A 57,671-nucleotide genomic window follows, 5' to 3' on the forward strand; every position below is an offset into this window, starting at 1 on the left:
CCAGGTGGCGGCGAATGGAGCTGGAAACGTCATTGTTCTGATGAATGCCGGACACCGGGATCCTCCATGTCAGCGCGCTCTCCCAACTTATCCTGTGTAGATTCGATGGCCTTGACGCCAGCGCCTCGTGCCATCGCTGTCCCCTTCAGGACTTTGGAAAGCGCTTCATCACGCGCACCGAATGCTCGCTGCCGTCCACCTTCCATCACCAACACCAAATCCACGGCGCGGATGGCGCTCGGCCGATGGGCGACGACAACCGCAATGCCCTTGCGCTCGCGCACGGAGGCGATCGCCTTAACGACCGCAGCCTCGCCTTCCGCATCGAGATTGGCATTGGGTTCATCCAGCACAACAAGGAAAGGGTCTCGATAAAGAGCACGGGCAAGACCGATACGCTGGCGCTGCCCGGCGGAAAGTGCCGATCCGGCCTCACTGATCGGAGTTTCGTAGCCGTGCTCAAATCGGAGGATCAGTTCGTGCGTGCCCGCTGTTTTCGCCGCGGCGACAATAGCCTCAGGGTCAGGATTATCTTCAAAACGAGCGATGTTTTCGGCAATGGTGCCGTCGAACAGTTCAACACCTTGCGGCAGATAGCCGATATGACGGCCTAGTGCTTCCCGGTCCCATTGATCGAGGCTTGCGCTGTCGATGCGAACTTTTCCGGCGACCGGCGCCCATGCGCCGACGATGGCGCGCGAGAGTGTCGACTTGCCCGAGCCCGATGGACCGATGATCCCGAGTGCGCTTCCCGCCTGAATGGCAAATGCAAGGCCGGTCACGGTCGGCTTCCTTTCGCCGGGCGGAACGATTGTCACGCCTTCGAGGCGCAGTTCGCGTTCAGGTGCGGGCATTGGCATAACAGGAGCGGATTCAGGGAGCTTTTCCAAGAGGTCCTCCAGCCGCGCCCAACCCTGCCGCGCCATGAGGAAGGATTTCCAGCTTGAAATGGCCAGATCGACCGGAGCCAGCGCACGCCCCATCATTATCGAACTGGCAATCATAACCCCGGCCGTAGCCTCCTGTCTGATGACAAGGTACGCGCCGACGGCAAGAATGGCCGATTGCAGCAGCACGCGCAGCGATTTTGAAATGGCACCGAGCCCGCCTGCCACGTCCCCGGCTTTCCGGTTGGCGGCCAGATACTTGGCATTGGCCTTGTGCCATCGGGCAGCGATCCGCTTTCCAAGACCGAGAGCTTGCACGACCTCGGCATTGCAACGCGCTGCTTGCAGTAGACCATTGCGTGCCATGTTGTGGGCAGTGGTATCGCGTATCGGCCGTTGCGAGAGAGTGTTGGCAAGAAGTGTCAGAGATGTGAGACCGACCGCCCCGACAAGTGCCGTCATGCCGATCCAGAAATGAAGGAGGAAGCAAATGCCAAGATAAAGCAGCATCCATGGCAGATCGAAGAACGCTGTCGGACCGTTTCCACCTAAGAAGCCGCGAACATTGTCGAGATCGCGAAGCGGCTGCAAGCCGTCGCCCGGCATGCGCGTTGAAAGCGGAAGGCGAACGATCGCATCGTGAACGCGTCCGGAAAACTGTTCATCGAAACGCTCGCCAATCCGCAGCAGCACGCGGGCGCGCAAAATGTCGAGCAGGCATTGGAACGCATAAAGCCCCGCAGCAAGCACGACGAGCCCCACCAGCGTCGATACGCTGCCACTTGCCAGAACGCGGTCATAGACCTGAAGCATGAACAGCGGCGAGATCAGCGCAAGCACGTTGACCACGCCGCTGATCAACACAATGCCCCAAATGGCGGAAGTCAGAGGGAAAGGTCTCAAGCTGAATCCTTCAAGGAATGGTTACTCACGTAAGTTCCGGAGGCTGGCGACTCAGCCCCATTTTGCTCCCCGACCGGCGACCGACTGCATCCGCTCGCTGGTTCAGGATCAGTGCTCCCGCCGAATATGTTTGGTCCCGGCATTTAATGGAGCGGGTCAACAACACCGTCCGGCTGAAGGTTTGGAAGGGATTCATCGTGGTCGGCCGCAGGACCCGAACAGGCTTCCGCCTCCACACCTTCAGGAGATTTCGGTGCACGACCAGCGCGACGCGCAGGGCTTCGTCAAGCTATCCACGCTGCGACTGCTCCCGGGCGCCCCGGCCCATGGCAAGTAGCGGAAACGGGAAAGCGCCCGCCCAAGGGGGGCGGGGCGAGGCGCTGTTCCGTATGGGTTTTCTGGATCAAACGAAGGTGAAGTCCGACGCGGTCAGGCCTAGGTCGGCCACGGCGACCACACCGCCCAGGTGGGCGAACTCATGCGCGCTGTTGTCGGCGGTGACATAGGCCAGAGTTGCGACTCTGTCGGTGTAGCTGCTTTGGTAGACAATGATGTCGCCGGCGTGCTCGCCGGAGATCGCACTCGCGGCTTCAGAAGCAGAGTTGAAAGATTCGCCAGTGATTACCACGACGTGTTCGCCGTTCGCACCTGAGGCCGCACCACTGTAGAAGCTGCTCACCGGGTAGCCGGACTGTATGCTGGCGTTGTTGACGAAGTTCGCGCCAAAACCGTCATTGTAGAGGCCCACCGCATCGAAGGCGAACTTGTCCTCCGCCGGGTTGAAATCGGTGATAGTGGTAATGTCCGACTTCGACCCGACAACCCCAGGCACCGGATTGTGGAACTGGAACACGAACGTGTCATTGTCGGTGCCCCCGGTCAACGTGTCCTGGCCGTCACCCACGTAGAGGACATCCTGGCCGGGACCGCCGCTGAGCCTGTCATTGTCCTCACCGGAGATGCGCGCGTTGAAGCGGCCGTTGTCGCCGGAGAGATCGTCCCAGCCATCTCCGCCGAAGATGCGGTCGTTACCCTCGCCGCCAATGGCTCGGTCACTGCCCGGGCCACCCGAGATCTCGTCGTTGCCGCCACGACCGTCAATCCAGTCACCGCCCTGGAAACTCTCTATCCAATCTTCACGCTCGGTGCCGATGAGTGTTTCGGCACCCGGGCCACCCTCGATAATGTTTGCCATCGAAAAATACTCCTAATGATGCACCCTGCCTGACGCGTTCATATTCGTCATCGGGCAATTGGAGAAATCGATTGCTTGGATAGGCATACATCTACGAAATGGATGCACTCACGTTCACGTCGCCCTTCCGCTGAGGCTCGCAGGCGGCGGGGACGCGCCCAGACGATCGACCCGAACATTCACACTCAAACGGACGAGGAAAACTTGGTAACCGGCCGCCCTGGTTGGGCCCAAACCTCTCTCTGTTTGCTCGACGCCGGCATACCCGCACCGTAAGCGCGCTGGACGTGGACAAGTTCCGGTGGCGGCGGGTACGGCGCGGCCTCAGCGATGAATGGGGGCCGGAGACGGTTCCATCCCCGACACGCATGCTGCTACCGCGCAACAAGGGGAGGGCAATTTGCCGCCAATGGCCTCGTGATGGCGCCTTTCGCCGACAGGCTGTCGAAGTTGACCGAAGCCCAGCTGAAACGACAACTGGCGGGTCCTCACAGCTGCGTTACGCATTCGCTCACCGTCAAGCCGGCCTCGGAAGAACAGGCATGGGGCTGTGTCGCCGAGTATCTCGCCAGCACTGCCCGCCGGTCGGGTGCTGCACCTTCTTGACATAGGAATCGACGACAAAGTGTCCGGACGCGACAACCGCACCGGAGAGATTCGTGAAGGCCGCCCAGGCTCCGGCTCCTCCCACAAAGAGATCACGCTCGCCAGAAGGCCCGCCACCAGGTGGCGGCGAATGGAGCTGGAAACGTCATTGTTCTGATGAATGCCGGACACCGGGATCCTCCATGTCAGCGCGCTCTCCCACGTTATCGATGGCGTTGACGCCATTGGAACGCATAAAGCCCCGCAGCAAGCACGACGAGCCCCACCAGCGTCGATACGCTGCCACTTGCCAGAACGCGGTCATAGACCTGAAGCATGAACAGCGGCGAGATCAGGGCAAGCACGTTGACCACGCCGCTGATCAACACAATGCCCAAATGGCGGAAGTCAGAGGGAAAGGTCTCAAAGCTGAATCCTTCAAGGAATGGTTACTCACGTAAGTTCCGGAGGCTGGCGATCCAGCTCCCTATATTGCTCCCCGAACGGCGACCGACTGCATCCGCTCGCTGATTGAGGATCAGTGCTCCCGCCGAATGTGTTTGGTTTGGCACTAATGGAGCGGGTCAACAACAACACCGTCCGGCTGAAGGTTTGGAAGGGCAACGTCATCGTGGCCGACCGCAAGGGCCCGGACAGGCTTCCGCCTCCACACCTTCAGGGGGATTTCGGTGTACGACCAGCGCGACGCGCAGGGCCTCGTCACTGTACACGCTGACTGCTCCCGGGCGCCCCGGCCGGGGGGCGGGCCGATGTACCGTATGGGTTTTCTGGATCAAACGAAGGTGAAGTCCGACGCGGTCAGGCCTAGGTCGGCCACGGTGACCACACCGCCCAGGTGGGCGAACTCATGCGCGCTGTTGTCGTTGTCGAGGCGCACCGCATAGAAAGATGCACTCACGTTCAGTTCGCCCTTCTGCTGAGCAGTTGCGGGCTCGCTGGCGGCCGGGAATCTGGTCGCCCAAGCAATCGATCTGAAGATTCGACACTCAAACCGGACCAGGACAACACTTCGTAACGGGGCCGTCCTAATAGTTCCGCCCCAAACTTCTCTCTGTTTGCTCGACGCCGGCATACCCGCACCGTAAGCGCTGGACGAGGACAAGTTCCGCTGGCCGCGGGTGGAGAACGGCGTGATCCGGCTTGCCGCGCCCAACTGATGGCGCTCGTCGAAGGCATGGACTGGCGCGTTTGAGCCGAACGGAGACGGCGTCCGACGTCCGCCGGATAGGCCGTGGCGAAGTGAGTCAGGCGCAAAAGGCGGGCCTCTGGCGGTGCAAAATAAGCTTCTGTCGGCGTCATGACGAGAAGCGCTTCGGCCCGTGCCCACGAAATCGTTCCGCTCAAGGCGATATTCGTCGCCATGGCGGCGGAGAAGGCCGAACTGCAACAACTCCGGAGCGAAACACTCAAGGCCGAGATCGTCCGGATGGCGACACTCAACGAGCGTGCCCAGGAGAGGATCGCCGACCTTCAGAGATCGTCAAGCAGCTGGAGCGCGCCGCTTCGGTCGCAGCTCCGAGAAGCTCGAACGTGCCCAGCAGGCCTTCGCCTTCGAAATCCAGACCGGGCTCGGCGCGATTGAGTCCGAGCTCGAGGTCGCAAGACCGCAAGACCGACAGGCGAGCCGCGACGTGCTGCGCGACCGCGCAAGGCGTTCCCGGCGCATCTGGAGCGGGTCGAGATCGTCATCCGGCCCGAGCCATGGGGGAAGAAGCGCTCCCGCAGCCAATCGTCCAGTCCGTCAAACGCCGTCGGCCGCACAGGCTTGCGAAACGGAACAGTCCCGCCCTCGCTTAGATACCGAGGCACCGTGTTGCGCGCGCACCCGAATTCCTTCGCCCGTCGGTTCCCCAGCCAACCTCATGCCGCCGCAGCATCGCTGCCACCTCTTCAGGCTGAAGGATCTGCTCTCCCTGCATCGTTCTCGACAATGCAGGAATCGCCCAATCCCAATCGCCATCCATGCCTCCTCTCATAACCGAGAGGTCAGTTTCTCAATTCGGCCGACAAGTGAGACGCCCGGTGCTCTTAGGCAGAGTAATCATACGAGATGCCTCCTGCAACATCATTTCCCGCATCCATAGGCTTGCCGGATCATTATTGTGAAGCGCAGGCCATTGGACGGCCTCCGTGAATGCGGCAGGAAGTGGCGGCGGAAGTTCGACAATCCGCAGGGGTGTTAATTTTGCGAAATGCTGCGCCAGCCGTAACGGCATGGTCCCGATGCGGCTGGTGCCTGATAGAAGGGGCGGGATCATGCTAAAGCCGTGTACGACGACTTCGATACGTCTCTCGAAACCGTTCTCGAGCAAATACCATTCCTCGATGGAGGGCTGCCGGGTGTCCCCGAATTTAAGCACAACCTGCCCCATCGACAAGTATCGGTCGAATGTAAGTGGCTCTGACAGCTGCTTGTTCGTGCCGCAGCCTACGCATACGAGCATATCTTCGAACAGGGCTGCGCGAGGATGTTTCGACATGAACACTTCCGGCATAATCAGAAAATCAACGTCGCCGCGCCGGAGAAGCTCCTCGGGGTGGTCGGAAATAGGCAGACATTCGAAGCGGACGGCGGGAGCTTCCCGCGCAGCACGCTTTACGATTTTCTTAAAAAATACGAGTGTGAGGTAATCGGAAAGGATGATGCGGAAGCGACGATCCGATCCGACCGGGTTAAAGGCGTCCCAGGAAATAATCGACAGCTGGATGTGCAGCAATGCCTCCCGGACTGCTGTGGCGAGCCCCTCCGCGCGCGGTGTCAAAATGAGTTCGCGGCCGTTCATCGTAAATAGCTCATCGCTGAAATAGGCGCGTAACCGACCGACGGCGGCGCTCATGGCCGGCTGACTCAGGTTAATACTGCGGGCTGCGGCCGTGACTTTACGCTCCCTGATCAAAGCGTCCAGCACAACGAGGAGATTTAGATCGAGTCCCTTAAAACGCATGCATTGACCTATCCGACGCATGGATGGGTATCGCCCAAACAATCAATTTCACGAATGGTGAGAGCGTCAACGCATCAGCCGACGACGAAATAGAGCAACCGATAGGAAGAACGGCAAAACCGTGTATATGCAAAGCGCGCCGATATGCAGGCCCATGCTGCCGGCCGGACGGCCAAGCATCGCCGGACGAATGAGGTCAATTGCATGTGCGAGCGGCAACAAGGAGGCGACGTCCTGAAAAGCGCCGGGCAATTGGTTGACCGGAAACATCGCGCCGCAAAGGAAGAGCATGGGTGTTACAACAAGCGTATTATAAAATATGAAATACTCATAACTGGGCGCAAGCGCCGTGACGACCATCGCTAGACTTGCGAAGGCGAGGCCACTGAGAGCGATGACTGGCAGCAAGCAGAGGATGGATGGCCACGATGCGTAGCCGAGCGTGGTGGCAACAATAGTGATTGCTGTGCCCGCCATCAGGGCCTTGGTGGCTGCCCACGCCAATTCGCCGAGTAAGATATCGCCGAGCGTCAGCTGAGTGCATAGCATTCCTTCCCAGGTGCGCTGGTCGCCCATGCGGCCGAAACTCCCGTAAACCGTTTCAGCGGTCGCCGATGCCATCGCGCTTGTGGCAACCATGCCAGCCGCGAGAAACGCAATGTACGAAGTGCCCTCAACAGGACCTATCATTGTTCCGATTCCAAAGCCGAGACCGAACAGATAGATCATCGGATCGGCGAGGTTGCCGAGCACCGATGCAAGCCCGATTTTCTTCCATCCAAGATAGTTGCGGCGCCAAACCGCGACCCAATTCCACGCATTGGCGGGCATGCCCGCCGCATAACGTTCGCCCATTGTTCAGTCCTCCATCTCGCGCCCGGTTAGCCGCAAAAACACATCCTCGAGATTGGGGGGACGCTGCAGAAGGCGTAGACCCGCGCGCCCGCGTAGCTGCGCCAGCACCTGCTCCGGATCGGGTGCATAGCAAAAAAGCGTCTCACCGCTCACCTCGATGCGCTGTGCGTACGGCCGGATCAGCGCACCCAGTTCATGCGGATTGCCGCCGTAGACCTCGACCACGTCACAGCCGATCTGCTCGTCAATGAGTGCGGACGGGCGGCCTTCGGCGATCTTGCGCCCCTCCTCCATAACGCACAGCCGATCGCACAGCCGCTCGGCCTCTTCCATGAAATGGGTAGTCAAAAGAATAGTCTTGCCCCGCGCCAGCAGCGATCGCAGCCGTTCCCAGATCAGGTGGCGGGCCTGCGGATCGAGGCCGGTGGTCGGCTCGTCCATCACCAGCAAGTGCGGGTCATTGATCAGCGCACGCGCGAGCGTCAGGCGCCGCTTCATGCCGCCGGACAGTTCGGCGACGCGCGCATCCGCTTTGTTCTCGAGGCGGGCGAACTCAAGCAGCGATGGTATGACCGCATCGATCTGGCGTCTGCTCATCCGGAAGTAGCGCCCGAACACCAACAGGTTCTCGCGTACAGTGAACGCGGTATCAAGATTGTCGAACTGCGGGACCACGCCGATGCGCATACGTGCCAAACGCGCGCGCGCCGGCACTGGAACGCCGAGCACAGTAATCTTCCCCGCATCGGGCGATGTCATGCCGAGGACCATACGCGCAATCGTGCTTTTGCCCGCGCCGTTCGGTCCCAAGAGCCCGAAGCATTCCCCCGCCGCAACGCGGAACGACAGCCTGTCGACAACGAGCTTGTCATAAGTTTTGCTTACGTCAGTAAGATCGATCGCTACCATGGACATGGGTTCATTTTACCGAGAGGGACGCCAAGACTGGCGGTTGCTTGGTTGCCTGCCGGACCTGAAACTGTGACTCGTCTTCGCCATCCCAGCCGTCGATAACGAACTGATCGACATCACAAGGATTTAGCCCCTGTTCCGGTAAAGCGGCGACAATTGCGTCGAGATCATCGATGGCTTGGTAACGCGGATCGTTGTGCCGCTTTTCCTGGTCAACGCAGAAGACGAGCCGTCCATCCTCGACCAGGGGGATCGCCCCATCATGGGTCAGCTTGGTACCACAGATGCGCATAGTGTCTCCACGTTAACGGCGATAGATTCGATTCATCAGGAAGCGGAAAGCGGGTTCCGGAAACGGACGAGCAAGCAGTCTTCGTTGACCGACTCGCCCCGACACTCAAGACGCTCTACCTCGATCAACGTTTCGTTCAGCATGGCGATGACCGGCTCAGCACCAGCGGCGTGACCCCAGCGACGGCAATTAGCATCCCTTGCTGATCCGAAGATCAGATGCCCGCCTGGCGCAAGCACCCGCACCAGGTTTTTGACGGCCGCGCGCATCTCGGCTATGTCTTCGAGATAGTAGAGGACCTCCGCCACAACGATCAGGTCAAACAACTCGTCGGTCGAAAACTGTTGAACATCGGAGACTATCCAGTTGATGCGCGACGGCTCGTTTATCCGTTGACGTGCTCGAGCAATCGCTTGCGCCACGACATCGATGACGGTGAGCCCTTGGCAGTAGGGGGCTAGTTTTTCCGTGAATGCGCCGGCAGCGCACCCGACTTCGAGGGCATTTGAAATGGAGCCTTGGGCAAGCGCCAGCTGGAGCATTTGCGTGTGGCGCTTCCGCTCGAACGGATTGCCGTCGAGAAGCCACGGATCGTCTGCGGCCAATTCCCGATCAAGCAACTGATGATTCACGTTCTGGGTCAAACTCGTGCACCTCTCGTCCACTAGGTAATTAGCGATCACTCGTCGCCGCAAATGTTGCCCGACAGCACTAATTCCGAAGAATCCCGCGCAAGATTGAGCCTGCGAAGCGGAGCCGCATGCGGCGAGAATTCTGCCCTGCTGGAACCAGTGATCGGAGTTTGGGTGGCGGCCTGTTTTCGCCCAGTGTTCGATGTAGCGACAGCAGAGCCTCGCGACAGCCAATCGCTATTGCTCAATGTACACAGCGCGTAGGCTTTCAACGGAAGCAAGAGAAAGATGTTGATGAACGTGTGCAGCGAAAAGCCCAGAAATCGAAACTGTCGGGCACGAAATGCTACCACGCTGCATCGGAGCATGGTCATGGACACAATCATCAGTCCTGTCCACCAAGGCACAGAGCCTGTCAGTGCGAAATGTGCGAGGCCCGTTACTACCGATACGGCGAGGAGTAGCGCGCCGAGATTCTGTCCGACCACGTCCAACGTGAGATAGCTATTTAGGCTGGGCAGCAAGCGCAGCCCAAGCAGCGTGTCCCGGAATGTGCTTCGTGCCCAACGGAGTTGTTGGCGCAGATACGGTCCGAGTCTGTTCGGGACGACTGTGGCCGCGATGGCGCTCGGAACGTACTCGGTTCGAAAGCCTGCTTTCAGCATCAGGATAGTAAGATGGCGATCCTCACCGAAGTCGCTTGGCTTGCCCCGAAAAAACTGCGACTCGTACTGGTCCAGTAACAAAAGGAGCGCAGACCGGCGGTACATGGCACATGGGCCGCAACAGCACATAACGGCACCGAAGCGAGCCTGCGCCGCGCGCTCCTCGTTGCAAGCCAGCCAGTACTCCATGTCTATCAGCCTGGTCAGCCAGCTCTCGGTCCGGTTACTGGCCGTCAACTGACCCATGACTGCGCCGACCGCTGAATCTCGCATTTTCGGTACAAGCTTGGCAATGACGTCGGACGCGAGTAACGTGTCTGAATCAACGTTAAGCACCAGATCCCCTGATGAGCGGCGTATCGCGGCGATCTGCGCCTTGCGCTTTCCAACATTCTCGGGAAGCAAAATGATGTCGAACCTAGGGTCGCGCGCGTAGGCTTCGTGGACAGTTCCTAAGGCTTCGCGATTTCCAGAACCGTCATCAACCACATAGACCCGAAGTCTTCCGGCGTATTCTTGGTCGGCAATGGAAGCCAGGCACTCTGAAAGCGTGCGCGGATCCTCGTTGAAGCAGGGGACGATGACATCCACGCTGGGCAGTTGATCGGAGCCGACGAGAACCTCTAACGCCGATGAGTCGTTTGTCGGCAGAGCATAAATCCCCTGCATGCTCTTATAAGCAGTCGAGAGCAGCGCATAAAGCGATATGGCCACAGTGCTGGTTGTTCCAAGAAGAGTCATGGGATCTCGTTTGTTCAGTGATGTTGAGGAAGTGAGCGGATTACAAATCCGCGCTCACGCAATGCTGGAATCAGCCGGGACAGCGCCGTGACCGTCTGGTCGCGCAGACCGGCGTGAGCGCCCCGGCTCAACTCGCCGGGAGGGCATCCGTCGTGCAAGAGTACAATTGCGCCCGGCCGGACAGAGGCGAGCACTGAATTAATAATCGCGTCGACTCCAGGGCGAGACCAATCTCGAGGGTCGACGGACCAATGAAGGGCCGCCAGCCCGGCGATCTGTGATGCTGTGCAGACTTCTTCGCTCCAGGCGCCGTAGGGCGCGCGAACATAGCGCACCGAGGCCTGCGGGCACGCTCTCATGATGGCGTCGTTCGCTTCAAAGACCTCACGTTGCACTTCGCCGAAGCCGCATTGGTACAGATCCGGATGAGACATCGTGTGGTTGCCTACCTCGTGCCCTTCTGCGATCATCCGTTGGATTAGATCTGGGTGCTCTAAGGCGTAGGCGCCGATGACGAAGAAAGTCGCCGGCACCCGCTGCTCTGCCAGAACGTCGAGAATCTCCGGTGTGAAAAGTGGATTGGGACCGTCGTCAAACGTCAGATAAACGCTGCGACGGCCGGTGCCGTCAGAGCACTCACGGCGCACTTCGTAGAAGCAATCGGGACGGCTCATAGCTCTGGTCCGTTCCGATCGATCATCGTGCCCGTGGGCCATTCGCTGATCGGCCGTCCAACTGGCAGAACAATGGTGAGTGCGTCATCGATGCGTGTGGGCGGCAGGTCGAGGCGCGCCTCTGGTCGGGTGGAGCGCACGCGAATTCCCGACAAAACGGCCAAAGGGCTGTATCGCCGCCCGAACCTCTCAACATGATTCCGCAGCGCGTCCCGGACCGTTCCGAAAGCGAATGGAACGCCAAGCTCCTGCAGTATTGGAAGCATGACATGGATTGAATGGGCGATTCCGAGACCCTCAAGGTCCGGACGTACCCCGTACAGGCCCAGCTCAGCCACCAACAGGTCGACCGCGTCAACCTTGATGAAACGGCGCAGTACGCCCATGTGAGCCGCTACACCGCCGCTTGGATCATAGGCGATTACGCGGAGTTCAGGCCTGGCTCCGGCCCAGCTTCGACTACCTTCGAACGGTTCTGCGTTGGACGCCCCAGTCGGCCCGTACGTATCACGAAAGAACTCGGCGAGCTTAACGTGATCGGAGAGCTGCAACTCGTTTTCCCAGCACAACTTCCACTGCACCTGATGGCGCATTCAGGACCTCTCTTCATATTAGTTTTTTGCGGGCCGCATTACCCGACCAAAGCGGCGTCGTTGGCTGCATTCAACCGTTGTCGTTGGCGAAGGCGAGCCAGACGCTTTCTCGAAGTTCCGGCCCGTGTCGTCGATTTGAGCTTGACGTCGCTCCTTAACGTTCCTCTAATGCATGGCTCGTAAATTCGTAAAATTGATTGTTTGAATGATACGCATCCACACGTTGGATAACATGACATGCGTTTCAAGGGACTCGATCTAAATCTCCTCGTTGTGCTGGACGCTCTGATGAGGGAGCGTAAAGTCACTGCCGCGGCTCGCAGTATTAACCTGAGCCAGCCGGCCATGAGCGCCGCCGTCGGTCGGTTACGCGCCTATTTCAACGATGAGCTATTTACGATGAACGGCCGCGAGCTCCTTTTGACACCGCGCGCCGACGGGCTCGCCCCAGCAGTCCGGGAGGCATTGCTGCACATCCAGCTGTCGATTATTTCCTCCGACGCTTTCAACCCGGCCCAATCGGATCGTCTCTTCCGAATGATGCTTTCCGATTACATCACGCTCGTATTTTTTAAGAAGATCGTAGAGCGTGCTGCGCGGGAAGCTCCCGCCGTTCGCTTTGAATGTCTGCCTATTTGCGACGACCCCGAGGAGCTTCTCCGGCGCGGCGACCTTGATTTTCTGATTATGCCGGAAGTGTTCATGTCGAAACATCCTCGCGCAGCCCTGTTCGACGATATGCTCGTATGCGTAGGCTGCGGCACGAACAAGCAGCTGTCAGAGCCACTTACATTCGACCGATACTTGTCCATGGGGCATGTCGTGCTCAAATTCAGGCACACCCGGCAGCCCACCATGGAGGAATGGTATTTGCTCGAGCACGGTTTCGAGAGACGCGTCGAGGTCGTCGTACAGGGCTTTAGCCTGATCGCGCCCGTCCTGTCAGGCACCAACCGCATCGGGACCATGCCCTTACGGCTGGCGCAGCATTTCGCAAAAACAACACCCCTCCGGATTGTCGAACTTCCGCCGCCACTTCCTCCTCCCGCATTCACGGAGGCCGTCCAATGGCCTGAGCTTCACAATACTGATCCGGCAAGCATGTGGATGCGGGAAATGATGTTGCAGGAGGCATCTTGCCTGGCGCCTTTGCCTGAAATCATTGAGAGTGTCGGGCACGCCGATCCGACCTTGCGGTTGTTGGTACCGACTGCCACCGCGATTTCGCGTGCGAAGTCCCGGAAGATGTTAAGCCCCACTTAAACACCGGGCCTTTGACCAGCAGAGCGGCGCAGTTGCTTGTCAAGTACGAGGGCCAGGAACGAGCAGAACACACGCCCGGGGTTGCTACTGAATGACTGCCGCCTCCGATTTTGCTTGCGGAGTCCCAGAAGATGCTCAGCCCCACTTAAATGCCAACGTCGCAGGCCTTGCCGCGGCTTTTCACGCGCGGCCAGGCGAGGAGATGGCGCCGATCCAATCTGTGCCAGCCTCGCTACTGGCGTTGACGACAGTGCCCTGCACCGAGAAAGTCGGGCACTTGGCAATGAAGCCGGTGGAGCTTGACGCTGCGGACCCAGGCAATTGACCCCGCGCTTCTGCCTGAACGCGTGGCCGATCCGTTCATCTAATCGGCGCTTCATCCTGCCCGGCTGAGGCCCGTGGGTGCGGCCACCCCGCGGGATGGGATCATCATTCAACTCCCCGACTTACGATAGAGTCCATGAGTTTCATATATTTTCCGGCAGATGGATGTCGAACGGGAGAAATGTCTGTCCGGGTGTTTCAGCGGTGCCGGTCTCGATAGCCCGCGTCATCAGCGTTATCAGCTCCTGGCAAAGTCGGCGCATTGGCGTGGCGACCGCCATCGTGACGATATTATCTGCGAGCGCCGCCCGAGACTCCGGCGTGATTTCATTCACGATCGCGACGAGATCGCGACTTTTGCCCTCTTCTCGGAGCGCGGAGATGGCGCCCTCCATGCCGCCGCCGGCGACATAGAAGCCGACGAGCTCGGGCTCTCGCTGCATGAGATCAAGCGTTGCCTCGTAGGTGATCTGCCGTTTCTCGAGGTTCATGACTGGATCCAGCACCTCGAACGTGGGCGCGTTCTCACGGCAATAGGAGCGAAAGCCGACGTCACGGAGCTCGTGCCCCTGGAAACGATGGCTGCCGACAAAAACCGCCACTTTGCCGGGCCGTTTTGCAACCTTGGACACCATCCAAGCGGCCGTGCGCCCCACCTTGCGGTTGTTAAGGCCGATATACCCCTGTCGCACGCCGGCGGCGAAGTCGGAAAGCAGCGAGAAAACCGGAATGCCTTTGGCCTTGAGGTCCTCAACCGCTGCTGTAATTTTCGGGTGGTCCGGTGCCACCATCGCGATCGCATGGCAGCGTGCGCCCAAATCCTTGAGCCGCGCGATCAGGTCGCTCGGCATATGTGACGGGGCGAATTCGACGAGCGGAATGCCGTGGAAGGACTGGGACAAATTGACCGATGCTTCGACCTCGCGCGCAAAGTCTTGGTAGAAATGCTGGGCCGGTTTTCTCAAGATGAAGCCCAGACGGTAGTGCGGTAGGTCTCGCCGCAAGCGCTGCTTGATTAGCCCGGCAGCATGATAGCCGATCGCGTGGGCGGCGTCGTGGACCCGCCGCGCGGTCTCCTCGCGCACCGGATGGCGGGCGTTCAGAACCCGATCGATCGTTGCTACGCTGACTCGGGCTTCGCGGGCGAGATCGGCGATTGTGGGGCGCTTGGTCATAGGTCCTATTCTGATCGGTTTTTGACGCGGGCCGGCTCTCTGTCGCCTAACGCGTTTCGGTTTCGGGTGGCAAAGTGAAAACGTCCCATACGAATGGCCAACAGCGTGTTGGACGAACATCATTCCAGACGTAAACCGGCCGGGTATACTGAAAGGCTCATTCGCTTAAAGGGCGGTGACGGTTTGCACTCACACATTTAGCGCTTCGGCTACATGGTCCGTGAGGAGCCGTTTAGAGGCTGCGGGTCGGTCGTTCAGTTCATGTGACCAGCTAGGCGACTTAACAGGTCGTGGGCCGCCCACCTTATTGGGAGGAGGGTAGCCGGTTTGATGCCTCGGCAAGCTGATGACTGCAGAAGGCGGCTTTCATCTGTGCTCGGTCCAATTCTCCTTCCCAGCGGGCGACGACGAGGGATGCCACTGCGTTGCCGACGCAATTCGTCAGCGCCCGGCATTCGGACATGAAGCGGTCGATGCCGAGTATCAGTGCCATCCCAGCAACGGGAACACTCGGAACTACGGCGAGCGTAGCCGCCAGGGTGATGAAGCCCGCGCCTGTGACACCTGCAGCGCCCTTGGAGGAAAGCATTGCTACGAGCAGCAGCAGCACCTGATCGCCGATGGACAGATCCGTGTTCGTCGCCTGCGCGATGAAGAGGGCCGCCAGCGTCATGTAGATATTCGTGCCGTCCAGATTGAATGAGTATCCGGCCGGGATGACGAGACCCACAACCGAACGCCTGGCGCCCGCCTTCTCCATTTTCTGCATCAGCGAAGGGAGCGCCGCCTCCGAGGAGGACGTTGCGAGGACAAGCAGCAGCTCTTCCTTGATGTAGCGAATGAGAGAACAGATCGAGAAGCCGTTGTAGCGACAGACCGCGCCGAGAACCCCGAACACGAAGAGGAAGGCGGTGAAATAGAACGTCGCGACCAGCATCGCGAGGTTGACCACCGAACCGATGCCATATCTGCCGATGGTGAAGGCCATTGCGCCAAAAGCGCCGATCGGCGCGGCCTTCATCAGAATTCCAACGAGCTTGAAGACAGGCGCGATGAGCGCCTGAAGGAAGCAAACGACAGGCTTGCCCGGCTCTCCGGCCATCGCAAGCGCCATGCCGAACAGAACCGAGAAGAACAGCACCTGCAGGATGTCGCCTTCCGCGAAGGCACCGACGATCGTTGGCGGGATGATGTTCATCAGAAAGCCGGTGACCGACTGCTCGCTGGCTTTTGCGGCATAGGTATTCACGGCCTGGACATCGAGCGAGGCCGGATCAATGTTGAGGCCGGCGCCAGGCTGGACGACATTGGCGACGATGAGGCCGACGATCAGCGCGAGCGTCGAGAAGGTGAGGAAATAGACCATTGCTTTACCAGCGACCCGGCCGACCTTATGAAGATCGTTCATGCCGGCAATGCCGGTGGCAATTGTCAGGAAGATGACAGGCGCGATGATCATCTTGACCAGCTTGATGAAGGCATCACCCAGCGGCTTCAGGCTCTCGCCGGTCTCCGGATAAAAATAGCCAATTGCGACGCCGAGCGCGATGGCGGCAAGCACCTGGGCGTAGAGCTTGGTGTAGAAGGGTTTGCGGGGCGCGGGACTCGCGCCGCGGACTTGTGCAGCTGACACTGGTTCTCTCTCCCTGACCGGATCGAGGTGGCGTGACTTCTCCCTATCGCGGCGCTCCGGTCGAACGCTGCACCAACGCCGCCGCAATACCCATGCCAGATGAATCCGCATGACCTGAACTGACGTGGGCTCGCCAATGATGGAGGAATGCGGTGTCAGACCAGCGGGATAGGCCGCGGTCCGGCACGCCCTTGATGTCTCTGGCAGAGTGCTGCCGGTCGATCCCTCTGGCTAGCGGTTTGCTGCACAGAGCGTGGTGGGTTCCTCGTTTTAGCCGGCTTTGGACCGGGCCGCATCGCTGGCGCCAGCGCGTACCAAATAGGTCGCCTGTTCATAAGCCCGTCCAGATGACAGGCTAACTTACCCCTGTTCGGAAGCGCTGTGACAGGCGAGTTCCTCTCGCCGGAACGCCTGCGCCACATGACGAAATCCGTTGGTCTAGAGGAGGCCGAGAGCTTCGCTTTCCCTGACTAGCCGTGGCACCCATGATGGAATGAATGCGCTGGCACAAGGCGGGAACGACGAGGGTCCAGCACGACCCGTTGATGTTCACTGACAGAGTGCTGCCGGTCGATCCCTCTGGCTCGCGGTTCATCGGTGGCATCAGAGCCGAGAATGGCTGTGCTCTTTGCAGCGCTCCCGCTGCATGAAAGCCACGTCGAGACGTAGAGATTGACGCCGTTGGCGCTGACCACGACGATGCGATCTGGAAATTGCGAGCACCGCCTACCAAGCCGTACTCGACGCCAGCTTCGCGCCTTCACCGCAAACGACCAGTGCCGTTGGCGGTTATTATCACTTCCGCCCCTCCTTCGCGGGCGCTGGTGAATGGCACGGCCCGGCTTTTACACTCGGCGCGGTCAGCCGCTCGGGCACCGCATCGCCGGCGCAAGTATTTCCGTCGTTCAACGGCAAAAACAGAATTGATGAATTCTATCATATGCCGCGAGGTTTCCTTTCACGAATGAAAGAAAGCTCGATTGACTATCCCGCCTCGCTCCAGTCTGTTGAAAACAACGTGTGGTTGCCTTGGTGCAAGCCGAGACCATGGCCAAGCTTCGTGGAGGGGAGAGCCAAGCGATGCTTCAGGGTTCGATCCGCTTTGCACTCGACCAAACGGCGGCGGCACGAGTTCACGTCGGAGTATTTTCGCGCTTGCTCGCGACGTCGCGGGCGCACATGCCGCCGGCCTACGTTTGATGGCGCGAGATCGAGGATCACATGCACCACAACATTCGCAAATCAGAACAAAATGCCAGCGAGTGCGGCATATCGCTGCCGGATGCGATAAGAGGTTGTCCAACGTCCGAGACGAATCCTGCGAATGGGGTATTGCACGAGCGCGCCCTCACCGGAATATTTGAAATATCGAAAATACTCACCGGTCCCGCCCGGCTCGAACTCACGTTGGCCAAGGTCGTTGATCTCCTGCACTCGTTAGTGCAGATGCGGCACGGCATCATCACTCTCTGCGATGCCGAGGCCGGACTGGACATCACCGTGGCCAGCGACTGCGACACGAACAGCAATGAGCCCTCCCGGTCGCGCGTGCCGCGCAACGCCATCGATCAGATTGTGACGACGGACACGCCGCTCATCGCTGAGGACATAGCGATGCATCCGGCCTTCACTGCCGCTGACATCGAGGTGCTTGGGGCCTCCGACACCGTGTCCTTCATCGGCGTTCCCATTCGTGTTGATGGGAACGCCGTAGGCGCGCTGACTATGGACAGGGCTTTGGAAAGCAGGTCAAGCTATCGGCTCGATTACGATGTCCGACTGCTCACCATGATTGCCAACATGGTGGGACAGACAGTCAAGTTGCACCGCTTCTCCGCGGGGGACCGCGAGCGACCGCCGGAGTTGGAAGATCGGCTGCAAACGAAATTTTCAGATGTTAAGCACCCTGCACCCCGGCGCAAAAAAGTTCATGTCGAGGGGATGATTGGTGACAGTCCGGCGATAAGCGCGCTGCTGGAGAAGATCGCGATCGTAGCCAAGGCAAAAACCACGGTTCTGTTGCGAGGCGAGTCCGGTACCGGGAAGGAGCTGGCTGCCAAGGCAATTCACGAGTTGTCGCCGCGCGCCAAGCGGCCCTTCGTTAAACTCAATTGTGCAGCGCTCCCAGAGACAGTCCTGGAATCCGAATTGTTCGGTCATGAGAAGGGTGCCTTCACAAGCGCATTCAATTCCCGCAAGGGGCGCTTTGAGCTCGCTGACAAGGGGACGTTGTTTCTGGATGAGATTGGCGAGATCTCGGCCTCGTTCCAGGCAAAGCTACTGCGCGTGCTGCAGGAGCAGGAGTTTGAGCGCGTCGGCAGCAATCAGACCATTAAGGTCGATGTTCGCGTGATTGCCGCCACGAATAGGAACCTGGAAGAGGCGGTTGCAAGGAATGAGTTCCGCGCCGACCTATACTACCGCATCAACGTGGTTCCCTTGCTGGTACCAGCATTGCGCCAGAGGCGCAGCGATATTCCGCTGCTCGCAGCTGAGTTTCTCAAGAAGTTCAACGACGAGAACGGCTGTACGCTTACCTTCGATCCGTGTGCGATTGAAGTGCTGATGAAATGTGAGTTTCCCGGCAACATTCGCGAGCTTGAAAATTGCGTGCACCGGACAGCGATCCTGGCCGAGGGACTATCAATCGGGAGAAACGACTTTGCCTGCTCCCAAGGCCAATGCTTTGCCGAGGCGCTGTGGAAGTGCAGATCGGGCAAGGCCGCGCTGCAACCAGCGCCGATCCTGCCGGAGTCAGTGAATCCGGCCACGCCGCCGGATGCGGCAGCCTGTTCGGCCGCGACCACAGTCCCGCGTGCCGGCGCAACACACCCAATTGGTGCGAGGACCCCCGACATAGAGCGCGTCATTGCTGCCATGGAAAGATGTGGCTGGGTGCAGGCAAAGGCAGCGCGCCTCCTTGGACTGACCCCGCGCCAGATTGGCTACGTGCTAAGGAAATACGGCGTCGAGATCAAGCGTATCTGAAACCGAGGAGATGAGCTGAGCTGCTTAGCGCCTTTTGGCAGCGATGCAGATCCGCGTCCGCGTCCACTCAATTCACCGAGGACAGCCTGGCCGAATTCCCGTGTCTGCGTTGCGACCATCGTGTGAGAGGCAACGCTTCCATCGTCAATCCTGTCCGCCATGTTGCTCTCGTTGCGAGCTCATACGGATGCCCCCTGTGTGACTGAAACGGAGTTAAAATATGTCCGATGCAAAACTGCAAACTGTGCTTTCGGCTCTTCCGCCAGTGACGCGACAGTTAGATGCTCTGCCGTCCAACGGACCAGCGCCGGACGGAAATTTTGTCAAGCTGAATACGAATGAGAACCCGTTTCCGTTGCCGCCAATCATAATGCAAAGTGCAGTGGCGGCCCTCAAGTGCCAGTATCTATATCCGGATGACGATAACATCAGCTTGAGGGAAGCGGCGTCCAGCACCTATTGCGTTTCCAGGGATCAGGTCATCGCAGGCAACGGGTCGTCTGAACTGCTCGGACTCATCTACAGAGCTTTCCTCGCGCCTGGCGACAAGGTTGCGATGATGTCGCCAGGGTTTTCGTTCAACCGCAAACTTGCCATGATTCAGGGCGCCGAGTTTCTCGAAATCGGATGTCAAGCTCATTCCCTGCCAATGGAGCAATTGCTTTCCGGTCCGGCAAAAGACGCCAAGTTCATTATGTTGGCCAATCCAAACAATCCGACCGGAACATTCCTCCCGATAAGCGATATCGAACGCCTCGTAGCACAATCGGACCGCTTGGTTGTCCTTGATGAAGCCTACGTCGACTTTGCACCCGATCATGGCCTGCGCCTCATCAACCGGTATCCGAACGTTCTGATCTTGAGGTCATTCTCGAAAAGCTATGCCGCCGCCGGCATTCGCGTCGGTTTCGGTTTCGGTCACCCTGAAATTATTGGCAGGCTGCGAAACATCCAGAACGTCTTCAACATGAACGTCATCGGGCATGCCGTTGGTATCAGCGTGCTTGCGCATCGCGGCGCCTACGCAGAGAACCACAAGCACATCAAGGATGAACGAGAGCGAGTGACAGTCGCGCTGTCGCAACTCGGATTTTCCGTAACGCCCTCCCGCGCAAATTTCTTGCTGGCCCGTGTGCCCGCGGGACAGGACGGCTCATGGTGGCAAGCAGCATTGGAAAGGCAAAAGATACTTGTCGCGTTTTTTCCGGACAAAGGCTTGGAACACTGCATCCGCGTCAGCATCGGCACAAAAGAGCAGATGGATGCATTTCTTGCTGCCGCTGGCGACATTGCTGGAAGCTTAACGGTGCCAAGCTCCAAGGGCAGGGAAGCGTCAGGCTCTGCTTCTTCGTTACGCTGACGCTAATCGGCGATCACACACATCTCTTCCGACTTGCTTGGTCATCCCAGCAAGAGAACAGCCTGCTTTTAAAATCGGGGACTTATCGAGTGACAAACGTCTTTCCTTCAAACTTATCGTTCGGCATCTTCGATCATCTGGACGAGGATGGCCGCGACATCGGTCGGCAATACGAAGATCGCCTGATGTTAGCAGAGGCGTGCGATCAGCTAGGGTTCTATGCCTATCATCTCGCAGAACACCATTGTACTCCCCATGGGAGAGGTCCATCGCCGAATCTGTTCTTATCGAGCGTCGCCCAGCGCACCCGGCGCTTGCGTCTCGGACCCTTGGTGATGCTGCTTGCGCTTTATCATCCGCTGCGTGCGTTCGAAGAGATCTGTATGCTGGACCAGTTGAGCGGTGGCAGGCTCGAACTGGGCATAGGGCGCGGTGCTCTCCCGATCGAATTGGGCTACTTCGGGATTGGTGCGGACGCGGTGCCGGGCCGTTATGCCGAAGCCAGCGAAATCCTCATGGAAATACTTGTTAATCCGATGAAGGTCGGCACGCTATGCTATCAAGGCCGCCATTTTGATCTCAATGACGTTCCTTTGACGCTAAGACCTCATCAGCGTCCACATCCGCCGACATGGGTCGCTGCCAATCGACCCGAGTCCGCAGCTTGGGCGGCTGCGAATGGAACAAATATCGCGTGTGTAGGACCTTCCTCTTCTGTTCGCAAAACTACTGATGCGTTCCGCGCCTATCGAGAGGACAACGCTGGCGCGGGGGATCAGGCGCAATTTATCGGATTGCTCCGCATGGTCGTGGTTGGGCGTTGTGACACACATGCCTATTCGCTCGCGGCACCTGCTTACGAACGCTGGCTCAAGAGCTTCCAATTCCTTTACGAGCTTAACGCTATCCCCACTCCACCAAACCTGCCGCTGACCTTCGATGCGGCAGTCGAGAGTGAATTGTGCGTGGTAGGATCAGCAGAATCTGTGCGAAAAGCTCTGTTAGGTCAGTTGGAAGTGGCAGGTGCCAACTACCTGCTTTGTCAACTGGCATTTGGAAATCTGCCGCTAGATGCTTCCCTGTACACCGCGACGACCATTCAATCCGAAATCATGGCTCGACTTGGCTGACCATGAAATTCGCGGTCACAGCGCTCCCTCACATCCACGTGCTCGAGCGTGCACGTGATGGGGACGGGCAATCGGGAGGGAGGCCAAACTGACGACGAGCCGGCGGCACAGAATACCAGGTTTGTGCGTTGGCTGGCGTCTGGGCCATCGTGTGAACCTGCACGATCCTAAGGAGATGATGGCCGAGCGCGTCACGATGCAGGCACGCGTCTGCTCGTCGCGCTCGCGAGCGGCTTTGCTGCGCCCAGCCACCAACGGGAGCGAGCTCGCCCGATGATGGGGGTGCACCGCGGTCGGGATACGATGCTGGAGGAAATCGTTCGCAGCCGGTCTTCACGAACTGCGAGGAGTGCTTGTCCTTGAATGCTGCCTGCTGGCCGTCTGCGGTGGCCTGAGTGGTCCGCCGACACGCCCGAAAGTCAACGCCACTACCACAAGGCCGCCAAAAACTCAGGTCTGGGAGCCAGCTTGGACGGTGGTCTCGTGTTCGGGAATGTCGTCGAAGGAGGCGTAGTTGAGATAGTAGAGTTTGGAATACAGGCCGCCCATAGCTATTAGCTCATCGTGGTTGCCAGTCGCAACAACTTGGCCATTCTGAAGCACGATGATGCGGTCGGCCCCCCGGATCGTGGCGAGACGGTGGGCGATGACGAGGCCAGTCCGCCCTTCAAGCAGCTTAATCAGAGCCTTCTGAATCTGCAATTCCGTGTAGCTGTCGATGTTGGCGGTCGCTTCGTCGAGCACGAGGATCTTGGCGTCAGCGACGAGGGCGCGGGCGAAACTGATAAGCTGGCGCTGGCCGAGAGATAAGTTGTCGCCGCGTTCGCCAAGTTGGGTCTCATACCCGTCGGCGAGGCTCATGACGAAGTCATGCGCGCCGACCGCCTTCGCCGCCTCGATCACCTTGTCGCGCGTGGCTTCCGTCTTCTGGTATCGAATGTTCTCGAAGACCGTCCCGGTGAACAGGAATGGCTCCTGCAGCACCATGGCGACCTGGCGGCCGAGCGATTCCTGGGTGAGGTCGCGCACATCATGCCCGCCGACCAGCACCTGACCCTGCTGAACATCATAGAAGCGATGGACCAGGGCCATCGCACTCGATTTGCCAGAACCGCTCGGTCCGACCAGCGCGACCGTCTCGCCGGGATTGACCCTGAAGGAGACATTTTTCAGAACCGAACGGTTCGGATCGTAGCCGAAGGTGACGTCCCTAAACTCGACCGAGCCGTCCATTTCGGGCGAAAGTACCTCGGCATTGGGTTTGTCCTGAACATCGATCTTGACATCGAGCACATCGGTCAGGCGCTTGCCTGAGGCCATGGCGCGCTGCATGATCGAATATTGCAGGGTGAGTGAGCGGATCGGGTCAAAGAAGCGCTGGATGTAAAACAGGTAGGCTACCAACACGCCCACATCTATACGGCTATTCACGACCATCGAGCCGCCGACCACAATAACGGCGGCCAAGGCGAGGCCCGTGAGGCCATCGACGATAGGCACCATGACCAGTGCATATCTGGCAGCGATCAGTTGGGTCCTGAGGTTGGCATGGGCCCGGTCGTCGAAAAGAATGAAATTCACCTGCTGGCGATCCATCGACTGTATGGTCCGCACGCCGTGAATGGCTTCGGCCAGCGCGCCATTGACGACGGAATTGGTTTCGTGTGCAGCCATGAAGGCGTCGCGGGCACGCGGCAGCCAGACAATGCGGACGATCACCAGGATCGGCAGAACCGACAGCGTCAGGAGGCCGAGGCGAAAGTCGAGCCACAGCATTACGAAAACGATGCCGAAGAGAAGTGCAACATCGCCTAGGGAATATACCGAGGTTTCCAGGAACTCCTGTATGGAGTTAACGTCGCCTTGCAGGCGCGACATCAGGCGTCCGACCTCAGTCTTGTCCATGAAAGAGAGCGAAACCTTTTGCAGATGGCCAAACATGGCGCGGCGGATGTCGAACAGGACAGCTTCGGCAATTTTCCCATCCAAGGTTTCCTGCATGTAACCGGCGGCGAAATTGACCAAAATCGCCGAAAGGAACGCGCGGACGGCCGCAAGCTGGGCTGAGCGATCGCTCCCTGCCGGGTTCATGCCGTTGTCGATCGCGTAGCGGATGATCAAGGGGATGAGAAGCTGCGTCCCGGTGAAGATCAACATCGCGACAATCGTGACAACTACCTTTGCCCGATAGGGATGGACGAAGCCCCAGATCCGGCGGAGGATGCTCTTGTCGAAAGCCCGGCCGAACATCTCCTCCTCGATCCGGTGCGAGCCGACGACCGCGCGCGGAGGGCGTCTGCCGTCGTCACGTTCGGCTTCGAGTTCGCCGGGGCCCTGGTCCATCAGCGGGCGCCCCCATACTGGGTCATATGCTATCACCTGGGCGCGTCTGGAGATCGTAAAGGGCCCTGTAGCGTCCCCGCTTCGCCAGAAGCTCTTCATGCGTGCCGCGTTCTACGATTTCGCCGTTATCGACAAAAAGGATCTGATCGGCATGCATAAGCGCACTCAGCCGGTGCGCGATGATGATCGTCACCCGATCCTTGGCGAAGCGCCGCGTCGCCGCGCGAATGCGCTGCTCGGTGCCGGCATCGATCGCGGCCATCGAGTCGTCGAAAACGACGACAGAGGGGCGCAGCATCATGGTGCGAGCAATCGTGAGACGCTGGCGCTGGCCGCCAGAGAGAGAGACGCCGCGTTCGCCCACGACCGTCTCATACCCTGCTGGGAGCCCGAGGATGTAGTTGTGGAGCTGGGCGAATTCGCCAGCGCGTTCAATTCGCTGTCTCTTCGCCCAGGGGTCGCCATAAGCGATGTTGTTCTCAATCGTGGTGGTGAACAGGAACGCATCCTGCTGTACAACGGCAACCGCCTTGCGAAGGCTCTCGAGGGTGACATTGCGTATGTCCTGGCCGTCCAACGTGATGGCGCCACCGGTCACGTCGTAAAAGCGGGGGATCAGATGAGCCATCGTCGATTTGCCGGAACCCTGCGGACCGACGATCGCGATCGTCTCGCCTCTCCGGGCCTCAAAGCTGAGGTTCTTCAGAATGGCGCGGTTTTCGACATTGGGGTACGCAAATGAGACATTGTGGAAGCGCAGAGTGCCGTCGCTTATCTCAAGCGGTCTGGCCTCGAGAGCATCCCTGATCGTGATCTCCTGATCGAGGAGACCGAAAAGCCGCGAACCGCAGCTGGAAGCGCGGGCAAAGGCATTGACCATGAGGCCGATCTGGCGGACTGGCATTTGCAGGATGGTCATGAAGGTCAGGAAGGTCGCCATGGTTCCGACGCTGATCTCGCCAGCGACGAGCTTGTTGCCACCGATCCAAAGCACCAATCCCATTGCGAAAAAGAAGGACAAGGTCATCGCCGACGTGCTGGGTACGTAGATGTCAACGAGATCGTTGGCGAGGCCGAGCGCGTTCTTGGAAGCGCGGTCGAACTTCAGCATCTCATAGGATTGAGCCGCAAAAGCGCGGACCACGCGGATGCCTGCGAGATTTTCCTTCATCACGCGGCTTAGTACCGAAAGGCGCTCATAGAGGTCGAGCCAGGTGGCGCGCAGCCTAAGCTGTGTGGTCGATGAGCGCCAGGCGACAAAAGGCACGAAGCTCAGCGCGACCAGGCCGAGCATGGGATCGGTCGAGATCATCATGTAGGCGCCGATCCCGATCAGCATGGTGAGCAGGACCACGCGAACGAGCGCGGTGGAAAAATACATCCGTACGCCTTGGAGATCGAGCATTCCGATGGTGATCAGATCGCCTGAATGGACCCGGTCGTGAAAGGAAAAGCTGAGACGCTGGATCTTGTCGTAGTAGGCGAGCCGCAGTTCGTACGCGACATGATGCCCGACGGCTTCGGCAAAATAGTTCTGCGCCATCGTGAAAAGGCCGCGTAGCGCGCTGACGGCGAGCAGCAGGAGAGCCGGGGTCCAGAGCGCTTGTCCTGCCGCGCTCCCGGCGACACCGCCCCCGATGGCTGTCTGGGCCTGGTCGACAGCCCGGCCGAGAAGCTGGGGAATGAGCAACTGGAGGATTGCCGCCATGATCGTCGAGCCCATAGCGAAGGCGACCTGCCAGGGATGCCGAAAATTCATACGCGTTATGCGCAACAGCGTACTCAAATCCCGGCCCCAGCGCGCCGCTTCAACATGAGTCAACGAATTCAGAGCGTTCGTTGCGCTGCCGACAGCATCACTGTTCACGGGTGTATTCCCGACTGCATTTTGCGTCTTCGTGGAAAGCCGAAGGACGCATCATCAAAGGCGACCGCCATTGTTAATCCCGTCCTCAACCTGCAGCCGTGCCCGTTCCCAGAAGCCGAGCCGCCGCTTCACCTACTGGCATGTCGATCACCGTTATTCCGCTTGCCGCAAGGAAACGCGCTTCGTTTCTGGTCAGGGTTTCCGCGTCCATTACAGTGCAATGGGGACCGCGGGAGCGCTTCATGATCTGTCTGGCGTAGGTGCGCAGCATCTGATCGTTGAAGCGGCAGCCAAGGAAGAAAAATCCACGGGTGATCCGCCGTTCCTTCACCACGTCTGGGATCGGTGTCTGGATATCAATTTCGGTCAGGACTTCGACATAGTCGGAATCTGCGACGAGAAAGTTTTGCGAGGGCCTACTACTCCCGTGAGGTGCATAGAGGACCGTCTTTGCCCCCGATCGAGCATCGAGCTCCCTCCCGGACAAATCGTAGGTTTTTGTCCAAATGTTGCGGATTTCGTTCGCCCGCGTAACGCCTTGTATCTCAACGACGTCCGTTCGGCCGGTCTCCACGAGAGCGGTGCGCATCGCGCTGTCATACCAGCTGTCGATGATGAGGGAGAGCGGCAGCCTTGCGAGCCAGGCGTGGAGGAGGGTTGGGCTCACCGGCGCTGCGAATATGTCGGTCATCCAAGCTTGAAGCGTCCGGCGATGCCGGCGCTGTTCGATGAATTGCGCAACCGACCACATATTGGTGCGGATCCTGGAAGGGGCGGGCGCCCGTGCATTGAGTGCCGCGGCAACGACCTCCGGAGTATGCGGCACAGGCGGTTCCGCACAGTTCAACCCAAGAAGACCCGGACCGAGATAGGGGATCACCTCATCGGCGGCGAGCGCTTCCTTCGCCAAGTCAAGCAGCTTATCGGCAAAACTGTCCCGCACGATGACGAGGTGGTCCGATGTCAGGATCGTGTTCATGCTCGTTTCCTCGCGACGCACCTAGGGGCAGCATCAGTCCTCTTCGGAAACCTTCCTTGCCTCGACAGTGATCGGCAGACGCGTATCCCGTGGAAGATCGGGTAGGAGGAGCCGCCACCCGTTCCTGAGCGTGACCGTTCCGCCCCACAACTCTTCCTTCTCGAGCTTGATGATCGGCTCTTCGAGGTCTTTTTTGGGGACATACGCCGACAAGCCAGCATCGGTCCTGCGGATCATGACTTTCATCTGGCCGTCCCTTCATTGGAATTGCTTTCAGCACTGCAGAACGCCTCGGCTTTGTCGAGGCTCATCAGTTCACGCGCTCGCATGCCGACGACGGTGCCACGGTCGATCCACTCGACCGCATAGATGAAGAACTGCTGGAGAAAGGTGCCGATGTCACGCACATATCCCTCATCGCCCTTCCGCACGAGATTTTCGCCGATCTCCCTGCCAGGATAGGTGCCGTCATTCTTTATGTGGCGAGTAGCACGTACCCGCTCTCCCGGCATGAATCGTGGCGGCCTGCGGATTTCGATCTCCTCTTCGCGTCTGAGCGACATGTCCGTTCCCTGATTTCTCTTGGGGCTGCAGATTGTGAACAAGGCGTTCCTGGCGTCCTGCGTAGGCAGCCCCAACCATGTCGGCAGCCCATGTGGTCACGCAGGAACGCAGGTCTTCGGCACCGGACATACCGAGGCACATTGCTGCGCATCGAAGACCCCCTCGCATTCGGTGCACTTCTGTGACTCGATCACGTAGCTCTCGCCTTTGAACTTGATCGCGCCGGAAGGACATTCGAATTCGCAGGCGCCGCATTGGGTGCATTGGGATGCGATGATCTTGAAAGCCATTTTAACTCCTGGTCCGAATGGATGAGACAGCTCAGGCCGTCGCCGCGAGTGCGGGGGCCCCTGACGTGGCGGTGTAAATCGCGCTGATTGCCGTCTCGATATAGTCATGGGCAAAAGCATCGGTCGCTTGGATTCCAGCCTCCGCGAGCTGATCCTGCGGGCAAGTTCCAATCCTGGCGCACAGCACGATATCTATGCCTTGAAGGGCTGCGATGATGCCATCGAGCGCGGCTTCCTTGCCCAAGCCGCCGAGGCAATACTTCTCCACCTTCCGATGCCCGACAAAGCTGATCCCCCTCGGCGAGGCTTGATAAACCTGGAATTCCTTCGCATGGCCGAAATGTTCGTTGACGCGGCCGCCGCCCTTGGTCGCCACCGCGAAGAGGACGGATTTGCTGGGCCTCGCTGCCTTGACCAATCCGATCGCTTCACTTCTGGCCGCCACGTGATCACGGCGCTCCTGCGCGACCAGCTCCCGATAGGCCTTACGCTTGCTGGCATCGTACGTGACCTCGCCGGGAATCCGGTCGGCCGTGAATTCCTGGCCACGATCCTCGCCAAGCAGGCCGACGGCATCTGCCCGGCACTGCCGGCAATGGCGCATCAACTGGGCGCCGCCTTCGAGACGATCCTGAAGAGCCTTCAGCTCCTTTGCGTTTGGGCCGCGCTGCCCACTCAGTCCGTAGTGCGTGCCGTGCGCCGGGTCCGAAATCAGCGGCATGAGGTTGTGCAGGAACGCGCCTCGCTCCTTGACGCATCTATTCACCTCGATCAGATGCTCATCGTTCACGCCAGGAATCATCACCGAATTGATTTTGGTGAGGATGCCGCGCGCGGTCAGCATCTCCAGGCCCAACATCTGCCGCTCGTGCAGCATCCGGGCGGCTTCGATGCCGACGTAGCGGCGATGGTCGTAAAAGATCCAAGGATAGATCTTTGCACCGACCTCAGGGTCGACCATGTTGATGGTGATCGTCACGTGATCGACATTCATGTCGGCAAGCTCATCGACATGGTCCGGTAGCGCGAGCCCATTCGTGGAGATGCAAAACTTGATGTCTGGGATTTCCCTGGCGACCCTGGCGAAGGTCGCCTTCGTCTTCTTCCAGTCGTAACAGGCATCGCCCGGTCCGGCGATGCCGAGCACGGAAAGCTGCGGCACCTCGCTGGCGACCGCGATCACCTTGCGTAGCGCCTGGTCGGGCGTCAGCTTTTCAGAGGCCACCCCAGGCCGGCTTTCGTTGGCGCAGTCATATTTGCGATTGCAGTAGTTGCACTGGATGTTGCAGCCCGGCGCGACCGCGACGTGCATGCGCGCGAAATAGTGATGCGCCTCTTCTGAAAAGCAGGGGTGATCCTTGATCTTCTCCCAGACAGCCGGATCCGTGTCGTCGGGCTTTGTCGACGAGCCGCAGGACGAAGACGCGCAGCCACCGGGTTTCATGGTGCCAAGCAACTGGTCACCGAATGTCGTGCTGAGGCTCTCAAGCGAAATTGCCGGTGCAGACATGAACGGCTCCGTTGCTGCGTGATGTCGCAGTTCAAAGCGCAAGAGCTATGCCAGCTCAAAGAGCTGTTTCGGTTCACGAATAGGCTTGTTGTGTCAGATTCCTTCGGATTGCTCCGACACACCTTTGTCGGGCTTACGACAGTGGACAAGGAAATAGGGTCGCGAGGCTAGCAGCCTCGGGCGCCCAGAGTGTGAGCGAGACCACTCCGGGCTGCTTACGCTTGACGTCATCACGACGTCTAGAATTTCGTCACCACGATACCATGCCGGCGCAGGGCGTAGCCGACTTGCCGCGGCGTGAGGCCGAGGATACGAGCCGCCCTGGCCTGAACCCAACCGGCCTTGTCCATCGCGTCGATCACCCGGTCGCGTTCCGCCAGACGCGGGGGACAAGTGGGATCGTTCGGATCGCCGGCCGTAAGGGGAGATATCTTGCCTGCGGAGGCACCGATGCAACTGGCCGGCAGCCGCAATCCGACCGGCACTGCGTTGACCCGTGCGAGATCGTCGATGGCATTGCCGCCATTCGAGCGGTCGGCTCGCTTCCAGAGGAGCCAGGAAAGGCACTGGCCCTTCTTACAGGCGAAATCGGATGGAGTGATCGTCCTTGAGCGCGCAAGTGTGGCCGTCCTTTGGACGCAGTTCTCCAGCTCGCGGACGTTACCAGGGAAGTAACATTGCGAGATCAGGTCAAGCGCCGGCGCCGCGAAGGCTAGTGCGCGATCGTTCTCCTTGTTGAACCGGTTGAGGAAGGCGTTCGCAAGGCGTGGAATATCGCCGGGTCGCTCTCTGAGCGGCGGTAGGATAATTGGCACGACATTGATGCGGTAATAAAGGTCGGCCCTGAACTCCCCTTTTATGACGGCCGTCTCGAGGTCCTTGTTGGTGGCGCATATGAGGCGCACGTCGACCTGTAGCGTTTTGGTGCCGCCGACTCGCTCCAACTCGCCTTCCTGCAAGACACGCAACAGCTTGGCTTGAAAGGCCGGCGAAATCTCGCCGATTTCATCAAGTAGCAGCGTTCCCTCATTTGCCAATTCAAAACGACCGGCGCGCTGGGAGATAGCACCCGTGAAAGCCCCCTTTTCATGCCCAAACAGTTCTGACTCCAGAACGCTTTCAGACAGTGCGGCGCAGTTCAATTTGACGAAAGACTTCTTCCTCCGACGTGAGAGCTTATGGATGGCCTGCGCAAAGAATTCCTTGCCGGTGCCGCTTTCACCCCGCAGAAGCACGGTGGAATTGGTCCCTGCTACGACCGAGACGGTTTCGAGCACCTGCTTGAGTGCGGGGCTTTCCCCGATGATCCCGTCGATTTTGGCATCCGCATGCCGGGCAGGGTCGTAGGTCCTCCCCTCGTTGGGCGATTTCTCCGGTCCCGATTGCTCATGGCCACACCGCTGACGATCTGTACTCAGGGCGCGATGGAGGCGGATGGTCCGGCCGACAAGGTTGGCGACCATCGTCAGGAAACAAATGTCCTCGTCGTCGCGAAAGTCGGTGGCGCCGTCTCCGGCGCGGTCGATCGACAATGTCCCAAGGATATCATGATCAGCCTTTAGCGGGATACCGATAAAGGCAATTGGGATGGTTCCGATGCTCGAAGACGTTTGAAGGTCAGCCTGAAATAGTTGGGACTTGCGCACGTCCGGTATGAAGAGCGGCGTCCCCGTAGCGACGATTTGATCTGTTACGGCCTGTGGTATGACGCGGCGAGTGCCTGATTGACGTACGTGGGTATTGCCGGCAGTCGCGGCAATCTCCAGCTCTCCTTCAGCGTCCAGGACGACGATTGCCCCGTGACGCATCTGCAGAAATGAAGGCAGGACGTTCACGACATTGGCGAGCGTAATCTCCAGCTCGCTGGGGGCGGTCAGCACCTTCAATATCTCGTAGAGTCCTCTGAGCGCGATATCTGATTGGGGCATGCTTTTGATGGGCGGTTCAGGGCGGGTCTCCCGAGGTCCAACCTCGTCGACCCGATCTTGCGGTCCGTGGGTCATGGAAACACCTCAGGGGTTGTCGTCCAGAGTGCTCCTCCTTTTTTATCTGAATTCTGAAAGCACAGTATTCACGAGCTTCTCTTCGTCAAAGCGACGATCGAAGCAAAGAAAATAGACTTGGCGTTGGGCGAGACCTAAACTGTATCAAGATCAACCCTCTTAATACGTGCGTGCGTCGGTCATCCGAATTTGAAGAGGACTCCGAAACCGCCGCGTGGATAGTTCCACTCGATCTCGCCACTGGTCTCACACAAAATCCGGCAGGTGCCGCACTCCATGCAGCCGTCAGCAGTGATCTCCACTTGACCTTTGTCGTTCAACTCATAACATTTCGCCGGGCAGACGTGGGTAAGCGCGAGCAAGTTCGCGCTTGGCCTCTCGTGCGGTCGCACTTTGATATGCGGGCGGCCGGAATCCACCAAGTAGCGGTTCTGGTAAAGCTTGTCCTCGACACGTGACTTTGTCACTGCGATCGTCATTTCGTCTCCCTTCAGCGCCACGCCAATGCAAGGCGGACCGCGTCGCTGACCAGCCCCCAACGCGAGCGCGCCTTGATGAAGGCCGCCGTGGTCGCCTTTTCCTTCTCGATCTTCGGCGTGCCGTCGACACGCATGAAGTTCTGCGCGGCTTGCGACATCAACCGCGGATAAGTTGTGAAGTAATTGCAGGAATTGGTGTGGAGCAAGGCCGGCATATCTTTGTATTTCTTTAGGTCCTTGACCACGAAGGACTTGTCCAGCATGGCTTTGTAAAGAGCGAGATTTCGCTTGGTCATAGGAGCGTTGCGGCTGTTGACCTCGATGATTACCTCAGCCGCGATGCGGCCGGAGGTCATGGCGAGGTTCGAACCCTCGCGGTGAATGGCGTTGTTCAGTTGCGCGGCATCGCCGACCACGACCCAACCGTCGCCAAACAGCTGCGGAATAGCCTTGTAGCCGCCTTCGGGAATGAGATGCGCGGAATATTCTTTCACTTCCGAGCCGGCGATCAGCGGCCGGATCGAAGGATGGCTCTTTAAGGTATCAAGGAGGACGTAAGGGCTCTCGACCATCGCGGCGAAATCGGAGACGAGGCAGCCAATACCCAGTGAGATCGACTCCTTGTTGGTGTAGAGGAAGCCAAGCCCAGCCATGCTGCGGGAGGTCGTGCCCACTGCTTCGATCACGCAGCCTTCATCGCCCTTGAGACCGAACCGCTGCTCAATGATCTCTTCGGGCAGGAAATGCATTTCCTTGACGGCGAGCGCCACGGTTTGTGGCTTCGGCATCTGGCGCAGGCCGGCTCGCGTGCCAAGCAGTCCGCAGACACCTTCTGCGAGAACGACCACGTCCGCGTAGATGGCTCCGCCGGCCCGATCTGTGCGGACGCCGACCACCCTGTCCTTGGCGTCACGGATGAGCTCCGTCACGGTCGTCTCGCACAGAACCGTCGCGCCGGCCTCGCGCACCTTACGCGAAAACCATTTGTCGAACTGGGCACGGATGATTGTGTATCGGTTGGGCTTGGCCTCATTGAAGTCGTCCGACCGATAGTGAATCCCGGTATGGGATGTGTCGTCCATCACCCAAAGCCGCTGTTCAACCAAATGCCGCTCGAGAGGCGCATCGTCCCTGAAATCCGGGATGATCTTCTCCAGCATGTTCGCGTACATGATGGCACCTTGGACATTCTTGGAGCCCGGATATTCACCGCGCTCCAACTGCAGCACCTTTAGGCCATGGCTGGCCATGGTGTAAGCAGCTGCGTTTCCGGACATGCCTGCCCCAACAACAATGGCGTCGAAGTTTTCCTCGATCATGTCCGTCCCTTAGCTCGCAAGCTTATCGCGACTGTGGGGCGACAGCCGCCGGGTGAAGGCTTCCGTCAGTGCCGGCAGGAAGCGGATCGCGTCGGTGACGATTCCGAGGTGAGCGAAATCGAAAATCGGCGCGTTCGGGTCGGTGTTGATGGCCACGATGAGATCCGCCCCCTCGACGCCAACCCGATGCTGGACGGCGCCGGAAATTCCGGCCGCTATGTAAAGCTTCGGCCGGATGGTCTTGCCAGTTTGGCCGATCTGCCGATCAGCTGGCATCCAGCTCTTCTGGACCAACGGGCGCGAACAGCCGTGCTCGGCGCCGATTGCTCGCGCGAGGTTCTTCACAAGCTGCAGGTTCTCCGCCGCGCCAAGACCAAGGCCTCCCGCAACCACGACGTCGGCATAGGCAAGGTTTGCCTTTGCCGACTGATTGTCCGGCAGGAAGCCGAGGACTTTGGTAGCGATCTCATCCTCGGCAAGCGAGAGCTTGTGCCGGATGACACGCCCGACCGGTTTATCGGTCCGCTGCGGCATGGGCATGACCCTTGGCCGCACTGTCGCCATCTGCGGGCGGAAATTGAGCGTATAGATCGTGCACAACAAGGAACCGCCGAAAGTCGGACGCGTGGCGGCGAGCGAACCGTCGGTATCGACATCGAGTTCGGTGCAGTCGGCCGTGAGCCCTGTCTGCAAGGTCGTCGCCACGGAGCCGGCAAGATCCCTGCCGAGTGTGGTGGCACCGAGAAGAAGGATTTCGGGTTTGTGGGTATCGACCAGATCCGTCATCGCCTTGGTGAAAGGCTCGTTCCGATAGTCGGCGAGCAGGGGCGCCTCGGCGATGTAGACAAGGTCAGCACCATAAGCGAATGCTTCGGCAACGGCGTTCCCGACGGCCTCTCCCGGCGGTCCGAGCACGACGCCTGCAAGCTGGACCTCAAGCTTGTCTGCTAATTTGCGGCCTTCGCCGAGCAGTTCGAATGATACCGGATGGACCTGGCCGCGTTCGAGCTCGATGAAAACCCAAACGTGCCGGTAGTCCTTGAAATGGGCGGGCAGCTCCTTCTTTATGCCGGCGCGGCCGGCGGCAGGGCGAGGGGTTTCTCGGTTCGCGGTCGACATCGTTTTGCTCCTTGCCGTCACGCGCCGCCGTTGAAGGCGAGCTCATGTTCCAGCGCCGGCTGGCGGGTGAAGATTGCGGTGATGAGTTCGTCAGCGACATCGCGCAAGGCCATCTCGGCGGTGTCGATTAGTGCCGCCTTTTCAGCTCGAGCAGGAGGGGCGAAAACACGCTTGACGACGGTCGGTGAGCCGCGCAGGCCGCATTTGGTGAGATCCTCAATGCCGGCGTCGGCCGCACTCCATTTCAAGACCTGGCTGCGCGCGGCGCACAAGGCGTCGTGGATCGAGCCCCGGCGGATCTCGTTTGTGCCTTCCAGCATGGTGATGAGGCAAGGCAGCCTGCTCTTCAGCATCTGTGTGCCGCCTTCGGAGCGGCGCTCGACCTTGATCTCGCGTGCAGCAAGGTCAATAGAGGGGATCTTCGCGACATAGGTCAGCTGCAGGAGTCCGAGGCGCTTGGCGATGCCGGGCCCGACCTGGGCGGTGTCGCCATCGATCGTCTGCTTGCCGGTGAAGACGAGGTCTGGCGTGCCAAACGTCTCGCCGACCTTCGCGATTGCCTGGGAAAGGGCGAACGAGGTCGCCAGCGTGTCGGAGCCGGCAAAATAGCGGTCGGTCAAGAGCACCGCTCGGTCGGCGCCGTAGCCGAGCGCCTTGCGCAGCGCGTCCTCTGCCATGGGCGGACCCATGCTGAGCACAGTGACTTCGCCACCATAGGCATCGCGCAGTCTGAGCGCTTCTTCGAGGGCGAACAGGTCGTAAGGGTTGATGATGGTCGGAACACCCTGGCGCATGATTGTGTTCGTCACCGGATGGACCCTTATCTGTGCCGAGTCCGGCACCTGTTTGATGCAGATTACGATGTGCATTGGCGGTTTCTCTAGGCTCCTGTCCGGGTGCGGGCATTGCGGTTATCTCCTTGACCCGCATAATTCGTGCCAAGTCTCTTGCGCTGCCCCCTTTCCTACAACTTCGGCTGGTTGCTTCTGACGGCGCTGTGGTGATGACCGGATTTGTCGGCTGCTCGACATTGTCGCGTCGCAACCCTTGTCGCCGCTCATTCCCGTCCGAACCGCTTCAGTACCGAGTCGAACGGGACAAAGGTGTGACCCGGCGCGGCAGGTTTGTTCGGATCGTGGTCCTTGAGCACCTTGAAGACCCGATGCGTGAGCGGCGAGGAAATCGCAAAGTCCTCGTAAGCGCGTTCGAGCGTCGCGCGCACCCTCGCGGCAATCACCTGGTCGGGCAGACCGGAGAAATCTTCTTCGGCAAGGTATTGGCCCACACGCTTCATGATATGGAGCCGCGAGACGTTCAGCACCTTCGGGTCATAGGCGACGCCAAGGACTGAGAAGAACTCCTCTGCAGCCGACAAGCGCTTTAGTCGTGCGAGGATGTCGGTGACATCGATGGGGCGGCTGTCAGCGGAACAATTCATTGCATTCTCCCTGGTCGCAAAACTGTGGCCTCTGCGCGCGCGCGCACGGCTGACCTGGACCCGCACAGCTCGAAGAGGGATGCCTCGCTGCACATTCCATCGTAGAGCTCGACCAGTTGAGTTGCAGTGACCGTCAATTTGGCCTCGGCCGCCTCGCGCCGAACGCGGGCTACCATCGCGGCTGCCAGATCCGGATCGAGATCGCGACCGCTTTCGCTCAGCACATGGGCAATCGCAGTGGCGCCGGAATGCTTGCCGATGACGATCCGCCGGCAGCGGCCCACGAGAGCCGGATCAAGCCCCTGATAAGTACGCGAGTCCTTCAGCAGCCCTGCGACGTGAATGCCGGATTCGTGGGTGAAAACATCGGCGCCGACGACCGGCTTAGTGGCCGCGGTCTGCCGGCGGGCGGCCCAAGCCACCTGGGCGGCGAGGCTGGGCAATGCGGTCAGCTCGATGCCGGTATCCGCGCCGCCGAAGACCGCCATCGCGGCGGCCACCTCTTCCAGCGCGGCATTGCCCGCACGCTCGCCGAGCCCCAGGACGGTGACGGAGGCATGGCGCGCGCCTGCGCGGATCGCCGCCAGCGTGTTGGCGCCAGCAAGTCCAAGATCGTTGTGAGCATGAAATTCAAGGTCGATTGGAGACTGCACCACGAGCTGGGCGACAAGTTCGAAGGTCGAAAACGGGTCGAGAACACCGACTGTGTCGGCTAGCCTGACGCGGCTTGCGCCGGCGCGTGCGGCCGTCTCGATGACGCGGGCGAGATGATCCCGATTGGCCCGCGAGGCATCCTCGCAGCCCACCGCGACGAAGAAGCCGGCGGCGGCGGCGCGCCTGACCATATGATCGATGACCTGGAGCGCTCCCGCCTTGTCGAGGCCGAGCTTGGCGGCAAGTTGGATGTCCGACGCAGGCAGCGACAAATTGACCGCTTGGACCCCGCTCTCGATCGCTGCATCGAGATCCAACGACGTCATCCGGCACCAGGCCATGAGCCGAACCGGAAGACGCCGCGCGACCACGGCGCGAATTGTTTCGATCTCGTGGACGCCCATGACCGGCGTGCCGATCTCGATCTCTGTCACGCCGGCCGCGGCAAGAGACTCAGCGATATCCAGCTTTTCCGTCGTGGTAAAGGCGACGCCCGGCGCCTGCTCGCCATCGCGCAAGGTCGTATCGTTGAGAGAGACATGACGGGTCATGACCGGTAGCCTGTTCTTCTGCCGCTCACGCATAGACCGGATTACCCGGCCCAGAACCGAAAAAGCTGCGCAGCTTCCCCACGATTGCCGGCATGACCTCGAGCACCCGGTCGATATCCTCTTCGCTGTTGTCCCGCGCCAAGGAGAAGCGGACTGCCGCGTGCGGCGTTTTCATCGCGCTTAGGACATGGCTTGGTTCCAGAGAGCCGGAGGTGCAGGCCGAGCCAGAGGAACACGCGATGCCAATGCGGCTGAGGAGAAGTGGAATTCCATCACTGTCGACATGTTCGAAGGAGATGTTTGCGGTGTTGGGCAACCGTTGCAGGGGATCACCAGTGACACAGGTGCTTGGGATGCGCTGGAGGATCCCGCCCTCCAGACGATCGCGGAGCGACTTTACCCGTGTGGTCTCGTCGTCCATGAATTTCAAGGCGAGTTCGGCCGCCGTCCCGAGCCCGGCTATGCCGGGCGTATTCTCGGTGCCGGCACGCCGGTTGTGTTCTTGGTGGCCCCCCTTGATCAGCGATTGGAAGTTCACGCCACGTTTTACGAAAAGCGCACCGATCCCTTTCGGCCCGTGCAGCTTGTGGCCGGAGAGCGACAGCATGTCGATTGAGGTCGACTTCAGGTCCATCGGAAGCTTGCCGACCGCCTGCACAGCATCGGTATGGAATAGGGCGCCCACTTCCTTGGCCAACTCGGCAAGCCTGGCCACGGGGAAGATCACACCAGTCTCGTTGTTCGCCCACATTATGGAAACGATTGCCACCTGTGGGGTGAGGGCGGCCATATAGGCGTCGAGGTCGAGCCGGCCACGGCAATCCACCGGGATCCTGTGCACCTTGACGCGGCGGGTCTTCTCAAGATGCGCGCAAAGCGTCAGCACGGCGGGATGCTCGACTGCGGACGTAACGATCTCGGTTCGGTTGGGCGCCGCCTCGAGCGCTGAAAGAAGCGCTGCATTGTCGCTTTCTGTCCCACCCGAGGTGAAGGTGATCTCATCGTCGAACTCCGCGCCGATCAGCGCTTGCAACTGCCTCCGCGCCTTTCTCACCGCCGCACTGACTGAGGCGCCAAGAGCGTGCGCCGACGAAGGGTTGGCGAATTGATCCCTAAAGAACGGCAACATCGCTTGCAGGACCGCAGGATCGACCCGTGTGGTTGCGTTGTTGTCGAGGTAGACAGGCTTCATAGGTGCGATCCTCAGTTGACCAGAATGACGCGGCGCGGACCGACTCGTTGAGCCTCTGGCGCATGCCGTTAATGATAATGGGCCTGAACTGGCAGCCCGCGCAGACGCCCGGAGTGTTTGACGCAGACCGGATCTCCGTCGAGATGGACATGTTCGCAGTGGCCGCCGTCAGCCCGCAGGTAAGGACGCCCGAACGCGATAACGTTATCGATGAGCCGAATTTGGCACAGCAGCGCGATTTGTCCGCAAGCAGCTCGGGTGACACCAGGACCCGAGCTGTTTCGGGAGGCGGCGTTCTTTGCACCCTACCGGAAGCGAATGGCGGTCCCGAGATCCGTTTTCCTTGTTCTTTAGGACGGGGACATCTGTCGTGCCGGCCATATAAGTCTCCTCTGCCGCAAAATGAGTCCGACGGCCGCATAGGCGCTTCGGGCGTTTAACTGAAGGACTTGCCGCAGCCGCACTTCTCGCGCGCATTGGGGTTATCGAAGACAAAGCCGGAAGATTCGAGCCCGGTGAGGAAGTCAACGGTCATGCCGGCGACATGTGGTTGGGAGCCCGCGTCCACGAACAGCTTGATCCCATTTGTGCCAGTGATCGCGTCGCCCTCGCGCGACACGCTCTCCAGGCCCATTAAGTATTTGAAGCCGGCGCAGCCGCCGGCCTCGACCATGATGCGAAAACCTTCCGCCGGCTCGCTGGCGCGGGAAAGAGCAGTCTTGAAGGCGGCAACAGCGTTGTCGGTGAGCGTAATCATGGCTCCATTCTCCTCAGTCCGGGACCTGCTTGCGCATCACGTCGCATGCACCGTGCCAAAGCAAAAAAAACGTTTCAACACAGCGCGGCATCTCTGACACTGCCGTGCTTCTTGTGAGTGCATTGCTGCGAAGCTGTCGGCCAACCGACACGTACTGTCGGGTTTGTCGGGTCCGCCACGAGGGATGTTGGGCCTGAGTTCTTGGTTGAACTCACATCACCAAATACAGAACTTCTTCTGAGCTTGCTTCGGCGCAATTGGCACGGTTTTTGAGGCTCCGTTTGGCGAGGCGGCAAGAGCATGCCGATCCACAATCATGCCGTGGGTGCCCTCGCGATGGATGGGGCGAAGCAAGGGAGCAACATGTCAGGACCGGGTCAGATACGCCTCGCTTGGCAAAGCAGCGCCGCCCGTGGCATCCGAATGCCCGCTTGGCCGATTGCGACAACACCCACACTCGCTCACCACCGCCCAGTAGCCGCCGACCGGCTCAACGGGATGCCATCGGCATGTGCCTGCTCGCCGGTTTTCGCGCGGGTGCGACGCCGTGTGCACGCTGTCCAGCGACACTTTGTTCATGGGCCAGCAGCAGATCAAGGGCGAGCATTACGGCCGCCCTATCGGCTGAAGATTCCCCGGCAGGGCAGCTGATCCTTACACGTAGGTAGAACTAGGGGTAAGACATGGACCAGCGCGAGAAACCGTCGCCGGACGAAATACGCTGGGCGTGCGAAGACAATCCGAAAATCCGGGAGCATGATCTCGCCGCTCGATTGGGCATTTCGGAAGCCGAATTGGTCGCGGCGCATTGTGGTCACGGCGCGGTGCGCATCGAGCCGCGCGTCGATGATCTGCTGACCGGCCTCGAAGCGGTCGGCGAGCTGATGGCGCTCACCCGCAACGAAAGTGCCGTGCACCAAAAGATCGGCGTCTACGAAAAAGTGGTCACCGGCAACCAGCATGCCATGGTGCTCGGCGACGACATCGACCTGCGCATCTTCCCGAAAGCGTGGGCGTATGGCTTCGCCGTCGAGAAGCGCGAGGGAGCCGAGATCCGCCGCAGCCTGCAATTCTTTGATGCCGCCGGCGAGGCGATGCACAAAGTACATCTCAGGCCCGCCTCGAACCTGCACGCCTATCAGGATCTGACGGCAGAGCTCGTATCCTCCGACCAGGAGCCGATCATATCGGTCGAAGCGGGCGGTGCGCGCGATAACGCAGCGAGTCCAGACCAAGCCGCCACGGCTGACGACCTACGCGAGCACTGGAGCCGGCTGAGCGACGTGCATCAGTTCTACCATATGTTGAAGACACTGAAGCTCAGCCGCTGCCAGGCAATGCGTATGGCCGACGAAGATTACGCTTGGCTGCTCAACAATGATGCCGTTGGCGCCCTGTTCCAACAGGCGGCCGAAGACGAGATGCCTATCATGTGCTTTGTCGGCAATCGTGGTTGCATCCAGATCCATTCCGGCCCGATCAAGTCGGTCAAGCAGATCGGGCCGCGGATCAATGTGCTCGACGAGACCTTCCATCTGCATCTGAGGACCCATCACATCCGCGAGGTCTGGGCCGTGCGCAAGCCGACGAGGGACGGTCACGTCACGTCCATTGAAGCCTATGGCGCCGACGGCAAGATGATCATCCAGTTCTTCGGCACGCGCAAGGAAGGCGAACGCGAGCGCAGCGACTGGCGGTTTCTGGCCGAGAGTCTGCCACGCATTCCCGGTCCGAGCGACAGGGATGTATAGAGTGCCGACAGGCCCTCGGATTGAACCGGCCGCCATAGGACTCGGCACCACGTTCCGACAGCGGCTCGCGAGGAAACATAGCTCCATGTGCGATAGAGCTTGCCGTCGTAGCGCATACGCACGGTTAGGTGTGCACGCCGGAATTGACCGCGTCGATACAGGCAGGCTCGTCGTCGGCCGGACCGCTGCGCACGAGTACATCGCCATCTGACCGGAAATCCTTGCAGTGGCTGCGAGCGATACAACGCATACGCCATCAGCGCCGAACCGAAGCGCGGCTCGACCTTGTTGATAATTTCGATCATCGCGCGCAAGCGCCGTCGGGTCTTGTCGGATCGCACCCCGGCCCTTGCGCTGATCGCGTCGTTGCGCAATCCGGGCCGTACGAGCGATCTCCTCGCTTGTCGACCGGAACGCTGTGCAGCAGCAGCCAGGCCGAACAGCCCGATGTCGCGGACTCGACAAAACCGACCGTGGATGTCGGTTGTCGGACGTTGTCCTAAGAATGATGGACAGGTGATCATCAACTTAGCGGCGGCGGGCCCAGTGCAGGCTGGCATCGCTTGGGGCAGCGCCATCGGTACGCCTATCCGGCACGCGACTTGCTTCGACAATTTGATCAGCAGGGCATCAGCAGTGCGTCACGGAGCTCAGCGGTGATTGACCAGCCTCTCAACCCTAACGGGGATAAGCGGCGGCTTTGCTTCATGACCGCAGCGCGGCGGAGATGCCCCTTCTGACTTCGCAACCGATCTCATCCGCTGGTGCAGGTGGGCTGTATCGGGCGACAGAATGTAGAAGGCGCCCAACAAGAGACGTGCCCATGCTGAAAGTCGACTTTATGAACAGCGGTGCAATCTCAATCGAGCCATGAACGCCAATGTAGAGAAAGCAAAAATGGCGACCAACCCCGTTCCAGATCATGTCCCGCCCGAATTGGTGAGGGATTTCAGCCTGTTTACGTCCCCAGGGATGTCACCGACGCCCAACGGGGATCCACACGCAGCTGTCGCTTGCGTACATGACGGGCCTCCGATCTTTTATTCCCGCTACAACACGCAAGATGGCCGGGGTACCTGGGTCATCACCCGTGCCGCGGACCAGCGCAAGGTGCTGCAGGACGCAGAGACCTTTTCCAGCCATCGCAGCATCTTCTCCTCCATACTAGGGGAAAACTGGCCGATGATCCCGCTTGAACTGGATCCGCCTGCCCATGGCGTCTTTCGATCTCTACTCAATCCGCTGCTTTCGCCAAAGCGGGTGATGGCTTTGGAACCGGCTGTCCGCGAACGGGCGGTCGAGCTGATCGAAAGGATCGCCGCGTCGGGCACAAGCTGCGACGTGATGAAGGATTTTGCATTTCCTTTCGCGGTGAGCATCTTCCTGCGCTTTCTGGGGCTGTCGGATGACCGGCTCGATACATTCGTCGGCTGGGGAAAAGATCTGCTCCACGGCGACGATAAGGAACGACCTGTGGCTGCCCGGACAATCGTGGCATTCATCGACGAACTTGCAGCCATGCGCCGCCAGGAGGCGGTTGACGATTTCATGACCTTTATCGTGCAGGCACAGGTCGAGGGCCGCCGGCTGACGGACACCCAAGTCCGCGGCATCGGCGTGCTTGTCTTCGTCGCTGGGCTCGACACGGTCGCAGCAGCTATAGGCTTTGACTTGGCGTACCTCGCGCGCAACCTCAAAGATCAGCAATTGCTGCGGAGCGAACCGGACCGAATCCCGCTCGCAACCGAAGAATTGCTGCGGGCCTATCCGCCCATTCAGTTGATCCGCGTGGCTACGAAAGATATCGACTTCGAAGGCGCGCCGATCCGGAAGGGGGACTATGTTTCCTGCGCCACGATGATTGCCAATCGTGACCCGGCGGAATTCGAATGCCCCAACACGATCGATTTGGAGCGGGAGGACAACCGCCACGCAGCGTTTGGCTATGGTCCCCACCGTTGCCTTGGCTCACACCTTGCCCGGCGGGAGATTGTCATTGGCCTGGAGGAGTGGCTGGCGCGCATCCCGGCTTTCAGGATCAAGCAGGGTACGGCACCGATAACCTCTGGCGGCCATGTGTTCGGGATCGAAAATTTGATCCTGGACTGGTCTTAGGCCCGCCCCGAGCCGGGGCACAGACAATGGAGGCAGCGCCATGCGCATCATCGTCCAAAAGGCCAAATGCCAGGGTCACGCGCGATGCGCGGCGCAAGCGCCGGACATCTTCAAGCTTGATGACGAAGGCTATATCCTGCCTGGTGACATTGAAGTTGCGGAAGGGGAGGAACTGCCTGCATCGCGAGGCGCGCGATCGTGTCCTGAACGTGCGCTGGAACTCACTCGCTGACGCTCTGAATCAGTCGTCATTCAACCGTGAGTCTGGCGGCTTGAACCATGTGGCCGCACTCAGCACGCGACCTCTGTCCCGCACGGTTCACGTCCAACTCTGCGGGGGCATTTCCCGCGCCTGTGTTCCCCGTGAGGCGCAAACGGCAGGGCCGGGGTTCGCGAAACGCCTCCTTCCAATCACAGAATTTGCGACAGAGCCGAGTAGACCAGACCCGAAAATTGCCGAACTACTCGACCGCGAGGCGATCCGCGACTGCGTATACCCGAAGAACTGCCCGACCCATGTTGCGGCAGGCCGGGTCTCTGCATGAATTGATAGGACAAACCAGGAGAACGCACCATATTTGATCAACATTATGCCCGGCTCAGCACCGGCCAATCGCCGCAGATCGAGCTGGAGAGGAGGTTCGACCAGCATGTGCTTGCCTGTGTGCTTTCACGTGCGCTCGAGGAGATCGAGGCCGGCGAGGCGACGGCGACGGAGGCAACCGGACTCTCGCGCGCCGAGCTGCGCGATGTCCTGGCCCGCTGTTTGCCTGCTTTTCCTATCAACGCGTTTGCCTTGAAAGAGGTGAGCGAGCCCGAGCCGGATCCGGAGGAAGAACTTCTGCATGGACTGCTGCTGGCGCATGCCCGACCTGGCGACCCGACGAGCGCCCGCTTCGCCAGGATCATCGCCCGGCGTGCCATGCGCAATGACCACCTCTGGCAGGACCTTGGCCTTTTTAATCGAACCGACCTCGGCCGCCTGCTCGCCTCGCATTTTCCGACGCTGGCGGCCGGCAACACCCAAAACATGAAATGGAAGAAATACTTTTACCGCAAGCTCTGCGAGGCCGAAGGTTTTTCGCTGTGCAGCGCCCCCAGTTGCCGGGACTGCAATGATGTCGAAAGCTGCTTCGGCCCAGATGAAGGCGAAAGCCGGCTCACACGGACCAAGGTCGGCATCGCGTCGGATTGAGAGCCGCTTTCGTCAGTCGTACAGCGTCAGCGCTCGCGCAGCGCCATATGTCTGTTGTCAAATCGCGACGGACGCCCTCGTTGAGACGGCCCTTTCGGGAGCGATAGCCCTCTTTTCGGCCTCCTGGGCAAGATGGCCTGCGAAATGGCCCCTGCGGCTAGCAAGGCATCATAAATAGCTGCGCCCAGCAGAACCAGTCGCCAAGAACGACGGTACTGGCCATGTGGACGGGTATATCGAAGCGTCCATTGTTGAGGTCAGCATTAGACCTGGTGACGCCAGACTTCGATCGGTTTTCAGCGGGCGGATAAGAAAGGCGCTCGAAAACAAGGCGACTTTCGACCTGAACTGGAAATTGCAAAGCTGCAAGCCCAGTTGGAGCAGCAGTTGGCCCGGTTGAAGGATGCAGAAAAGCTGGCGATCAAGCTGAAGACTAATTCTGTTGGCCTCAAATCAATCAACGTCGCCGACGAAGCAATCGAGGTCGTAGCCGGTTTGACGGCGGAGTCGGCACTCTAGTGCCAGCCAAATAGGGCGCGCGCTCCTGCTAGTGCGCAAACGCCTCTGGGGTCGATTTCATCAGCTCATTGGCGTGACCTTCAGCTCCTTCGCCATACAAGCCCGGCGGAGAAGAGTGTGCTGCCTGGCCTACTCATTCGCGCAGGCCCGCTTGCCACGGCAGCTATCGTTGTCATTTTTACATCAGACGATCGTCTCGTGAGCGGTGGACCGCAGAGTTGCGAAGACGCAGTTGCTCTTTGCTTCTACTGTGCATAGAAGCCATTTGTGTTCGGGCAGAGGTATAAAAATCTGGGTGCGGGTGCTGTGGGAACAAAATTCGAAAAGCTAAATAAACTGCGAGAGTCTCTGCTAGCGGCAAATCACGATTTCCGCGCCAGCACCCAATTGTTCAATAGCTTGGATGTCGCGAAAATTGATCGCGAAATGGATCTTGGAGATCGCGGAAAGCAGCGGGGCGAGGCGAACCAACCTCCGAAGGCGGCCAAGAATTTCGACGACGTTGAGCATGCAGTCATCGAGAGGGTCGAAGACGAAAAAAAGGCGGTACACCACACCCTCGAGGATAGCCTGCAGCTTCTCTCCGGACGTTTGGCGGGCCTCGACTTTGAAGAGCAATTTGGTCTGATTCGACAGGCGAACGCCGCCAGTGTTTCTGATTTCAAGGCCTCGATCGCGGTAGGTCTGGACGAACTTCACGGATTGCGAAAATCGCTCAACGACGCGGAGAAGGAGCACGCCTGGTTCAAACAGAAGCACGGGCTTGTCCGCGCCGTGAGGATTCAGCACGGAGCAGCCTACGTTTTCCGAATTTCCTTGCTGGTTTTCCTGTTTCTCATTGAAACGGCAATGAACGGAAATTTCCTTGCCAAGGGAAATGAACAGGGATTCTTTGGCGGGCTCCTCGAAGCCGCCGCGTTCTCGTTTTTGAACATCGGCGCCGCACTGCTGTTCGCAATATTCTGTGCACGCCTGGTGACTCACAGATCGATTTTTGTGAAGTTGATCGGCGCGCTGTCGATAGTGGCCTATGTTGGCTTGGCGCTGACCATAAACCTAGCGCTTGCGCATTACCGCGAAGTCAGCGGATCCTTTGTAGACGGCGCCGGCGTCGAGGTCGTGCGCAGCATGCTCGCCAATCCGGCCGGCCTTATGGACGTAAAATCCTGGCTTCTGTTCGGCATCGGTCTCATGTTTTCGATCTTTGCGTTTATCGACGGCTGGCTCGTGCTCGACCCTTACCCGGGCTATGCGGGTGTTGAGAACAGATTGGTCGCTCGCAGGGAAGACTACATCGAGCGCAAGAGCGAGCTGATCGAGGCTCTGCAAGAGGTGCGAGACGAGCACAACGAAAAGGTTGAGGACATCGTTAAGCGGCTGGGGAGCAGACGCAGGGAGCATCGGGCGATCCTCGATCATCGGTCGAGGCTGCTGACGCTCTTTGCGCAGCATCAAGACCAGCTGGAGCGAGCCTGCAACCAGCTTCTCTCAAAGTACAGGGAGGCCAATATCCAGGCCCGCACAGAACCATCGCCAAAACATTTTGCCACGCCCTACAGACTTGAGCGCATAAAGCCCCTGATATCGTCCGACGATGAATGGAGCGATAAGGACCTGGGCGCCTCAATTCGTGACGCGCAGGAAGAACTAAACGCTCAGGTGCGGCTCATAGGGCTGGAATGCGAGCGCGGGATCGAACAGTACCGAGATCTCGACAAGCTTCATCCGGATAGCGTGAATGGCTAGGCGGGGTCGCAGAAGAAAGAAAGGCAGTGGCGGCACAATTGTCGCAGCAGCCGGATTGGCCGTGCTGTCGGCTGTGCTGCTGGCCGGCTTTGTTTGGATGTGGTCGAGATCCGGGAAGGACCAAATCGACACCAGCACGAATTGCCCGTTGAACGGACCTGTGAGCCTGACAGCGGTCTTGATCGACGCCACCGACCCGATTTCGCCGATAACCATGGCGGATCTGAAGAATGAATTCCGCAAGACCATTGGGCGCGTCGAGCCTGGCGGCTACCTGAAGATATTGACGCTGGGCGCTACGCCCGGCGACCTGACTGTGATGTTTGATGGATGCAATCCTGGCGATGGCTCGACGGTCGACAGCTGGACGAACAATCCGTCTCGGCGGCAGAAAAAATGGGAAGATGCGTTCGCAGACCCTTTGACGAACCTTCCCGACCAGATTCCCAATGGAGAATCCGCGAGCCAATCTCCGATCATGGCCGGAATTCAGAAAATCAAACTGTCGCTATTCGATAGCGGTTTGGCGAAACAGGGTAGCGCAAAGCATTTGGTTGTCGCCTCCGACATGATGGAGCATACAGCGCTTTATTCGCAGTATCGATCGGGGCTCGATTACCAGAAATACCTCGATAGCGCCGCCGATCGTACCTACGGGACGTCACTCGATGGGGTGGACGTTACAATTCTCTATGTCGACCGGGCAAAGAAGCCATTCAAGTCGCTTGATCATGCCGAGTTCTGGACGCAATGGGTCCAAAGCCATCATGGCGAGTTTCAAAAGCTGGTAGGGTTGGAAGGGTTAAACTGATGGCCAAGAAGCGAGGAGAGTCTTTCTTGGGACATCCGAGCCTGCCCCTTGTCGTCTTTGCGACGCTAACCCTGGGTGGCTGCGTGTTCATCGCAATAGCCAAGTTGTCGGGCGTAGACCCGATAATGGCGGCGAGCGCACCGGTGTGCCTGATGCTCATCTATCTTGCCGCGTCCGTCTTCACCGGCAAGCTACGGCTCCACGATGAGCAAACTGGCGACAATCTCTACTACATGGGTTTCCTGTTTACGTTGACGAGTCTCGGCGTATCGCTGTTTCAGTTTGGTTCCGAAGGATCCACCGACACAATCGTGAGGAACTTTGGGATCGCGGTGACGTCGACGATCACGGGCATTGCGCTGCGGATCTTTTACAATCAGATGCGCCGCGATCCTGCCGACATCGAACGGACGGCCAGGCACGAACTCGCGGATATGACGCGTCGTGTAAGAGCTGAGATGGAAAGTGTAACCAGGGAATTCGCTGACTTTCGCCGCGTCAGCAATCAGATGTTGGAGGAGGGTTTTGCCGAAATTGCCGTTCAAGCGGAGCGGAACGGAGAGCACATAAGATCGGCGCTGGATAAAATCGCGATGGAATCGATCAAACCGGTTCAAGAGGCTTCGGGAAAGCTCAGTAACGCTTTGAGCGATAATTTTGGGCAGATCGAAAGTCAGTTCTCGTCGATCGCACAGCGCGTCGAGGCGGCAGCCGATCTGCTCGACAAAGCCAACAGCTCGATGTCCTCGTCAGTTGGCAGACTGGGTGAACAGGCCGACAGCGTAGCCACCAAGTTGGAGAAGGTTGTCGTCCCTGATGAAGTCCTTAAGAACGATCTGGCGCCGATGGTGAAACTCCTTGGCAGCGCTGTCACCCAGTATGCTGTCAAAACAGAGACGGCTTCGCAGGAACAGCAAGCCCGCATGGCAGCCATCGTTGATGCTGTGGCTAAAGTGGCGGCAGGTGTGGAAAGGGCTGTGGCAGCCGCAGAGCAAACAGCGGAGAGCGTCCAAGCGCAACAGCGCTTGACCCAGGCGCTTGCCGCAGTGGTGCAAAAGCAAAGCAACGACACCGGAGACCTTGCCGCAACCCTGGCAGGAAGAACCCCTCACGCGCCGAGGCCTGCTCCCCCTCTCAACGCTCCTATCGCGATCGAACAGCCACTGGCAGGTCTGGCCGCAAATGACACCGTCGAGAGCGCACCGATTAGGGTCGAGCCTGAGCCCCAACCAGACGCTTTCCAATCTCTGGGGAGCGAGCCTCCCGCAGAACGAACGGAACCGCCTAAGCGAACCAGTTGGTGGGGCAGGTGAGTGACGCTGGCGGGACTTCGGTCGCCTTCGAGCGCAAGGGTTACGGCCGCGGTTTGATACTGGGCCTGACGATGGCCGAGACGATGCTGCTTTTGGTGTTCTGCCTGCTGCTAGCAGCCGGTGCTATCATCATGAAAAACCAGAAAGAGACCGATGAGGCACTGCGAGCCGCTCAATCAGACAAGGAAAACGTGCAGAGGCTCGAAGCCGAAAACAAGCGGCTTCTGGCTCAGATAAAAGCGGTGTTTCGGCCCGCGAGCGGAGGAACCGTTCCCGATGAAGAATGGCGCGAGCTGGTCCTGGCCAAGGATGCTGTTAAGTCGGTCAAGGAAGCAGGTATTTCCCTAGAGGACGTCGTGCGAAATGCCCCTGTCGCGAAGGTCCTTGCGAACAACGACATAAGCGCTGATCAGGCTAAGGCCATGATAGATGCGGCGAGGGTCTTGAAGGAATTTGGTTACATCGGCCCCGACAAAGGGCTGCAGGATCTGACTGACGCGCTCAAGAAGGCTGCAGAGCAGACGCAAGCAGCAAAACCTCACGATTGGCCGCCGATAATTAGTCTTAGCGAACTGGATGGCTATAATTTCGATACCGGAAGCGCAGAGCTTTCGGATCCGTTCAAAGCAAAGTTGCGCGATCTTGCGAAGACAATCGCCGGCACTGCGACCTCGTACGGTGTCGACGTGATTGAGGTGATTGGGCACACGGACGAACAGGCAATGGCGGGCGAATCCTCCAACATGGACAAGGGGCTGCAACCGGTCTTGTCAGGGAAAGTGGAAATCGGCTCACTCCATCCCGCCGACAATGCCGGCCTTGGGCTGGCGCGCGCGATTTCAGTTACGAGTGTGCTCAGTGACATGCCCGCATTAAAGGGGTTTACGATTTTGCCGATGTCAGGTGGTCAGCTCATCCTGCCCGGCGATCATCTCACCGACGGAGCGCAGATGGGCGATGTGAGGGCTCGAAGACGCATTGAGATAAGGGTGAGGCAGCGATCAAAATTGGCGCCGGTTGGTGGCGCCAAACCATCAATGGCGGACAAAACACTGGCGCCTTAGCCGGTACGGCAGTTGAGTTGGGGGGATTGGGCTATGGGGTTTTACGTTCGAAAATCGATCAGTGCGGGACCATTCCGCTTTAACTTTTCGTCCGGTGGGGTTGGCGCTTCCGTTGGCGTGAAGGGCCTCCGCATCGGCACTGGGCCAAGAGGTCACTACATCCACGCCGGCGTCGGTGGGCTCTACTATCGTGGCACTTTAGGCAAGGCCAGCGCGAAGAAGGTAGTTCAGCTCTCTCAAACCCCATCTGTGCCGCAACCCCGTCCACAATCCTCGCCCCCGGAATACGTCTCTGACGGCGTCGTGATGAGAGAAATCGAGTCCCGCGATGTGGTGGAGATGCGTGATGAGACATTTGCCAATGTGCTCGATGAAATCAATGCCAGGCAATCGCAGACGCGGCTGTCCGTAGCACTCGCGGTTTTGTTCGGGATTGCAGGTTTCCTTGTGGGGACCAAGCTCGGAGGTGCCGCACCGGTGCTGGGCATCGGTGCCTTTGTGCCGGGTATGCTCATTGGCAAATGGTTTGACAGTTACCGCCGGGTGAGCGTGCTCTATTACGATCTGGAAAAAGACGCGGAGGCCGCCTACGGGCGACTTGTCGGCGCGTTCGAAACTCTCACCGGCTGCGCAGGGAGATGGCATGTCGCTGCCGGCGGCAAGATAGAGGATCTGACGGCTTGGAAGCGAAATGCCGGGGCAAGCATGCTGGTCGACAAAAAGCCCACGACACTTACAAGCTCCTTGCCGAAGGTTGTACGCAGCAACGTTACTCCGCCTTCAATCCATGTGGGTCGGCAGGTGCTCTTCTTCATGCCTGACCTAGTGCTGGTGAAGGACGGAAACCGATACGGCGCAGTCGGATATGCCGATCTGCAGACCCAATTCGCCCCGAGTAATTTTATCGAGACCGGCAAAGTTCCATCTGATGCGGAGATCGTGAGCTACACCTGGGCTCACCCAAACAAAAACGGCGGGCCTGACAAGCGCTTCAAAGACAATCGGCAGATCCCTGTATGCCGCTACGAAGCGTTGCGGTTTTCTAGCCCGTCCGGACTTAACGAGCTGGTGGAATTTTCCAAGACAAACGTCAGCCAGCCCTTTTGCCAGGCTCTATCGGCACTCGCGCAATTGCATCGAAGCTCCGACCGCCAATCCATAACGCTAAATGCGCACACTAGGGAGTGATGGTTGGGGATGGGCTCAAAGCGTGAGCCCAGGTCAGCAAACGCCTTCGCACGGAATCCCATCGCTATCTCGATCCAACTTGCTCCCCCATGAGCAGTTGGCGAGATACCAACGCGCTTCTTCGCAAGATGAAATCTGCGTGCACAAGCGGCGAGGTTGGCATGAGTAGCTCTGTGCTACTTGGCGACGGCTGACAAGCCCAAGGGGGCTTTTGGTTGGGCTCGCAGATTCGGCATGTTGTTCGCGCCAATCCCAAGGGTTGTCAAACGTCCCAATCCAGATTCCAACCTTTGCGGTTTCAGCATTAGTTTGCTGTTGCGCATAGGCGCCGTGGCTATAGCGGGGCCAGTCCAAGGCTCGGCCATGTTCGACCATCCAGGACGCGACGCTGACACCGTCCGCGCGCCGACAATCACCGACGAAGCGACGGTACCGATCCCATGAAACAAATGTGCATTGGACAGGCTGCGAAGCCGCAAGGAAATTCGCCAATGCTTCGGCCGCCTGGCGCCCGCAGGGGTATTGATGTGCGCTAGCGTCATTGCAGTATTGGCGGCTTTCGGGTGCATCGATGCCGTTGAAGCGGACGCGCTGCCCGTGGATCTCTATCGTGTCTCCATCAATCACCGATGCTATGCCTACAATCGCCGCCCGTCTCGACCCGGTCGAGTTTGCTATATCGAGACCACGTAACTGGTCGCCCGAGCCTGTAAAATAGTGGGTCGCGTAAGCAGCCAAGGCCACCACGATCACCAGGATCAGAGGCAAGCGCACATCTGGAGAGAAACGTCTGCGGACGATTGGTTCCGCGCCGCGCCTTGGTCGCGCGCGGCGACGATGAGAATAGCGATTGTTATTCAATTTCCGATCCTTTGCGAAACGCAAGCTGCATGATTTGTAACGTGCCTCTGCACCATTCGTAGGCGCCTTTTTCGCTGGCGCTGGTTTGCCTTGTAGTTCGGCGCTTTGAACACCATGGTGCCTTCGCAGATCAGCCCGAAGTCACGACTTTGTAGTTACCTTTTCCGTAAACACGACCATCTTTCCGCGCTGGAGCCTACAAGTTTTCTCGGAATGAAATTAGGAGGCCGATTCAAAAAGAAGTCGGCTTGTGCGCTAGTTGGTCGTGGCCGGCGAGGCGGATGCCAGAGCTGCCAACACCTCGTCCACAGGTATGATGGCATTTTGTCCGAAAGGGAACCTCGAGATTAAGGTGGGGATGCGAAGTGTCCGGAACATTAAACAAACATCCGCAATTTTTCCACCAAGCCGCAGTGCTCACAATACTAAACGATTGAAGTGTTGGTGGCAGCCATTCGAGGTTGAAAAACCAGCATTTTATGTTGCGGACAGCCCTTGTCTAGGCTCTATGTGTCCAGCCTATCAGGGGGGGTGTGAGTGTCGGAAGTTGAAAAATCGGTCTTCCAAAGCGATCTGCCTTTAAAGGAGAAGCTCGAGCGAGCCAGGATGGAATTGCTCGACCTTTCTGCTCGCAACCGACTTTTGAATGTGCCACGGTTTTCAAAGAGCGCGAAGACGATCGATATTGTCGACGAGAGGTCGTCTGAGATCTATCGATTGCTGGTGAGCGAAGGAAAGGCTTTTACCTTCCTGGCCGGCAAGCCGGATCGGCCGAAGGCAGGCCAGGTTGAAAGCAGCCCTCCAGACGAGGAAATCGACTATTCCCCCGTTGCTCTTGCTCAGCCTGAGGACGAAGGATTCGACGATAGAGGGGTATCTGCGCGACATTCTGACACCAAGCTTCAGACGAGGATGACCCCAACGGGGCTGCAGCGCCGGCTCCTTGATCTCTACCACGATGCCCGCACACTTGAGGAAGAGCAGGGCGTCAATATCCTCTTTCTGGCCCTTGGTATGCTGAAGTGGATTGACCCGAACAACAAAGAAAACATCCGTCAGGCTCCTCTCATTTTGGTGCCGGTACGGCTGGAGCGAGGGGCCGCTGGAGAAAAGTTTCGGCTGCGAGCTCGTACGGAAGATCTTACCGCAAACCTCTCCTTGGAACTCTATCTCGACCGCATTCACAAGCTCGCCCTGCCGCGTTTTGAAGTAGGAGACGACTTCGACGTCTCGACCTATCTCGATGCCGTTGCCGAAGCAGTGTCGACCAAAGAGGGTTGGCAGGTGCTCGCCGATGATATGGTGCTCGGCTTCTTCTCGTTCGCTAAGTTCTTGATGTACCGTGACCTGGATCCGGATCTCTGGCCGGATGGCGCAAAGATTATCGAACAACCGAAGATCCGCTCGCTTCTTTCAGATGGTTTCGAAACACGCGAACCGCTGATGTCGGACGACATTGCGATTGATCCGCATATCGCGCCTGCCGAAATGTTGCATATCGTCGACAGTGACAGCTCTCAGACGCTGGCGATCCATGATGCAAGAAAGGGTCGCGACCTCGTTATCCAAGGTCCTCCCGGGACAGGAAAATCGCAGACGATCGCAAACATTATCGGGTCGGCCGTTGCCGATGGAAAGACCGTGCTGTTCGTTGCGGAAAAAATGGCCGCACTTGAGGTCGTGAAGCGACGGCTTGACACTGCGGGGGTGGGGGACGCCTGCCTTGAGCTCCATAGCAACAAGGCAAACAAGCGCATGATGCTGGAGGAGTTGCGGCGCACCTGGCAACTCGGATCGCCTCGCGGACAGCTTGCTTCTTCCCTTACTGAACGCCTGCTGGAGGCTAGGGATAAACTCAATGCACATGCTACAAGGATGCATGTTCCATTTGGAACGTCCGAACTCACTCCATACCAGGTTCTTGGCCAGCTAACCCGACTAAGGCAGAACGGGCAAAAGCCAGTTGATATTGAACTTGAGGATGCCACCGCTTGGACGAATGACGGTGTCTCGCAACGTCGCAAACTTCTCGATCAGGTGTCTCAGCGGATCAACGAGATCGGCTTGCCGATCCACCACCCATGGCGGGGAGTTGGCCTGGATGTCGTTCTACCAACGACCATTGAGAGGCTCGTCCCACGCATTGCGTCGTCGCTGGATCAAGCAAAGGCTCTGCACGCCAAACTGGCCGATATTGCTGAGCGGATCGAGGCGAAGCCTCCGCAAATCCTCAGCGACAGCGGCGAGGTAGAAGATCGTGCTGAGCTTCTCGCGTCCGCACCTGGACTTCCTGCCGAGGCGCTAGTCTCGCCGGTTTGGGATGAGCGTCCAAAGGACATTGCATCGCTTCTCTGGACAGGAACAGATTTCAACCGCAAATCCGAGGAACTGTCGGAGCAGTTGGTGGCGACCGCTATCGACACGCCAATTGAAGGTCTCGAGACAGAGCTTGCTAAGCTTCCTTCAGACTTTCCGAAAGATGGTTTCGTTCGTGCGCGCCAGCTAACCGTGTTGCTCCCACGCTTAAGAGAAGAAGCTGAGCGGCTAAATCAAGAACTGGGGTCTACGGTTTTACCGGACACGCTTGCAGGACTTCTCAGGTTAGTGATGACCGGCGAGAGAGTTGCGGCAGCCCCCGATGCGAGCCCTGAGGCATTCGCAGCCACAGTTTGGGACTCCGGGCTGGAACAGGCTGGTGACCTTGCCGACAGCGTAGCAACGCTAGAGACTGCTAGAGCCGAGCTTCAGGGCAAAGTTGTTGATGCCGCGTGGAGTACCAACGTGGCCGCGGCGCGGCAAGCGCTCGCCGAGCACACGGGAATATTGAAAGCATTGAATGGCGACTACCGTCGTGCCACTGCACTTGTGCGGACTATTTTGGTGGCCCCTAGCGCGCCTGCGGCGGAGATAGTGGGTCTCCTCGACATTCTAATGAAGGGCCAAGCGGCCGCAGCAAAAGTGCGCGAAGGCGACGCCTTTGGCCGTTCCGCCTTCGGAGCCGATTGGCGCGGTGAGAGATCGTCTTCGGCACCACTCCAGGCCTTAGTGGAGTGGATGCGCACGCTGAGGGGACTTGGCTCGGAACCGCGAATTATAGCCGGGCGGATTGCGGAGCGCTCTGAAGCGGGCGCGCGTGCGGTCCGAGTTCGTAAGGTGATCGACATCGGTCAGCCGATTATCGAGGGGTTTTGGAACGATTTAGGCCACCTTGCGTCATCCATGCAAGGGGACGTGGCTTCCGCCGAGCGGGCCTCGCTGCAACTGATGGAAGCGAAGGCAAGCACTGTAGCTCAAGCCGATGACGCGTCACGACAGGTTCTGACTGACGTTCCAGATCTGATCAGTGAGCGGGTGGAGATACTGCGCCGACTAGGCAGACTACAAGCGCTTGATCAAGAGATCGAGGACGGGGAAAGCCTTGGCAAGTTCGCATTCGGCTCGTCGTGGCTCGGTCGAGGATCCGATTGGGCCGCTCTCGCGCAAGCCGAACTTTGGCTGAGAGAAAATGGCTCAATCCGGCATTTGGCTGCGCGGTTGCCTGAAAGAAAAGAGATCGCAAACTTGGCGCGTTCAGCGCGTGAAGCGGCCCAAGCGGCAGCGCGGGAATTGAAGGCGCTTGCAGGGGATTTGAAAGCCGATGCTCCCTCCTTGTTTGGAGTAGACGATTTTCCAGACGTCGCGATAGTCGAGGTTGTTTCTCGACTGGAGGGGTGGCTCGATCATCAGGAACAGCTCTCGAAATGGGTTGCCTATGAAGAGCGATCCGAAACAGCCCGAAAGGCTGGACTGGGACAGTTGATAGACGGCCTGACCGACGGCCAGATTACAACAGGATCGGCGCGATCAGTCTTCGATATGGCCTACTACGAACGAATGTTTCTAGCGATGGCGACCGATGAGCCGGAGCTGGCAAGGTTCGACGGGGAACTGCATTCCAGGGCTGTACGTGACTTCGCGGATCTGGACCGACAGAGGATCAAGGCCGGTGCCATTGAAGTTGTGACGGCTCATCACCGAAAAATTCCTTCAAGAGACGGCGGAGCTGGACCAGTCGGACTGCTTCGTTCTGAGATGGCGCGCAGACGGGGCCACATGCCTATCCGGCAGTTGATGCAGAAGGCAGGGCCTGCCATCCAGGCACTCAAGCCAGTGTTCATGATGAGCCCGCTTTCGGTGGCCCAATTCCTGTCGCCCGGCAGGATGTCCTTCGATCTTCTTGTGATGGACGAGGCGTCTCAGATACAGCCTGTGGACGCGCTTGGCTCGATCGCCAGGGCCAATCAGGTGGTCGTTGTTGGCGACGAACGCCAACTGCCACCCACGACATTCTTCGCGAAGGTGACAGGCTCGCAGTCTGAAGATGACGAGGGTGAGGGCGCGCAGGTCGCCGACATCGAAAGCATCCTCGGCCTGTTCACGGCCCGCGGCTTGCCGCAGCGTATGCTCCGCTGGCACTACCGTAGCCGTCACCAATCTCTGATCGCCGTATCGAACAGCCAGTTCTACGAGAACCGGCTTTTCATCGTGCCAAGCCCCTATACCCAAGAGGCAGGCATGGGGTTGCGGTTTCATCATGTGCCAGAGGGGGTCTTCGATTCCGGTGGCACAGGAACCAATCCGGTAGAGGCGAGAGCAGTAGCCGAAGCGATCATCCGTCATGCGAAGGTGAACCCGCGAGAGACTCTAGGCGTTGCAACATTTTCGGTTAGCCAACGCCGCGCGATCCAGGATGAACTCGAATGGCTGCGGCGACTAAATCCCGATACGGAGGAGTTCTTTCACGCGCACCCCAGCGAGCCATTCTTCGTCAAGAACCTTGAAAATGTTCAAGGCGATGAGCGCGACGTGATCATGATCTCAGTGGGGTATGCCAAGAATGCGCAGGGGTACATGGCCATGCGTTTCGGCCCTCTTGGTGCGGAAGGCGGCGAGCGTCGGCTCAACGTCCTCATAAGCCGCGCCAAGCGCAGCTGCGAAGTATTCGCGTCCATCACAGACGAGGACATCGACCTGGAGCGTGGCAAAGGGAAAGGCATCTTCGCCTTCAAGCTCTTCTTGCACTACGCGAGAACAGGGCGAATTTCGCTTGCCCAAGCCACGGTTCGCGAAATGGATTCAATCTTTGAAGAGCAGGTAGCCAACGCGCTGATCGGAAAGGGTTACCAGGTTCACGCTCAGGTTGGCATAGCAGGCTTCTTCATCGATCTCGCGGTTGCTGATCCGGAGAGGCCAGGCCGCTATATTCTTGGCATCGAATGTGATGGCGCAGAATATCATTCATCGCGCTCGGCCCGAGATCGAGACCGGCTACGGCAGTCTGTTCTGGAAGACCATGGTTGGATAATCCATCGCATCTGGAGCGCTGACTGGTTTCAAAGGCCACGCGAGCAGCTGGAGCGAACCATATTAGCGATTGAGGCTGCGAGAAAAGAGCTCGATGAGCGGGCCGAATTGGGGGTCCAGAGAAATCGTGCTGTAGCCGTGCAGGTTGTTACGGTCGACAGAGGCAACGTGACGGAAATCGGTCTCGAAAGCACAAAGGGATCCGAGATACCCAATCGAGCCTACGAAGAGGCCGAACTAAACCGACCGGGATCGTTCGAACTCCACGAGACGCCCAGCGGAATCATGGCCGGACTGGTCGAGCAGGTGGTGGCTATAGAAACACCAATCCATGTCGACGAAATAGTTTCGCGTATTCGGGGCGCGTGGGGTCTGCAGCGGGCCGGTGGCAGGATTCAGGATGCAATCGAGCGAGGTGTAGGCATAGCACAGAGAGGTGGTGCAGTAGCCCGTCGAGGCAACTTCTGCTTCAAGCCGGGTGCTCCTGTTCGTCTTAGAGATCGCAGTGCGGTCGTGTCCCCTGGATTGCGTAAGCCCGAAATGATTGCGCAGGACGAAGTCGCCCAAGGCGCCATGGAAGTCGTGAAATCCAACCTCGGTGCGACGGAGGAAGAAATCGCAATAACCGTTGCGAGAATGCTGGGCTTCAAAGCCACAAGTGCACAATTGCGGCAGTTGATTTCAGCTGGGGTCGCCGATTTGATTGCCAAGGGCTTGCTGCGGCCCCAAGACGGTTTGTTGGTGGCCGGCGAGTCCGCGAGCGAGGCTTTAGCTGAAGTGTGACGGGGCATTGTAGAGCCCTCGTTGCAATCTCTGTCGAAGCTCGGAACACCTCTTTTGCTGGCGGAGGCCGAATGGCATTTCGATTCGTACACACGGCCGATATTCATCTCGACTCGCCGCTGCGTTCGCTCGCGATGCGTAATC

Annotated in this window: 48 protein-coding genes and 3 pseudogenes (1 of these 51 running past the window's edge); 18 read left to right on the forward strand and 33 right to left on the reverse strand. The window is 59.0% G+C overall.

Features of this window, described 5'->3' with window-relative positions; genetic code table 11:
* Window positions 1–29 precede the first annotated feature (29 nt).
* The 14 genes and pseudogenes from NKH57_RS13675 to NKH57_RS13740 all read right to left on the reverse strand — a co-directional run bounded on the left by NKH57_RS13675 (window position 30) and on the right by NKH57_RS13740 (window position 11,900).
* Entirely contained in the window at window positions 30–1,790 is a 1,761-nt protein-coding gene (locus NKH57_RS13675) for a type I secretion system permease/ATPase (protein WP_352944780.1), read from the reverse strand.
* Window positions 1,791–2,193: 403 nt separating this feature from the next.
* Window positions 2,194–2,985, reverse strand: coding sequence for a calcium-binding protein (locus tag NKH57_RS13680; RefSeq protein WP_352944782.1), 792 nt, complete (start codon window positions 2,983–2,985; stop codon window positions 2,194–2,196).
* Between the two features lie 577 nt (window positions 2,986–3,562).
* A pseudogene (locus NKH57_RS13685) lies at window positions 3,563–3,762 on the reverse strand (HlyD family type I secretion periplasmic adaptor subunit); the annotation flags it as partial.
* Between the two features lie 32 nt (window positions 3,763–3,794).
* Window positions 3,795–3,956, reverse strand: coding sequence for a hypothetical protein (locus tag NKH57_RS13690; RefSeq protein ID WP_352734104.1), 162 nt, complete (start codon window positions 3,954–3,956; stop codon window positions 3,795–3,797).
* Between the two features lie 407 nt (window positions 3,957–4,363).
* Window positions 4,364–4,489, reverse strand: coding sequence for a hypothetical protein (locus tag NKH57_RS13695; RefSeq protein ID WP_352944785.1), 126 nt, complete (start codon window positions 4,487–4,489; stop codon window positions 4,364–4,366).
* 802 nt (window positions 4,490–5,291) lie between these two features.
* A pseudogene (locus NKH57_RS13700) lies at window positions 5,292–5,555 on the reverse strand (hypothetical protein); the annotation flags it as partial.
* Window positions 5,556–5,585: 30 nt separating this feature from the next.
* Window positions 5,586–6,536, reverse strand: a complete 951-nt coding sequence (locus NKH57_RS13705; protein ID WP_352944787.1) for a LysR family transcriptional regulator — start codon at window positions 6,534–6,536, stop codon at window positions 5,586–5,588.
* Between the two features lie 66 nt (window positions 6,537–6,602).
* The gene (locus tag NKH57_RS13710; RefSeq protein ID WP_352944789.1) at window positions 6,603–7,391 is read right to left on the reverse strand and encodes an ABC transporter permease; all 789 of its coding nucleotides are present in this window, start codon (window positions 7,389–7,391) and stop codon (window positions 6,603–6,605) included.
* A gap of 3 nt (window positions 7,392–7,394) precedes the next feature.
* On the reverse strand, window positions 7,395–8,306 hold the full coding sequence (gene nodI / locus NKH57_RS13715) for a nodulation factor ABC transporter ATP-binding protein NodI (protein ID WP_023736276.1): 912 nt from the start codon (window positions 8,304–8,306) through the stop codon (window positions 7,395–7,397).
* Between the two features lie 43 nt (window positions 8,307–8,349).
* Window positions 8,350–8,595: pseudogene (locus NKH57_RS13720) on the reverse strand (carbamoyltransferase N-terminal domain-containing protein); the annotation flags it as partial.
* Between the two features lie 35 nt (window positions 8,596–8,630).
* Window positions 8,631–9,239 carry a nodulation methyltransferase NodS gene (gene nodS, locus NKH57_RS13725; protein WP_023770905.1) on the reverse strand — a complete coding sequence of 203 codons (609 nt, stop codon included), beginning with the start codon at window positions 9,237–9,239 and terminating at the stop codon, window positions 8,631–8,633.
* A gap of 35 nt (window positions 9,240–9,274) precedes the next feature.
* Window positions 9,275–10,633, reverse strand: a complete 1,359-nt coding sequence (nodC, locus tag NKH57_RS13730) for a chitooligosaccharide synthase NodC (RefSeq protein WP_352944794.1) — start codon at window positions 10,631–10,633, stop codon at window positions 9,275–9,277.
* 14 nt (window positions 10,634–10,647) lie between these two features.
* Window positions 10,648–11,307, reverse strand: a complete 660-nt coding sequence (gene nodB, locus NKH57_RS13735) for a chitooligosaccharide deacetylase NodB (protein WP_352944796.1) — start codon at window positions 11,305–11,307, stop codon at window positions 10,648–10,650.
* Window positions 11,304–11,900, reverse strand: a complete 597-nt coding sequence (locus tag NKH57_RS13740; RefSeq protein WP_352732130.1) for a NodA family N-acyltransferase — start codon at window positions 11,898–11,900, stop codon at window positions 11,304–11,306. Before NKH57_RS13740 ends, nodB begins: the two co-directional genes overlap by 4 nt.
* A gap of 237 nt (window positions 11,901–12,137) precedes the next feature.
* Here NKH57_RS13740 and NKH57_RS13745 point away from each other — a divergent pair, with 237 nt between their 5' ends.
* Complete coding sequence (locus NKH57_RS13745; protein WP_352944798.1) at window positions 12,138–13,163, forward strand: LysR family transcriptional regulator; 1,026 nt, start codon at window positions 12,138–12,140, stop codon at window positions 13,161–13,163.
* A gap of 467 nt (window positions 13,164–13,630) precedes the next feature.
* Here NKH57_RS13745 and NKH57_RS13750 read toward each other — a convergent pair whose 3' ends face one another.
* Together NKH57_RS13750 and NKH57_RS13755 are read right to left on the reverse strand one after the other, a co-directional pair.
* The gene (locus NKH57_RS13750) at window positions 13,631–14,662 is read right to left on the reverse strand and encodes a LacI family DNA-binding transcriptional regulator (RefSeq protein WP_352944800.1); all 1,032 of its coding nucleotides are present in this window, start codon (window positions 14,660–14,662) and stop codon (window positions 13,631–13,633) included.
* Between the two features lie 304 nt (window positions 14,663–14,966).
* Window positions 14,967–16,295, reverse strand: coding sequence for a dicarboxylate/amino acid:cation symporter (locus NKH57_RS13755; protein WP_352944802.1), 1,329 nt, complete (start codon window positions 16,293–16,295; stop codon window positions 14,967–14,969).
* A 1,221-nt stretch (window positions 16,296–17,516) separates the two neighbouring features.
* On the opposite strand from NKH57_RS13755, the gene nifA (NKH57_RS13760) reads away from it, so the two are divergent.
* The 3 genes from nifA (NKH57_RS13760) (at window position 17,517) to NKH57_RS13770 (ending at window position 21,773) form a co-directional block, all read left to right on the forward strand.
* On the forward strand, window positions 17,517–19,283 hold the full coding sequence (gene nifA / locus NKH57_RS13760; RefSeq protein ID WP_352732122.1) for a nif-specific transcriptional activator NifA: 1,767 nt from the start codon (window positions 17,517–17,519) through the stop codon (window positions 19,281–19,283).
* Window positions 19,284–19,503: 220 nt separating this feature from the next.
* Window positions 19,504–20,643, forward strand: a complete 1,140-nt coding sequence (gene hisC / locus NKH57_RS13765) for a histidinol-phosphate transaminase (protein WP_352944804.1) — start codon at window positions 19,504–19,506, stop codon at window positions 20,641–20,643.
* 89 nt (window positions 20,644–20,732) lie between these two features.
* Window positions 20,733–21,773, forward strand: a complete 1,041-nt coding sequence (locus tag NKH57_RS13770; RefSeq protein WP_352944806.1) for an LLM class flavin-dependent oxidoreductase — start codon at window positions 20,733–20,735, stop codon at window positions 21,771–21,773.
* A 450-nt stretch (window positions 21,774–22,223) separates the two neighbouring features.
* Here the strand turns inward: NKH57_RS13770 and NKH57_RS13775 are convergent, their stop codons facing one another.
* From NKH57_RS13775 to nifB, 7 genes are all read right to left on the reverse strand, one after another.
* Entirely contained in the window at window positions 22,224–24,116 is a 1,893-nt protein-coding gene (locus NKH57_RS13775; RefSeq protein WP_352944808.1) for an ABC transporter ATP-binding protein, read from the reverse strand.
* Between the two features lie 22 nt (window positions 24,117–24,138).
* On the reverse strand, window positions 24,139–25,983 hold the full coding sequence (locus NKH57_RS13780) for an ABC transporter ATP-binding protein (RefSeq protein WP_352944810.1): 1,845 nt from the start codon (window positions 25,981–25,983) through the stop codon (window positions 24,139–24,141).
* Between the two features lie 85 nt (window positions 25,984–26,068).
* A complete protein-coding gene (locus tag NKH57_RS13785; RefSeq protein ID WP_352944812.1) occupies window positions 26,069–26,962 on the reverse strand; it encodes an SIR2 family NAD-dependent protein deacylase in 894 nt (297 codons plus the stop codon).
* Between the two features lie 33 nt (window positions 26,963–26,995).
* On the reverse strand, window positions 26,996–27,208 hold the full coding sequence (gene nifT / locus NKH57_RS13790; protein WP_023678250.1) for a putative nitrogen fixation protein NifT: 213 nt from the start codon (window positions 27,206–27,208) through the stop codon (window positions 26,996–26,998).
* Complete coding sequence (locus tag NKH57_RS13795; RefSeq protein WP_023784680.1) at window positions 27,205–27,525, reverse strand: nitrogen fixation protein NifZ; 321 nt, start codon at window positions 27,523–27,525, stop codon at window positions 27,205–27,207. Before NKH57_RS13795 ends, nifT begins: the two co-directional genes overlap by 4 nt.
* A 96-nt stretch (window positions 27,526–27,621) precedes the next feature.
* Window positions 27,622–27,816, reverse strand: coding sequence for a 4Fe-4S dicluster domain-containing protein (locus NKH57_RS13800; protein ID WP_023672218.1), 195 nt, complete (start codon window positions 27,814–27,816; stop codon window positions 27,622–27,624).
* 31 nt (window positions 27,817–27,847) lie between these two features.
* Window positions 27,848–29,260, reverse strand: a complete 1,413-nt coding sequence (gene nifB / locus NKH57_RS13805) for a nitrogenase cofactor biosynthesis protein NifB (RefSeq protein WP_352944814.1) — start codon at window positions 29,258–29,260, stop codon at window positions 27,848–27,850.
* On the opposite strand from nifB, the gene NKH57_RS13810 reads away from it, so the two are divergent.
* Window positions 29,175–29,348 carry a hypothetical protein gene (locus NKH57_RS13810; RefSeq protein ID WP_352944894.1) on the forward strand — a complete coding sequence of 58 codons (174 nt, stop codon included), beginning with the start codon at window positions 29,175–29,177 and terminating at the stop codon, window positions 29,346–29,348. The two genes, nifB and NKH57_RS13810, sit on opposite strands and share 86 nt — an antisense overlap.
* Before the next feature lie 217 nt (window positions 29,349–29,565).
* Here NKH57_RS13810 and nifA (NKH57_RS13815) read toward each other — a convergent pair whose 3' ends face one another.
* The 9 genes from nifA (NKH57_RS13815) to NKH57_RS13855 all read right to left on the reverse strand — a co-directional run bounded on the left by nifA (NKH57_RS13815) (window position 29,566) and on the right by NKH57_RS13855 (window position 38,838).
* The gene (nifA, locus tag NKH57_RS13815; RefSeq protein WP_502907287.1) at window positions 29,566–31,329 is read right to left on the reverse strand and encodes a nif-specific transcriptional activator NifA; all 1,764 of its coding nucleotides are present in this window, start codon (window positions 31,327–31,329) and stop codon (window positions 29,566–29,568) included.
* A gap of 179 nt (window positions 31,330–31,508) precedes the next feature.
* Window positions 31,509–31,808 carry a ferredoxin family protein gene (locus NKH57_RS13820; RefSeq protein WP_023678245.1) on the reverse strand — a complete coding sequence of 100 codons (300 nt, stop codon included), beginning with the start codon at window positions 31,806–31,808 and terminating at the stop codon, window positions 31,509–31,511.
* A gap of 11 nt (window positions 31,809–31,819) precedes the next feature.
* Complete coding sequence (locus tag NKH57_RS13825; RefSeq protein ID WP_352944816.1) at window positions 31,820–33,127, reverse strand: FAD-binding protein; 1,308 nt, start codon at window positions 33,125–33,127, stop codon at window positions 31,820–31,822.
* Between the two features lie 9 nt (window positions 33,128–33,136).
* Entirely contained in the window at window positions 33,137–34,246 is a 1,110-nt protein-coding gene (locus NKH57_RS13830; RefSeq protein ID WP_352944818.1) for an electron transfer flavoprotein subunit alpha/FixB family protein, read from the reverse strand.
* A 17-nt stretch (window positions 34,247–34,263) separates the two neighbouring features.
* Window positions 34,264–35,115: an electron transfer flavoprotein subunit beta/FixA family protein gene (locus NKH57_RS13835; protein ID WP_352944820.1), complete on the reverse strand. Its 852-nt coding sequence runs from the start codon at window positions 35,113–35,115 to the stop codon at window positions 34,264–34,266.
* A gap of 188 nt (window positions 35,116–35,303) precedes the next feature.
* Entirely contained in the window at window positions 35,304–35,684 is a 381-nt protein-coding gene (gene nifW, locus NKH57_RS13840) for a nitrogenase stabilizing/protective protein NifW (RefSeq protein WP_352944822.1), read from the reverse strand.
* A complete protein-coding gene (nifV, locus tag NKH57_RS13845) occupies window positions 35,681–36,889 on the reverse strand; it encodes a homocitrate synthase (protein WP_352944824.1) in 1,209 nt (402 codons plus the stop codon). The genes nifW and nifV overlap by 4 nt, the downstream gene beginning before the upstream one ends.
* 25 nt (window positions 36,890–36,914) lie before the next feature.
* A complete protein-coding gene (gene nifS, locus NKH57_RS13850; RefSeq protein WP_352944826.1) occupies window positions 36,915–38,081 on the reverse strand; it encodes a cysteine desulfurase NifS in 1,167 nt (388 codons plus the stop codon).
* Window positions 38,082–38,517: 436 nt separating this feature from the next.
* Window positions 38,518–38,838 (reverse strand): HesB/IscA family protein, encoded by a 321-nt coding sequence (locus NKH57_RS13855; RefSeq protein ID WP_023766895.1) that lies wholly within the window; start codon window positions 38,836–38,838, stop codon window positions 38,518–38,520.
* 683 nt (window positions 38,839–39,521) lie between these two features.
* Between NKH57_RS13855 and NKH57_RS13860 the strand changes: the two genes are divergently transcribed.
* The 11 genes from NKH57_RS13860 (at window position 39,522) to NKH57_RS13910 (ending at window position 50,540) form a co-directional block, all read left to right on the forward strand.
* Window positions 39,522–40,589: a hemin-degrading factor gene (locus NKH57_RS13860; RefSeq protein ID WP_352944828.1), complete on the forward strand. Its 1,068-nt coding sequence runs from the start codon at window positions 39,522–39,524 to the stop codon at window positions 40,587–40,589.
* An 897-nt stretch (window positions 40,590–41,486) separates the two neighbouring features.
* Window positions 41,487–42,704, forward strand: a complete 1,218-nt coding sequence (locus tag NKH57_RS13865) for a cytochrome P450 (RefSeq protein ID WP_352944880.1) — start codon at window positions 41,487–41,489, stop codon at window positions 42,702–42,704.
* A gap of 40 nt (window positions 42,705–42,744) precedes the next feature.
* The gene (locus NKH57_RS13870) at window positions 42,745–42,936 is read left to right on the forward strand and encodes a ferredoxin (protein ID WP_352752948.1); all 192 of its coding nucleotides are present in this window, start codon (window positions 42,745–42,747) and stop codon (window positions 42,934–42,936) included.
* 342 nt (window positions 42,937–43,278) lie between these two features.
* Window positions 43,279–43,899 carry a nitrogen fixation protein NifQ gene (locus NKH57_RS13875; protein ID WP_502907289.1) on the forward strand — a complete coding sequence of 207 codons (621 nt, stop codon included), beginning with the start codon at window positions 43,279–43,281 and terminating at the stop codon, window positions 43,897–43,899.
* A 387-nt stretch (window positions 43,900–44,286) separates the two neighbouring features.
* Window positions 44,287–44,418 (forward strand): hypothetical protein, encoded by a 132-nt coding sequence (locus NKH57_RS13880; protein WP_352944830.1) that lies wholly within the window; start codon window positions 44,287–44,289, stop codon window positions 44,416–44,418.
* 267 nt (window positions 44,419–44,685) lie between these two features.
* Entirely contained in the window at window positions 44,686–46,164 is a 1,479-nt protein-coding gene (locus NKH57_RS13885; protein ID WP_352944832.1) for a hypothetical protein, read from the forward strand.
* Window positions 46,165–46,190: 26 nt separating this feature from the next.
* Entirely contained in the window at window positions 46,191–46,316 is a 126-nt protein-coding gene (locus NKH57_RS13890) for a hypothetical protein (protein WP_352944834.1), read from the forward strand.
* A 26-nt stretch (window positions 46,317–46,342) separates the two neighbouring features.
* Window positions 46,343–46,975: a hypothetical protein gene (locus NKH57_RS13895; RefSeq protein WP_352944836.1), complete on the forward strand. Its 633-nt coding sequence runs from the start codon at window positions 46,343–46,345 to the stop codon at window positions 46,973–46,975.
* The gene (locus tag NKH57_RS13900) at window positions 46,975–48,288 is read left to right on the forward strand and encodes a hypothetical protein (protein WP_352944838.1); all 1,314 of its coding nucleotides are present in this window, start codon (window positions 46,975–46,977) and stop codon (window positions 48,286–48,288) included. The genes NKH57_RS13895 and NKH57_RS13900 overlap by 1 nt, the downstream gene beginning before the upstream one ends.
* Window positions 48,285–49,352: an OmpA family protein gene (locus NKH57_RS13905; RefSeq protein WP_352944840.1), complete on the forward strand. Its 1,068-nt coding sequence runs from the start codon at window positions 48,285–48,287 to the stop codon at window positions 49,350–49,352. Before NKH57_RS13900 ends, NKH57_RS13905 begins: the two co-directional genes overlap by 4 nt.
* A gap of 33 nt (window positions 49,353–49,385) precedes the next feature.
* Window positions 49,386–50,540 (forward strand): DUF4236 domain-containing protein, encoded by a 1,155-nt coding sequence (locus NKH57_RS13910; protein ID WP_352944842.1) that lies wholly within the window; start codon window positions 49,386–49,388, stop codon window positions 50,538–50,540.
* Window positions 50,541–50,573: 33 nt separating this feature from the next.
* Here the strand turns inward: NKH57_RS13910 and NKH57_RS13915 are convergent, their stop codons facing one another.
* Window positions 50,574–51,401 carry a thermonuclease family protein gene (locus tag NKH57_RS13915; protein ID WP_352944844.1) on the reverse strand — a complete coding sequence of 276 codons (828 nt, stop codon included), beginning with the start codon at window positions 51,399–51,401 and terminating at the stop codon, window positions 50,574–50,576.
* Between the two features lie 537 nt (window positions 51,402–51,938).
* On the opposite strand from NKH57_RS13915, the gene NKH57_RS13920 reads away from it, so the two are divergent.
* Window positions 51,939–57,527: a DUF3320 domain-containing protein gene (locus NKH57_RS13920; RefSeq protein ID WP_352944846.1), complete on the forward strand. Its 5,589-nt coding sequence runs from the start codon at window positions 51,939–51,941 to the stop codon at window positions 57,525–57,527.
* 71 nt (window positions 57,528–57,598) lie between these two features.
* A protein-coding gene (locus tag NKH57_RS13925) for a metallophosphoesterase family protein (protein ID WP_352944848.1) crosses the window boundary here: on the forward strand, window positions 57,599–57,671 show its start. 1,187 nt of this gene lie beyond the right edge of the window; only the first 73 of its 1,260 coding nucleotides appear in the window; it begins with the start codon at window positions 57,599–57,601; the stop codon falls past the right edge of the window.

This window comes from Mesorhizobium sp. M1050 (assembly GCF_040318715.1).
In the GTDB taxonomy this organism is placed as follows: domain Bacteria; phylum Pseudomonadota; class Alphaproteobacteria; order Rhizobiales; family Rhizobiaceae; genus Mesorhizobium.

Excerpts from the sequence above, each read along its gene's own strand:
- NKH57_RS13680 (WP_352944782.1), bottom strand. The coding sequence starts at position 2,985 with ATGGCAAACATTATCGAGGGTGGCCCGGGTGCCGAAACACTCATCGGC.
- NKH57_RS13705 (WP_352944787.1), bottom strand. The coding sequence starts at position 6,536 with ATGCGTTTTAAGGGACTCGATCTAAATCTCCTCGTTGTGCTGGACGCT.
- NKH57_RS13710 (WP_352944789.1), bottom strand. The coding sequence starts at position 7,391 with ATGGGCGAACGTTATGCGGCGGGCATGCCCGCCAATGCGTGGAATTGG.
- nodI (WP_023736276.1), bottom strand. The coding sequence starts at position 8,306 with ATGTCCATGGTAGCGATCGATCTTACTGACGTAAGCAAAACTTATGAC.
- nodC (WP_352944794.1), bottom strand. The coding sequence starts at position 10,633 with ATGACTCTTCTTGGAACAACCAGCACTGTGGCCATATCGCTTTATGCG.
- nodB (WP_352944796.1), bottom strand. The coding sequence starts at position 11,307 with ATGAGCCGTCCCGATTGCTTCTACGAAGTGCGCCGTGAGTGCTCTGAC.
- NKH57_RS13740 (WP_352732130.1), bottom strand. The coding sequence starts at position 11,900 with ATGCGCCATCAGGTGCAGTGGAAGTTGTGCTGGGAAAACGAGTTGCAG.
- NKH57_RS13745 (WP_352944798.1), top strand. The coding sequence starts at position 12,138 with ATGCGTTTCAAGGGACTCGATCTAAATCTCCTCGTTGTGCTGGACGCT.
- NKH57_RS13750 (WP_352944800.1), bottom strand. The coding sequence starts at position 14,662 with ATGACCAAGCGCCCCACAATCGCCGATCTCGCCCGCGAAGCCCGAGTC.
- nifA (WP_352732122.1), top strand. The coding sequence starts at position 17,517 with ATGCACCACAACATTCGCAAATCAGAACAAAATGCCAGCGAGTGCGGC.
- hisC (WP_352944804.1), top strand. The coding sequence starts at position 19,504 with ATGTCCGATGCAAAACTGCAAACTGTGCTTTCGGCTCTTCCGCCAGTG.
- NKH57_RS13775 (WP_352944808.1), bottom strand. The coding sequence starts at position 24,116 with ATGGACCAGGGCCCCGGCGAACTCGAAGCCGAACGTGACGACGGCAGA.
- NKH57_RS13785 (WP_352944812.1), bottom strand. The coding sequence starts at position 26,962 with ATGAACACGATCCTGACATCGGACCACCTCGTCATCGTGCGGGACAGT.
- nifT (WP_023678250.1), bottom strand. The coding sequence starts at position 27,208 with ATGAAAGTCATGATCCGCAGGACCGATGCTGGCTTGTCGGCGTATGTC.
- NKH57_RS13795 (WP_023784680.1), bottom strand. The coding sequence starts at position 27,525 with ATGTCGCTCAGACGCGAAGAGGAGATCGAAATCCGCAGGCCGCCACGA.
- NKH57_RS13800 (WP_023672218.1), bottom strand. The coding sequence starts at position 27,816 with ATGGCTTTCAAGATCATCGCATCCCAATGCACCCAATGCGGCGCCTGC.
- nifB (WP_352944814.1), bottom strand. The coding sequence starts at position 29,260 with ATGAAACCCGGTGGCTGCGCGTCTTCGTCCTGCGGCTCGTCGACAAAG.
- nifA (WP_502907287.1), bottom strand. The coding sequence starts at position 31,329 with ATGACCCACGGACCGCAAGATCGGGTCGACGAGGTTGGACCTCGGGAG.
- NKH57_RS13820 (WP_023678245.1), bottom strand. The coding sequence starts at position 31,808 with ATGACGATCGCAGTGACAAAGTCACGTGTCGAGGACAAGCTTTACCAG.
- NKH57_RS13825 (WP_352944816.1), bottom strand. The coding sequence starts at position 33,127 with ATGATCGAGGAAAACTTCGACGCCATTGTTGTTGGGGCAGGCATGTCC.
- NKH57_RS13830 (WP_352944818.1), bottom strand. The coding sequence starts at position 34,246 with ATGTCGACCGCGAACCGAGAAACCCCTCGCCCTGCCGCCGGCCGCGCC.
- NKH57_RS13835 (WP_352944820.1), bottom strand. The coding sequence starts at position 35,115 with ATGCACATCGTAATCTGCATCAAACAGGTGCCGGACTCGGCACAGATA.
- nifW (WP_352944822.1), bottom strand. The coding sequence starts at position 35,684 with ATGAATTGTTCCGCTGACAGCCGCCCCATCGATGTCACCGACATCCTC.
- nifV (WP_352944824.1), bottom strand. The coding sequence starts at position 36,889 with ATGACCCGTCATGTCTCTCTCAACGATACGACCTTGCGCGATGGCGAG.
- nifS (WP_352944826.1), bottom strand. The coding sequence starts at position 38,081 with ATGAAGCCTGTCTACCTCGACAACAACGCAACCACACGGGTCGATCCT.
- NKH57_RS13855 (WP_023766895.1), bottom strand. The coding sequence starts at position 38,838 with ATGATTACGCTCACCGACAACGCTGTTGCCGCCTTCAAGACTGCTCTT.
- NKH57_RS13860 (WP_352944828.1), top strand. The coding sequence starts at position 39,522 with ATGGACCAGCGCGAGAAACCGTCGCCGGACGAAATACGCTGGGCGTGC.
- NKH57_RS13865 (WP_352944880.1), top strand. The coding sequence starts at position 41,487 with ATGGCGACCAACCCCGTTCCAGATCATGTCCCGCCCGAATTGGTGAGG.
- NKH57_RS13870 (WP_352752948.1), top strand. The coding sequence starts at position 42,745 with ATGCGCATCATCGTCCAAAAGGCCAAATGCCAGGGTCACGCGCGATGC.
- NKH57_RS13900 (WP_352944838.1), top strand. The coding sequence starts at position 46,975 with ATGGCCAAGAAGCGAGGAGAGTCTTTCTTGGGACATCCGAGCCTGCCC.
- NKH57_RS13910 (WP_352944842.1), top strand. The coding sequence starts at position 49,386 with ATGGGGTTTTACGTTCGAAAATCGATCAGTGCGGGACCATTCCGCTTT.